At 45.9% G+C, this 56,356-nt stretch carries 59 protein-coding genes and 1 tRNA gene (2 of these 60 cut by a window edge); 38 read left to right on the top strand and 22 right to left on the bottom strand.

Annotation, left to right across the window (positions count from 1 at the left end; all coding sequences use genetic code 11):
• On the top strand, window positions 1–27 hold the final stretch of the coding sequence (locus ECHVI_RS00625; RefSeq protein WP_015263991.1) for an ABC transporter substrate-binding protein. 741 nt of this gene lie to the left of the window's left edge; only the last 27 of its 768 coding nucleotides appear in the window; the start codon falls outside the window, past its left edge; the stop codon is at window positions 25–27.
• 9 nt (window positions 28–36) lie between these two features.
• Here the strand turns inward: ECHVI_RS00625 and ECHVI_RS00620 are convergent, their stop codons facing one another.
• The 6 genes from ECHVI_RS00620 to ECHVI_RS00595 form a co-directional block, all read right to left on the bottom strand.
• A complete protein-coding gene (locus ECHVI_RS00620; RefSeq protein ID WP_015263990.1) occupies window positions 37–885 on the bottom strand; it encodes a prephenate dehydrogenase in 849 nt (282 codons plus the stop codon).
• A 22-nt stretch (window positions 886–907) separates the two neighbouring features.
• Window positions 908–2,068 (bottom strand): pyridoxal phosphate-dependent aminotransferase, encoded by a 1,161-nt coding sequence (locus ECHVI_RS00615; RefSeq protein ID WP_015263989.1) that lies wholly within the window; start codon window positions 2,066–2,068, stop codon window positions 908–910.
• Window positions 2,069–2,073: 5 nt separating this feature from the next.
• Window positions 2,074–2,913 carry a prephenate dehydratase gene (locus tag ECHVI_RS00610; protein ID WP_015263988.1) on the bottom strand — a complete coding sequence of 280 codons (840 nt, stop codon included), beginning with the start codon at window positions 2,911–2,913 and terminating at the stop codon, window positions 2,074–2,076.
• 115 nt (window positions 2,914–3,028) lie between these two features.
• Entirely contained in the window at window positions 3,029–4,246 is a 1,218-nt protein-coding gene (locus ECHVI_RS00605; protein WP_015263987.1) for a 3-phosphoshikimate 1-carboxyvinyltransferase, read from the bottom strand.
• Window positions 4,243–5,280: a 3-dehydroquinate synthase gene (gene aroB / locus ECHVI_RS00600; protein WP_015263986.1), complete on the bottom strand. Its 1,038-nt coding sequence runs from the start codon at window positions 5,278–5,280 to the stop codon at window positions 4,243–4,245. Before aroB ends, ECHVI_RS00605 begins: the two co-directional genes overlap by 4 nt.
• Before the next feature lie 25 nt (window positions 5,281–5,305).
• Window positions 5,306–6,409 (bottom strand): chorismate mutase, encoded by a 1,104-nt coding sequence (locus ECHVI_RS00595; RefSeq protein ID WP_015263985.1) that lies wholly within the window; start codon window positions 6,407–6,409, stop codon window positions 5,306–5,308.
• A gap of 546 nt (window positions 6,410–6,955) precedes the next feature.
• Between ECHVI_RS00595 and ECHVI_RS00590 the strand changes: the two genes are divergently transcribed.
• From ECHVI_RS00590 to ECHVI_RS00575, 4 genes are all read left to right on the top strand, one after another.
• Window positions 6,956–8,152, top strand: coding sequence for a proline dehydrogenase family protein (locus tag ECHVI_RS00590; RefSeq protein WP_015263984.1), 1,197 nt, complete (start codon window positions 6,956–6,958; stop codon window positions 8,150–8,152).
• A 17-nt stretch (window positions 8,153–8,169) separates the two neighbouring features.
• Window positions 8,170–9,888 (top strand): lysine--tRNA ligase, encoded by a 1,719-nt coding sequence (lysS, locus tag ECHVI_RS00585; RefSeq protein WP_015263983.1) that lies wholly within the window; start codon window positions 8,170–8,172, stop codon window positions 9,886–9,888.
• Between the two features lie 98 nt (window positions 9,889–9,986).
• The gene (locus ECHVI_RS00580; RefSeq protein WP_015263982.1) at window positions 9,987–12,047 is read left to right on the top strand and encodes a M13 family metallopeptidase; all 2,061 of its coding nucleotides are present in this window, start codon (window positions 9,987–9,989) and stop codon (window positions 12,045–12,047) included.
• Window positions 12,048–12,247: 200 nt separating this feature from the next.
• Complete coding sequence (locus tag ECHVI_RS00575; protein WP_015263981.1) at window positions 12,248–13,465, top strand: arginine deiminase; 1,218 nt, start codon at window positions 12,248–12,250, stop codon at window positions 13,463–13,465.
• Window positions 13,466–13,559: 94 nt separating this feature from the next.
• Here the strand turns inward: ECHVI_RS00575 and ECHVI_RS00570 are convergent, their stop codons facing one another.
• Window positions 13,560–16,322 (bottom strand): putative LPS assembly protein LptD, encoded by a 2,763-nt coding sequence (locus ECHVI_RS00570; protein WP_015263980.1) that lies wholly within the window; start codon window positions 16,320–16,322, stop codon window positions 13,560–13,562.
• A gap of 64 nt (window positions 16,323–16,386) precedes the next feature.
• Between ECHVI_RS00570 and ECHVI_RS00565 the strand changes: the two genes are divergently transcribed.
• From ECHVI_RS00565 to ECHVI_RS00555, 3 genes are all read left to right on the top strand, one after another.
• A complete protein-coding gene (locus tag ECHVI_RS00565; protein ID WP_015263979.1) occupies window positions 16,387–17,187 on the top strand; it encodes an N-acetylmuramoyl-L-alanine amidase family protein in 801 nt (266 codons plus the stop codon).
• A gap of 149 nt (window positions 17,188–17,336) precedes the next feature.
• Entirely contained in the window at window positions 17,337–18,962 is a 1,626-nt protein-coding gene (locus ECHVI_RS00560; RefSeq protein WP_015263978.1) for an acyl-CoA carboxylase subunit beta, read from the top strand.
• A 77-nt stretch (window positions 18,963–19,039) separates the two neighbouring features.
• Window positions 19,040–19,891, top strand: a complete 852-nt coding sequence (locus ECHVI_RS00555; RefSeq protein WP_015263977.1) for a transglutaminase-like domain-containing protein — start codon at window positions 19,040–19,042, stop codon at window positions 19,889–19,891.
• On the opposite strand, the gene ECHVI_RS00550 is transcribed toward ECHVI_RS00555, so the two are convergent.
• Together ECHVI_RS00550 and ECHVI_RS00545 are read right to left on the bottom strand one after the other, a co-directional pair.
• Window positions 19,884–20,468: a redoxin domain-containing protein gene (locus ECHVI_RS00550; protein ID WP_015263976.1), complete on the bottom strand. Its 585-nt coding sequence runs from the start codon at window positions 20,466–20,468 to the stop codon at window positions 19,884–19,886. The two genes, ECHVI_RS00555 and ECHVI_RS00550, sit on opposite strands and share 8 nt — an antisense overlap.
• Window positions 20,469–20,527: 59 nt before the next feature.
• Window positions 20,528–21,157 (bottom strand): 4'-phosphopantetheinyl transferase family protein, encoded by a 630-nt coding sequence (locus tag ECHVI_RS00545; RefSeq protein WP_015263975.1) that lies wholly within the window; start codon window positions 21,155–21,157, stop codon window positions 20,528–20,530.
• 39 nt (window positions 21,158–21,196) lie between these two features.
• Here ECHVI_RS00545 and ECHVI_RS00540 point away from each other — a divergent pair, with 39 nt between their 5' ends.
• The 4 genes from ECHVI_RS00540 to ECHVI_RS00525 are packed head-to-tail and all read left to right on the top strand — an operon-like array spanning window position 21,197 to window position 23,836.
• On the top strand, window positions 21,197–22,117 hold the full coding sequence (locus tag ECHVI_RS00540) for a WD40 repeat domain-containing protein (protein ID WP_015263974.1): 921 nt from the start codon (window positions 21,197–21,199) through the stop codon (window positions 22,115–22,117).
• Entirely contained in the window at window positions 22,114–22,998 is an 885-nt protein-coding gene (locus tag ECHVI_RS00535; RefSeq protein ID WP_015263973.1) for a DivIVA domain-containing protein, read from the top strand. The genes ECHVI_RS00540 and ECHVI_RS00535 overlap by 4 nt, the downstream gene beginning before the upstream one ends.
• A 2-nt stretch (window positions 22,999–23,000) precedes the next feature.
• Complete coding sequence (gene folB / locus ECHVI_RS00530) at window positions 23,001–23,366, top strand: dihydroneopterin aldolase (RefSeq protein ID WP_015263972.1); 366 nt, start codon at window positions 23,001–23,003, stop codon at window positions 23,364–23,366.
• 8 nt (window positions 23,367–23,374) lie between these two features.
• Window positions 23,375–23,836, top strand: a complete 462-nt coding sequence (locus ECHVI_RS00525) for a DUF4268 domain-containing protein (protein WP_015263971.1) — start codon at window positions 23,375–23,377, stop codon at window positions 23,834–23,836.
• 43 nt (window positions 23,837–23,879) lie between these two features.
• On the opposite strand, the gene ECHVI_RS00520 is transcribed toward ECHVI_RS00525, so the two are convergent.
• Together ECHVI_RS00520 and ECHVI_RS00515 are read right to left on the bottom strand one after the other, a co-directional pair.
• A complete protein-coding gene (locus tag ECHVI_RS00520) occupies window positions 23,880–24,380 on the bottom strand; it encodes a DUF6265 family protein (protein WP_015263970.1) in 501 nt (166 codons plus the stop codon).
• An 18-nt stretch (window positions 24,381–24,398) separates the two neighbouring features.
• On the bottom strand, window positions 24,399–24,719 hold the full coding sequence (locus ECHVI_RS00515) for a HesB/IscA family protein (RefSeq protein WP_015263969.1): 321 nt from the start codon (window positions 24,717–24,719) through the stop codon (window positions 24,399–24,401).
• Window positions 24,720–24,823: 104 nt separating this feature from the next.
• Between ECHVI_RS00515 and ECHVI_RS00510 the strand changes: the two genes are divergently transcribed.
• The 4 genes from ECHVI_RS00510 to ECHVI_RS00495 are packed head-to-tail and all read left to right on the top strand — an operon-like array spanning window position 24,824 to window position 27,161.
• Window positions 24,824–25,345, top strand: a complete 522-nt coding sequence (locus ECHVI_RS00510) for a DUF7935 family protein (RefSeq protein ID WP_015263968.1) — start codon at window positions 24,824–24,826, stop codon at window positions 25,343–25,345.
• Window positions 25,346–25,351: 6 nt separating this feature from the next.
• Window positions 25,352–25,783, top strand: coding sequence for a YkvA family protein (locus tag ECHVI_RS00505; RefSeq protein WP_015263967.1), 432 nt, complete (start codon window positions 25,352–25,354; stop codon window positions 25,781–25,783).
• Window positions 25,784–25,818: 35 nt separating this feature from the next.
• Entirely contained in the window at window positions 25,819–26,430 is a 612-nt protein-coding gene (locus tag ECHVI_RS00500) for a thioredoxin family protein (protein WP_015263966.1), read from the top strand.
• Between the two features lie 11 nt (window positions 26,431–26,441).
• Window positions 26,442–27,161 (top strand): oxidoreductase, encoded by a 720-nt coding sequence (locus tag ECHVI_RS00495; RefSeq protein ID WP_015263965.1) that lies wholly within the window; start codon window positions 26,442–26,444, stop codon window positions 27,159–27,161.
• A 62-nt stretch (window positions 27,162–27,223) separates the two neighbouring features.
• On the opposite strand, the gene ECHVI_RS00490 is transcribed toward ECHVI_RS00495, so the two are convergent.
• Complete coding sequence (locus ECHVI_RS00490) at window positions 27,224–28,408, bottom strand: hypothetical protein (protein WP_015263964.1); 1,185 nt, start codon at window positions 28,406–28,408, stop codon at window positions 27,224–27,226.
• A 33-nt stretch (window positions 28,409–28,441) separates the two neighbouring features.
• Here ECHVI_RS00490 and dtd point away from each other — a divergent pair, with 33 nt between their 5' ends.
• From dtd to ECHVI_RS00475, 3 genes are all read left to right on the top strand, one after another.
• Window positions 28,442–28,894, top strand: a complete 453-nt coding sequence (gene dtd, locus ECHVI_RS00485; protein ID WP_015263963.1) for a D-aminoacyl-tRNA deacylase — start codon at window positions 28,442–28,444, stop codon at window positions 28,892–28,894.
• A gap of 139 nt (window positions 28,895–29,033) precedes the next feature.
• A complete protein-coding gene (locus ECHVI_RS00480) occupies window positions 29,034–30,542 on the top strand; it encodes an ATP-binding cassette domain-containing protein (protein ID WP_015263962.1) in 1,509 nt (502 codons plus the stop codon).
• A 99-nt stretch (window positions 30,543–30,641) separates the two neighbouring features.
• Window positions 30,642–30,968 (top strand): nucleotide pyrophosphohydrolase, encoded by a 327-nt coding sequence (locus tag ECHVI_RS00475; RefSeq protein WP_015263961.1) that lies wholly within the window; start codon window positions 30,642–30,644, stop codon window positions 30,966–30,968.
• Window positions 30,969–31,092: 124 nt separating this feature from the next.
• Here the strand turns inward: ECHVI_RS00475 and ECHVI_RS00470 are convergent, their stop codons facing one another.
• The 6 genes from ECHVI_RS00470 to ECHVI_RS00445 all read right to left on the bottom strand — a co-directional run bounded on the left by ECHVI_RS00470 (window position 31,093) and on the right by ECHVI_RS00445 (window position 36,759).
• A complete protein-coding gene (locus ECHVI_RS00470; protein WP_015263960.1) occupies window positions 31,093–32,226 on the bottom strand; it encodes a beta-ketoacyl synthase N-terminal-like domain-containing protein in 1,134 nt (377 codons plus the stop codon).
• Between the two features lie 23 nt (window positions 32,227–32,249).
• The gene (gene bioD, locus ECHVI_RS00465; RefSeq protein WP_015263959.1) at window positions 32,250–32,852 is read right to left on the bottom strand and encodes a dethiobiotin synthase; all 603 of its coding nucleotides are present in this window, start codon (window positions 32,850–32,852) and stop codon (window positions 32,250–32,252) included.
• A complete protein-coding gene (locus ECHVI_RS00460) occupies window positions 32,845–33,966 on the bottom strand; it encodes an aminotransferase class I/II-fold pyridoxal phosphate-dependent enzyme (protein ID WP_015263958.1) in 1,122 nt (373 codons plus the stop codon). Before ECHVI_RS00460 ends, bioD begins: the two co-directional genes overlap by 8 nt.
• Window positions 33,967–34,158: 192 nt before the next feature.
• Complete coding sequence (locus ECHVI_RS00455) at window positions 34,159–34,872, bottom strand: 2-phosphosulfolactate phosphatase (RefSeq protein ID WP_015263957.1); 714 nt, start codon at window positions 34,870–34,872, stop codon at window positions 34,159–34,161.
• Between the two features lie 141 nt (window positions 34,873–35,013).
• Window positions 35,014–36,108, bottom strand: coding sequence for a glycine cleavage system aminomethyltransferase GcvT (gcvT, locus tag ECHVI_RS00450; RefSeq protein ID WP_015263956.1), 1,095 nt, complete (start codon window positions 36,106–36,108; stop codon window positions 35,014–35,016).
• A 324-nt stretch (window positions 36,109–36,432) separates the two neighbouring features.
• Window positions 36,433–36,759 (bottom strand): HesB/IscA family protein, encoded by a 327-nt coding sequence (locus ECHVI_RS00445; protein WP_015263955.1) that lies wholly within the window; start codon window positions 36,757–36,759, stop codon window positions 36,433–36,435.
• Window positions 36,760–36,950: 191 nt separating this feature from the next.
• On the opposite strand from ECHVI_RS00445, the gene mce reads away from it, so the two are divergent.
• Together mce and thiL are read left to right on the top strand one after the other, a co-directional pair.
• Window positions 36,951–37,355 (top strand): methylmalonyl-CoA epimerase, encoded by a 405-nt coding sequence (gene mce / locus ECHVI_RS00440; RefSeq protein ID WP_015263954.1) that lies wholly within the window; start codon window positions 36,951–36,953, stop codon window positions 37,353–37,355.
• Between the two features lie 67 nt (window positions 37,356–37,422).
• Complete coding sequence (gene thiL / locus ECHVI_RS00435; protein ID WP_015263953.1) at window positions 37,423–38,472, top strand: thiamine-phosphate kinase; 1,050 nt, start codon at window positions 37,423–37,425, stop codon at window positions 38,470–38,472.
• An 84-nt stretch (window positions 38,473–38,556) separates the two neighbouring features.
• Here the strand turns inward: thiL and ruvC are convergent, their stop codons facing one another.
• The gene (gene ruvC, locus ECHVI_RS00430; protein ID WP_015263952.1) at window positions 38,557–39,126 is read right to left on the bottom strand and encodes a crossover junction endodeoxyribonuclease RuvC; all 570 of its coding nucleotides are present in this window, start codon (window positions 39,124–39,126) and stop codon (window positions 38,557–38,559) included.
• A gap of 32 nt (window positions 39,127–39,158) precedes the next feature.
• On the opposite strand from ruvC, the gene ECHVI_RS00425 reads away from it, so the two are divergent.
• The 8 genes from ECHVI_RS00425 (at window position 39,159) to ECHVI_RS00390 (ending at window position 45,679) form a co-directional block, all read left to right on the top strand.
• Entirely contained in the window at window positions 39,159–40,277 is a 1,119-nt protein-coding gene (locus ECHVI_RS00425) for a glycosyltransferase (RefSeq protein WP_015263951.1), read from the top strand.
• 49 nt (window positions 40,278–40,326) lie between these two features.
• Window positions 40,327–40,578, top strand: coding sequence for a hypothetical protein (locus ECHVI_RS00420; protein WP_015263950.1), 252 nt, complete (start codon window positions 40,327–40,329; stop codon window positions 40,576–40,578).
• 11 nt (window positions 40,579–40,589) lie between these two features.
• The gene (locus tag ECHVI_RS00415) at window positions 40,590–41,801 is read left to right on the top strand and encodes a PP2C family protein-serine/threonine phosphatase (protein WP_015263949.1); all 1,212 of its coding nucleotides are present in this window, start codon (window positions 40,590–40,592) and stop codon (window positions 41,799–41,801) included.
• Window positions 41,802–41,808: 7 nt separating this feature from the next.
• A complete protein-coding gene (locus tag ECHVI_RS00410) occupies window positions 41,809–42,435 on the top strand; it encodes a polysaccharide deacetylase family protein (RefSeq protein WP_015263948.1) in 627 nt (208 codons plus the stop codon).
• Window positions 42,432–43,535, top strand: coding sequence for a glycosyltransferase (locus ECHVI_RS00405; protein ID WP_015263947.1), 1,104 nt, complete (start codon window positions 42,432–42,434; stop codon window positions 43,533–43,535). The genes ECHVI_RS00410 and ECHVI_RS00405 overlap by 4 nt, the downstream gene beginning before the upstream one ends.
• Window positions 43,535–44,311: a TatD family hydrolase gene (locus ECHVI_RS00400; RefSeq protein WP_015263946.1), complete on the top strand. Its 777-nt coding sequence runs from the start codon at window positions 43,535–43,537 to the stop codon at window positions 44,309–44,311. The genes ECHVI_RS00405 and ECHVI_RS00400 overlap by 1 nt, the downstream gene beginning before the upstream one ends.
• The gene (locus tag ECHVI_RS00395) at window positions 44,308–45,384 is read left to right on the top strand and encodes an asparaginase (RefSeq protein ID WP_015263945.1); all 1,077 of its coding nucleotides are present in this window, start codon (window positions 44,308–44,310) and stop codon (window positions 45,382–45,384) included. Before ECHVI_RS00400 ends, ECHVI_RS00395 begins: the two co-directional genes overlap by 4 nt.
• A 207-nt stretch (window positions 45,385–45,591) precedes the next feature.
• Window positions 45,592–45,679 (top strand) — tRNA-Ser (locus tag ECHVI_RS00390).
• Here the strand turns inward: ECHVI_RS00390 and ECHVI_RS23195 are convergent.
• Window positions 45,643–46,083 carry a hypothetical protein gene (locus ECHVI_RS23195; protein ID WP_083891947.1) on the bottom strand — a complete coding sequence of 147 codons (441 nt, stop codon included), beginning with the start codon at window positions 46,081–46,083 and terminating at the stop codon, window positions 45,643–45,645. The genes ECHVI_RS00390 and ECHVI_RS23195 overlap by 37 nt on opposite strands.
• Before the next feature lie 199 nt (window positions 46,084–46,282).
• Between ECHVI_RS23195 and ECHVI_RS00385 the strand changes: the two genes are divergently transcribed.
• The 6 genes from ECHVI_RS00385 (at window position 46,283) to ECHVI_RS00360 (ending at window position 51,500) form a co-directional block, all read left to right on the top strand.
• Entirely contained in the window at window positions 46,283–47,098 is an 816-nt protein-coding gene (locus tag ECHVI_RS00385; protein ID WP_015263944.1) for a MotA/TolQ/ExbB proton channel family protein, read from the top strand.
• A 61-nt stretch (window positions 47,099–47,159) separates the two neighbouring features.
• Window positions 47,160–47,489, top strand: a complete 330-nt coding sequence (locus ECHVI_RS00380) for a hypothetical protein (protein ID WP_015263943.1) — start codon at window positions 47,160–47,162, stop codon at window positions 47,487–47,489.
• Between the two features lie 6 nt (window positions 47,490–47,495).
• Window positions 47,496–48,128 (top strand): ExbD/TolR family protein, encoded by a 633-nt coding sequence (locus ECHVI_RS00375; protein ID WP_015263942.1) that lies wholly within the window; start codon window positions 47,496–47,498, stop codon window positions 48,126–48,128.
• Between the two features lie 2 nt (window positions 48,129–48,130).
• Window positions 48,131–48,598 (top strand): ExbD/TolR family protein, encoded by a 468-nt coding sequence (locus ECHVI_RS00370; protein WP_015263941.1) that lies wholly within the window; start codon window positions 48,131–48,133, stop codon window positions 48,596–48,598.
• An 81-nt stretch (window positions 48,599–48,679) separates the two neighbouring features.
• Window positions 48,680–49,978 (top strand): MFS transporter, encoded by a 1,299-nt coding sequence (locus ECHVI_RS00365; RefSeq protein ID WP_015263940.1) that lies wholly within the window; start codon window positions 48,680–48,682, stop codon window positions 49,976–49,978.
• A gap of 10 nt (window positions 49,979–49,988) precedes the next feature.
• Complete coding sequence (locus ECHVI_RS00360; RefSeq protein WP_015263939.1) at window positions 49,989–51,500, top strand: bifunctional ADP-dependent NAD(P)H-hydrate dehydratase/NAD(P)H-hydrate epimerase; 1,512 nt, start codon at window positions 49,989–49,991, stop codon at window positions 51,498–51,500.
• A 59-nt stretch (window positions 51,501–51,559) separates the two neighbouring features.
• Here ECHVI_RS00360 and asnS read toward each other — a convergent pair whose 3' ends face one another.
• Complete coding sequence (gene asnS, locus ECHVI_RS00355) at window positions 51,560–53,011, bottom strand: asparagine--tRNA ligase (protein WP_015263938.1); 1,452 nt, start codon at window positions 53,009–53,011, stop codon at window positions 51,560–51,562.
• Between the two features lie 208 nt (window positions 53,012–53,219).
• Here asnS and rpoN point away from each other — a divergent pair, with 208 nt between their 5' ends.
• Genes rpoN through ECHVI_RS00340 form a run of 3 tightly spaced genes read left to right on the top strand, consistent with a single transcriptional unit; the run spans window position 53,220 to window position 56,080 of the window.
• A complete protein-coding gene (gene rpoN, locus ECHVI_RS00350; RefSeq protein ID WP_015263937.1) occupies window positions 53,220–54,671 on the top strand; it encodes an RNA polymerase factor sigma-54 in 1,452 nt (483 codons plus the stop codon).
• On the top strand, window positions 54,671–55,291 hold the full coding sequence (locus ECHVI_RS00345; protein WP_015263936.1) for a hypothetical protein: 621 nt from the start codon (window positions 54,671–54,673) through the stop codon (window positions 55,289–55,291). Before rpoN ends, ECHVI_RS00345 begins: the two co-directional genes overlap by 1 nt.
• A gap of 6 nt (window positions 55,292–55,297) precedes the next feature.
• Complete coding sequence (locus ECHVI_RS00340; protein ID WP_015263935.1) at window positions 55,298–56,080, top strand: enoyl-CoA hydratase/isomerase family protein; 783 nt, start codon at window positions 55,298–55,300, stop codon at window positions 56,078–56,080.
• A gap of 48 nt (window positions 56,081–56,128) precedes the next feature.
• Here ECHVI_RS00340 and ECHVI_RS00335 read toward each other — a convergent pair whose 3' ends face one another.
• On the bottom strand, window positions 56,129–56,356 hold the 3' end of the coding sequence (locus ECHVI_RS00335; protein ID WP_015263934.1) for a porin family protein. Its footprint extends 510 nt past the window's final position; only the last 228 of its 738 coding nucleotides appear in the window; its start codon lies off the right edge, out of view; its stop codon occupies window positions 56,129–56,131.

The raw sequence follows: 56,356 nt of genomic DNA, 5'->3' as shown, positions 1-56,356 counted from the left end.
GCGATGGATTATTTTAAGTCTTTGTGAGTGTATTTCTCAGCTCTTAAAGTTTAAGATTTGACCGATCTGATTGGCATTTTTCATGTTTTTTGACAATTCCTCGTATTGGTCATTTACCAGGTGGTCTCTGAAGGATGCCAGGTTTTCGATGTAGCCATTCAATGCTTCAAGGATATTTTCTTTGTTTTCTTTCATGATAGGCGTCCACATCGATGGTGAACTTTTGGCCAGCCTGACGGTGGAGGCAAATCCGCTCCCAGCCATGTTCAGGATGTGTTTGTCATCCTCCATTTTATCGAGTACGGTTTTGCCGAGCATAAACGAGCTGATATGCGACAAATGGGATACGAAAGCGAGCTGGTTGTCGTGCTCGTGCGGCCCCATGATGCGGATTTGCATTTCAAGGGCTTCAAAAGCTCGATAGGCTTTCTTACAAAGGTCCGGACCCGTTTTATCCGTTTCGCACAAGATCATGATCTTTCCTTTCAGAAGGTCTGGAAAAGCAGCCGAAGGACCTGCATACTCTGTGCCGGCGATGGGGTGGGCGGCCAGGAAGTTTTGGCGATGGGCGTGACCGGATACGGAAGAGCAGATATGTTCTTTGGTAGAGCCAAAATCTACAACAAGGGTTTCAGGGGGAATATGATCGAGCAAACGACTGACAATTCCACTGATGGTATCCACCGGTGTGGCCACGATGACCAAGTCGGTGTCTGCAGGAACGGTTTCGCTGACCCGATCGATGATGCCGAGTGACAAGGCTTCTTGCAGGTGGCCCTTGTTTAAGTCAAATCCGGAAACAGATAGTCCCGTCAAGGCTTTTTTGAGCCCAAGTGAAAAAGAGCCGCCCAAAAGACCAAGTCCGATAATGTGAATTTGCTTCATATGGATCGTGTTTTCTGTCCTTTTATTTTGTCCAAGTGCTGTTTACCCGGTCAAAAGCTTCCTGGATCAGGTTTTCCGGCACGCACAAGGAGAACCTGATGTAGCCATGTCCATTACTCCCAAAAATGTCTCCCGGCGTGATAAAGATATGGTTTTCGTACAACAGCTTGTCCACAAGTGCTGAAGGGGTGGTTTGGGTGGCCAGTTTTGCCCAAACAAACATTCCAGCACTGTTTCGCTCACAAATGGCACCAACCCTTTCTGCCAATTTCCAAACGGCTTCCCGTCTTTTGTGGTAGATGGCGTCCATCTGGTCAAACCACCTTTGATCGAGGTTCAAGGCTGCAATGGCACCTTCCTGGATGCCCAGGAACATCCCCGAGTCCATGTTGCTTTTGACCTTTAGGACTTCCTGTAAGTAGCTGGCCTGACCGCAGAGCATGCCCACTCTCCATCCGGGCATGTTAAAGGTCTTGCTGAGCGAATTCAATTCTAAGGCAATGTCCTTTGCGCCGTCAATGGATAGGATACTGATTGGACTCTGCGTGAGGATAAAGCTGTATGGATTGTCGTTGACCAATAGGATCTGATGCTTTTTGGCAAAAGTGACCAGTGCTTCCAAGGCCTCTCGGGAGGCATTGGCACCGGTGGGCATGTGGGGATAGTTGATCCACATCAGCTTAATGCCTGATTGCGCCAGTTCTTCCAGCTGGCCGATGTCCGGAAGCCATTGGTTTTCCTCTTTGAGATCGTAATAAACCGCTTTGGCTCCGACCAATTCGGTGACAGAAGAATAGGTAGGGTAGCCGGGGTTGGGAATCAGTACCTTGTCGCCGGGGTTAAGGTAAGCCAATGATATGTGCATGATGGCTTCTTTGGAGCCCATCATGGGCAATATTTCGTCGGTAGGGGAAAGGGAAACCGCGTAGTGTTTTTGATAAAAACTGGCAATGGCTTCCCGCAAGGCCGGAATGCCTTGGTAGCTTTGGTAGCCATGGGACGTCGGTTGTGCGCTGGAGTGGTTCAGGGCTTCGGTAACACTTGGGTGCGGCGGCAGGTCAGGGCTGCCAATGCCCATGTTGATGATGGGATGCCCCTCCGCTTTCAGGCGGGCGACCTCACGTAACTTTTTGGAAAAGTAGTATTCTTTGACGTTGGCAAGGCGATGTGCTGGAGCGATCATGGCGGCTATTTTGTGTTTTTGTATTCTCCCAAAACTTTGATTTGATGGCCATTGGCTTTCAGCTCTTTCAGGGCCTGTTGGTAATCCTCTAGGTTTTCGAAGAGCAAGTCAATGAAAAAGGCATAATGCCACGGTTGGTCGATGACGGGCAATGACTGGATCTTGGTCAAATCCAGCCGATAGGCACTCATGGTCGTGAGGACCTTGGCCAAGCTGCCTTGTTCGTTTTTAATGGTGACCTTGATCGAAGCCTTGTCAAACCCTATTACCGGTTTGGCGTCAGCTGCATTTTTAACGATACAGAAACGCGTGATGTTGTTTTTGATGGTTTGAATATCAGAGGCTAAAATATCCAGTCCGTAAAATTCAGCGGCTGACTTTCCGGCAATGGCTCCCACTCCTTGGAGGTGCTGTTCACTGATTTCCTTGGCCACTGATGCCGTGTCCAAATCTTCGATCAATTTGATTTGCGGATATTGTTCAAAGAAAGCCTTGCACTGCAGCAAGGCCATGGGGTGTGACCGGACTTCGGTGATGTCGTCAATGGATTGCCCCTTTAGCACCATTAATTGATGCGAAATGGGGAGGTAAAATTCACCTATGACCTGAAGGTTGTTTCTGTCCATCAGGTCATAATTGGGAAGGATGGCCCCGGCTATGGAATTTTCCAGTGCCAAAACACCAATGTCAGCATCATTCGAAGTGATGCTTTTGACAAGGTCCGAAAAGGTCAGGCACTCGATGACATGAATGTCTTGGCCAAATTGGTTCAGGGCCACCTGGTAATGGTAGGAGCCTTTGATTCCTTGGATGGCTACTTTTTGCTGATGTGGTGTCGAGGTCACTTGTTTTACCAATTAATGTTTAAAATAATGAGCTTGCGAGGCCTGAAGACGGTGTTTATTGCCGCAGCAAAGGACAGGATGTGTCTTCTGGCGGAGCCGCCCAATGGAAGTCCTTTTATTGGGCCTCTATTCCTGCTAGCACGCAGTGTTTCCAGAAACTTGGGTAAGACTTGTTGACCACTTCCTTGTCGAGGAGGGTCACCGATGTCTTGGTAACCAATGGCATAAACGCCATGCCCATGCGGTGATCATCATAAGTTTCAATGGTCACGTTAGCCGGGATATCAGTGGAAGGGATCACGGTAAATGCACCGTTTTCGCCTTCTTCCAATTTCGCATTGAATTTTGCCAGTTCCTGTTGTAAGGCGTAGATCCTGTCGGTTTCTTTGATGCGAAGGCTTTCCAATCCAGTGAATTGGCTTTTTTGCCCGATCAGGGCGCAAGTAACCGCCACGGTCTGGGCGAGGTCGGGGCAATGTGTGAAATCATAGCTTCCCAACCCTGTGATGGCTTTTTTGGTCAATAGGATGCCGTCATCCTTAAATTCACTTTGTACCCCCAGTTTGTCCATGATCTCTACGATTTTTGAATCGCCTTGGAGGCTATTTTCCTTCAGGCCTTTCAGGAAGAAACTTCCTTCATCGGCACATGCCAGCAAGCTGAACCAATAACTTGCACCAGACCAGTCACTTTCTACCGCGAAGGAGGTGTTTTTGTAGGATTGGGGAGCGATAGAAATGGTGTTGCCTTCAAAGGAGTAGGCTATTCCGAATTGTTTCATCAGCTCCAAGGTCATGGTGATATAGGTCTTGGAACCAATTTTTCCCGTAAGCTCAAGTGTCAGTCCTTCCGGCAAAAGCGGGGCATTCATCAACAGTGCAGAGATATACTGGCTGCTGACATCACCTCTTATCTGTACCTTGTTGGTCAGTTGCTTTTCAAACCCGAGGGTTTCCATCGGCGGATAGCCTTCCTTTCCTTTGTATTCGATTTTTGCCCCGATTGCCCTTAAGGCATCGACCAGGATTCCTATGGGCCTTTCGCACATCCTTGGTGTTCCGGTAAGTGTTTTGCGGCGATTGGTAAGGGCAGCATAAGCGGTCAGGAACCGCATGGTCGTGCCCGCGTCGAGTACGTCCAATGTTTCCGGATCCTCGGCCAGTAGCCGGATCATGGTCTGGGTATCGCGGGCTTCGGCGAGGTTGGAGATTTGGTTTTGGCCTTCTGTGAGGGCATCCACGATCAGGACCCTGTTGCTTTCACTTTTGGAAGAAGGCAGTGGTATGGTTACTTCGCCAAAATGGTTTTTGACGGGTAGTGTGATGTTGTTCATGAATGTTGGTTGTTGTAAAAATGCAGCGAATCGATGATGTCATCCAAGCTGACGGCAATGTTATAGTCGCATTCACCAATCTTTTTTAGCAAAGAGCAATTGATGGTTTTTCCATCGTTTTTTTTGTCCTGAAAGCAAAGCTGCGCAATTGCGTCCAAGTCTTCTTTAGGGATTTCCACTTTGCCAAAGACCTCCAGTAATGCTGTGGTGATGGATTGCAATTCTTCCTTGGGGAGCCTGATGTGCTTTTGGGAAAGGTAAGCTTCTGCGATCATGCCGATAGCAATGGCCTCTCCATGGAGCAAATGCCGCTCGGTGTCCAAATAAAAAGACTCCACGGCGTGCCCCACCGTGTGGCCGAAGTTAAGGATCTTTCGCAGTCCGTCTTCTTTGGGATCTTTGGTGACGACATCCTTTTTGATGTATACCGACTTTTCGATGATCTCTGTCCAGCGTTGGTCTTCCCAGTTTTGGAGCTTAAGGCTGTTAAAATAATTCTCGTTTCTGATCAGTCCGTGCTTCAAAACCTCGGCATAGCCCGAGCGAAGTTCCGGAAGGGGTAATGAAGATAGGAAAGCTGCAGAAATGATGACTGCTTCAGGCTCGTTAAAAACCCCAATGTGGTTTTTGAAGCCATTAAAATCCACTCCCAGCTTACCGCCAACGCTGGCATCTACTTGGGATAGTAGCGTAGTAGGGATATTGATGAATTTTACGCCACGTTTATAGGTGCTGGCACAAAATCCGCCCATATCGCCTGTGACACCACCACCGAGGTTGATGATCAGCGATTTTCTGTCAAAGCCACAATCGGTCATCCATTGCCATATTTTCTGGCAGGTGTCCAGGTTTTTGTTTACCTCGCCTGCTTCAAAGGCAAAGTGCTCATGCAGGGGCAATGCCTCCCGAATGAGCGGATAGCAGGCTTGAGAGGTGTTGCTATCGGTGATCACACCGAGTTTGGAGAAGTTCTTTGATTTCAAGAACCTCTCCAAATCAGGTGCGATTTGCGTGGAGAAAATGATAGATTCCAATGGATCGATTAGGTTTAAATCTCAGTTAAGCGTTCTTGTTTACCGGGTCTCCGGCTCTCAGTTGTTTTTCTTGTCTTTTTACGGACTCTTCATGGATCGAAAATAACAATTCTTTCATGAATTTCTCGCTCAGTCCTTTTTTTACTCCTTTGTCAGTTCTGGAGTCCATCACTTCTTTCCATCTGTCTGACTGAAAAACCGTCAGCTTATGCTCTCTCTTGTGCGCTCCTATCTGGTCGATTACAGCAAATCTTTCCGCAAGCAAGTCGATCAGCTGGTCGTCCATGTGGTCAATGGCCGATCTGAGATCGTGCAGCTTTTCACTTGGTTTTTCGGAGTCAAGGGGAGTTTTGAAGTCGATTTTGGAAAGGATGTCTTTCAGCTGAGCAGGGGTTACTTGTTGTTTGGCGTCACTCCATGCATTGTCCGGGTCATGATGGGTTTCGATCATTAGGCCGTCCAGTCCGAAGTTGATGGCCCTTTGGGAGATTTCCAAGATCCCATCTCTTTTGCCTACAATATGGCTAGGGTCATTGATGACTTCCATTCCTTTCCATTCTCTTTTCAGATGGATGGGCATGGACCAGTTTGGTTTGTTTCTGAAACGTTTGTCGTAAGCATCACTGAAGCCCCTGTGGATGGCGGCCAGTTTGTTGATACCTACTGCATGGAGGCGTTCCAAGGCACCAATCCAAAGCTGCAGATCAGGGTTCATCGGGTTTTTCACCATAACAGGGATGTCAGTGCCTTTCAGTGCTTCGGCAATTTCCTGTACGGCAAATGGGTTTACGGTAGTCCTGGCACCGATCCACAACACGTCTACCTTGTGCTTTAGGGCTAGTTCTACGTGGGCGGTGTTGCCTACTTCCGTGGTAATGGGGATGTTCAGGTGGTGGCGAACGATTTCCATCCACTTCAAGCCATCTTCTCCGATTCCTTCGAAGCTTCCTGGTCGGGTTCTGGGTTTCCAGATGCCCGCACGGAACATGGAAGGGATGATGTTTTGCTCTTTCATTTCCAGGCAAACCTTTTCTACCTGCTCAGGAGTTTCGGCACTACATGGGCCTGCGATGATGACATGACCTTTGAGACCCAGTCCCCATTCCGATGTTTTTAAGTGATCTTTCATTATTGATTTGGTTTTTAAATAAAAAAAGCCCGACTCTTTCGAATCGGGCTTCTTAATTTATGTTTGAATTTTATTTTTCATTCAGGCAATAAGCAGCTCCGATTCGACCTTTGGGACGAAAGTAAAAAAAGAAAAAGGTAAAATATCTTGCTGCTTGTTTTATCATGGCTCCAAAATTAGCGGGTGGATTTATAAAAACCAATAAAAACTAGATTAATTTTTTGTGAAATGGATATTTTTTGAATGAGACTAGTTAAGGGTATTATAAAAATGAGGTAGAAGGGTGGTGTTTCCATATAATATTTTGACATGTGTCCAATGTGTGCGGTGGTGTAAAGTATTCTTTGGAGGGTGTTTTTTTTGCTTTTGGGTATAAATAAATCCGTTTAAGCGTATTAGATTGGAAAAGGATATCATATAGGCTTGATAGGGTTTGTTTGAGGAAATATGATGGTGGAATTGTGGCAAGTTTCTTGCAAGATTATTTGCACTGGCTAAGGTAGTCAGGACGTGTTTTTTTATATATTTGCACCTTGATTCAAAACGATGAATACAAAACCCAATATTTCTTTTGAAAATACTGAAATTGCCTTTGCCTCCAGGACGGATGCAGAGCTCAGAAAAATGTATCTTTTTTTTGCAGTAATGGATAAGAACTGGGCGGTAAAGATAGGAACAAACTTGTCAGCTGTCGCCTTTAAGTTGAAGTTACCTGTAAAGGGGATCATGAAAAAAACGATATTTGGCCACTTCTGTGGTGGTGAAAGTGTCGAAGATTGTTCAAAATCCATTCAGGAGTTACAGGAGTTTGGCATTGGGACCATTCTGGATTACTCCGTGGAAGGGACAGGAACAGAAAAGAGTTATGATTTTACCCGGGACGAGATCCTAAGGACCATTGAGCGTTCGGCAGGAGCCAGTGAGATCCCGTTTTCGGTATTTAAGGTCACCGGACTGGGGAGTTATAAAATCATGACCAAGGTCCAAGCGGGCCAAAAACTGAGCGCCAAGGAGCAAGAGGCGTTTGAACGGTTAAAAGATAGGGTGGATACGCTGTGCAAGGCGGCATATGAAAATGATGTCCGGATCATGATCGACGGAGAGGAGAGTTGGTTTCAGGATGTCATTGACGATATGGCTTACGAAGCGATGGAGAAGTACAACAAGGAAAAGGCCATCGTGTACAATACCTTCCAAATGTATCGAAAGGATATGTTGGGGCTGCTGAAAAAGGCCCATGAGGAAGCAGAGCTGAAGGGGTATCATGTCGGGGCGAAATTGGTTCGTGGCGCCTATATGGAAAAGGAAAGGGATCGGGCAGAGGATAGAGGATATCCCAGTCCTATCCAAGATACCAAGGAAGATACGGACAATGCCTATAATGATGCGCTCAAATTCAGCATGGAGCACAAAGATCGGATTTATTTGGTCAGTGGCTCCCATAATGAGCTGAGCAATATCATTCTGACCGAGCTGATGAACCTTCATGGGGTAGCGGCAAACGATAAGCGGGTATATTTCTCGCAATTGTACGGGATGAGTGATAATATCTCCTACAATTTAGCCTTTGCAGGTTATAATGTGGCCAAATATGTGCCGTATGGCCCCGTGGAATCGGTGATGCCTTATCTTTACAGAAGGGCTTCAGAAAATACCAGTGTGGCCGGACAGAGTAGTAGGGAGTTTGAATTGATCAAAAATGAGATGGCGCGACGGGCGTCACTCAAGAAAACCATAATTTAACAATACATTACATTGCTATGCAATTACTGAGTGAACAAGAGATAGAAAGACGGAAAGACCGTGAAGAGTTGATGAAATTGGGCATTAACCCGTATCCGGCCATCCAATTTCCCATCAACGCATCTGCTGAAGACATTCATAAGAACTATGAAAACAACAAGAACGACTATAAGGATATTTCCATAGCGGGGAGGTTGATGAGCAGAAGGATCATGGGGTCAGCGTCTTTTGCCGAAATCCAAGATTCCTCAGGGAGATTGCAGGTTTATGTGCGTCGGGACGATATCTGCCCCGGAGAAGATAAGACACTTTATAACAAGGTGTTCAAAAAGCTGTTGGGCATTGGAGATTTTATTGGTGTAAAAGGCTACATTTTCACCACCCAGACCGGTGAGATTTCCTTGCACGTCACGGAATTGACCGTCCTTTCCAAATCCGTGAAGCCCCTACCGGTGGTGAAGCGTGATGAAGAAGGGAACGTCTACGATGGTTTTACCGACCCAGAGCTCCGCTATCGTCAGCGGTATGTGGATCTGACGGTCAATCCGGAAAAGAAAAATGTGTTTTTGACGCGCTCCAGGATCATCACCAATATGCGGAAGTATTTTGATGATCATGGCTGGCTGGAAGTGGAGACTCCTATTCTCCAAGCTGTCCATGGCGGCGCAGCCGCGAGGCCATTTGAGACCCACCACAATTCCTTGGACATGCCGCTTTACTTGCGGATTGCCAATGAACTTTACCTGAAGCGTTTGATCGTTGGTGGTTTTGACGGGGTGTATGAGTTTGGTAAAATGTTCCGAAATGAGGGCATGGACCGTACCCATAATCCTGAATTTACCTCCATGGAAATCTATGTGGCCTACAAGGATTATGTCTGGATGATGGAGATGGTGGAGGACCTGCTGGAAAAGGTGACCTTGTCCGTCCACGAAACTTCCAAGGTAAAAGTAGGGGAGCGGGAAATTGATTTTGCCGGACCATACAGAAGGCTGACGATGTTTGATTCTATCAAAGAGTATGCAGGAGTGGATGTCAGCAAGATGGACGAGACAGCGCTGCGGAAAGTCTGTGCCGATTTTGGCATCGAAGTGGATGATTCCATGGGCAAGGGAAAATTGATTGATGAAATTTTTGGTGAGAAGGTGGAAGAGCATTTGATCCAGCCTACGTATATCACGGATTATCCTATTGAGATGACCCCGCTGGCCAAAAAGCACCGTACGGAAGAAGGTTTGGTGGAGCGTTTTGAGCTGTTTGTAAACGGGAAGGAGATCGCCAATGCCTATACCGAATTGAATGATCCGATCGACCAGCGTGAGCGTTTCGAAGATCAATTGAAACTGGCCGAAAGGGGCGATGATGAGGCCATGGCCATGGACGAAGATTTCCTTCGGGCATTGGAGTATGGTATGCCGCCCACCTCAGGACTGGGAATCGGTATCGATCGACTGACCATGATGCTGACCGATAACAGCACCATCCAAGAAGTGTTGTTCTTCCCACAGATGCGACCAGAGAAGAAGGTGAAAATTGCCACGGATGAGGATTTTATTGCTCTTGGCATTGATGCAGGGCTGATTCCTGCGATCCGAGAATTGAATATCCACACCATTGAGCAGCTGAAAGAGCAGGATGTCAACAAGCTGTTTAACGATGTGTGCGGAAAGCGTAAAAAACTGAAGCTGGAGGTCAAAAATCCGAGCAAAGAGGATGTGGCCAATTGGCTGGCCTAAGCCATGCACAGCATAAAAATAAAAAAACCGAATCTTTCCGATTCGGTTTTTTTATTAACTTCACCTCTTGAAAATATAAACCTTTCAATATATAACAGATGAAAAAAAGTCTACAAGCAGCAATGGGTTTGGGACTGGCAGGTACCATGTTATTTGCCTGTTCTCCCAAGGAAGCCCATGAAGAGGAAAAGGTTCAGGCCATTAACCTGGACAATATGGACAGCACCATTCGTCCCCAGGATGATTTTTTTGGTTTTGTCAATGGCGAATGGATTGCGAATACCGAGATTCCCGCAGATCAAGGCCGTTGGGGCAGTTTTAACGAGCTTCGGGAATTTAATAATGAAGCCGTCCTGACCGTTTTGGAAGAAGCAAAGGACGATGAGCAGTTTTCTGCCACTACCGATCAAGGCAAAGCAGTGTCCTTTTACCAAATCGGTATGGATTCGCTTTTGGCCGAAAAGCGAGGAATGGATCCGGTGAAGCCGATTTTTGAGAAGATTGAGAAAATTACCGATAAAGCATCCTTGCAGGACTATTTGGCCTATCAGCAGACACACGGTGGCGGGGCATTTTTTGGTCTTGGCGTCAATACCGACCTGAAAGATTCCGAGGCCATGGCCCTCTATATTTCACAGGGCGGCTTAGGCCTTCCCGACCGGGATTACTATACCGAGGACAACGAAAAGTTTGCTGAAATCAGGACGAAATACCTGGCCCATTTGGAAAAGACCTTTGGTCTGATAGGCTATGAGCAAGCTCAGGCCGCTGCTGCCGCCAAAGCGGTCATGGCTTTGGAGACGCGATTGGCACATGCCAGTAAGACCAGGATCGAGCTGCGTGACCCTGAAGGCAGGTACAATAAGTATGCGGTAGCCGATATGAAAACGTTGCTGCCATCATTGGATTGGGAAGGTTATTTGGCAGCTATCGGAGCCGATGTTGAGGAAGTGATCGTATCCACGCCCAAGTTCATGAAAGAAGTAGAGGCGGTACTGAACGAGGTGCCGGTAGCCACTTGGCAGGACTACTTGAAATGGCATGTGATTGATGCGGCATCTCCGTATTTGAGTCATGCATTTGTGCAGAACAATTTCGATTTTTATGGCAAGGAGCTTCAGGGGACAGACCAGATGCGCCCAAGGTGGAAACGTGTCCTGGGCACTACCGAGCGGGCAGCAGGAGAGGCTATAGGAAAGCTTTATACGGAAAAATACTTTCCGCAAGAGGCCAAGGACAAGGCCAAAGAAATGGTGGACAATATCTTGGTGGCCATGGGAGATCGCATCAAGGAACTTCCTTGGATGTCTGAAGATACCAAAGTAAAGGCCTTGGAAAAACTAGGGACCTTTAATGTGAAAATCGGCTTCCCGGACAAGTGGAAAGATTACAGTGCTTTGGAGGTCAACGGTGATCCTGAGACGGCTTCTTATTTTGAGAACGTCATGGCGTCTTCCCGTTTTAATTTCAAGCGAAACATTGAGAAACTGGGCAAGCCCATTGACAAAGACGAGTGGTTTATGACTCCTCAAACCGTCAATGCCTATTATAATCCTACCTGGAATGAAATCGTGTTTCCTGCAGGGATTCTCCAGCCACCATTTTATAATTATAAGGCTGATGCAGCGGTCAACTATGGTGGTATCGGTGCGGTGATCGGTCATGAGATTTCGCATGGTTTTGATGACCAAGGAAGCCAGTATGATGCGGCGGGGAACCTTAAAAACTGGTGGAAAGATGAGGACAGAGAAAACTTTGAGCAGCGCACAGGTCAGTTGGTCGCCCAGTTTGATGAGTACGAGCCCATTGAAGGAGTGCATGTGAAGGGAGCGCTTACCTTGGGAGAGAATATTGGTGATTTAGGAGGTTTATTGGTCGCTTATGATGGCCTTCAGCGTCACTTTGAAGAACATGGAAGACCTGAAGATATCGACGGCTTCACACCAGAGCAGCGGTATTTCATTTCTTGGGCCACCATTTGGAGGATGAAGAGCAGGGAAGAGGCACTAAGGACGCAGATCCAAACCGACCCGCACTCTCCGGCCCAATATCGTGGCAATGGTCCTTTGGTAAACATTGATGCTTTCTATGATGCCTTTGCGGTGAAAGAAGGAGATCAAATGTACAAAGCACCAGATGATAGGGTGAGGATCTGGTAAAGCTTGGGGCGTAGAGGCCCGGTTTTGGCAAGTGGGATTTATCCTGCTCAGCTAATTTCATGAAACAACCTAAAAGGACAGCGGAATTAAATGCTGTCCTTTTTGTTTTACCTATAATTAATTGTTTTATTTTTTTCAATGTTGGTAAAGTTATCCTTAAATTGTTGATCTTATTAAAATTTTAGAGGATATAGTAATTTATGGATCTGAGAATACATTCTGAGTTTGGAACGCTAAAAGCCGTATTGATGCATAGACCGGGAAAAGAAATTGACCGGTTGACACCCTATAACAAAGAGTTGCTGCTTTTTGAAGACGTTCCTTACCTGGAAGCCATGCAGCAGGAACATGATTACTTTACCAATATCATCAAACAAACCACGGGTGCTACGGTCTACAGTCTCCACGAACTGCTCATGGAAACCATGTCGGACGATGGTATTCTGTTTAGAATGATGGAAGAGGCGCTATCGTTTAGCCGATTATCCCATTTTACCGAAAGTATTCTTGGACGACTTTCTACCTCGGAATGTGCCACTGCGTTGATCGCAGGGATCAAAGTGCACGAGCTGAAAAAGAAAATCAGTAAACTGCCCATGGTGGATTTGATGGACTTTGCTTTTGTGATTCCTCCGTGTCCCAACCTGTATTTTCAGCGTGACCCGATAGCCTTGACACCTGGTGGAGTGGTTTTTTCAAGTATGAAAATGGAAGGTAGGCAGCGAGAAGCAAACGTGATCAGGTCTATTTTCGAAAACCACCCGCTCTTTAAGGACCAGGTGAACCAAATCTATCCCATCGATGGGCACAAAGATCCTGCTTGTATCGAAGGAGGAGACATCATCGTAATTTCGGATAAGGCCGTGGCCATCGGCAATTCTGAACGTACGGATGAAAAGGCCATTTACCATGTGGCCAAGTCACTTTTGGCGGAAGGAACCGTGGAAAGGGTTTACGAAGTGCACTTGCCACAGCAACGTAATTTTATGCACTTGGATACGGTGTTTACCGTCTTAGATGAAAACCTGGTGCTCACCTATCCCGATGCCATGGAGGCCGTCCTGCAGACATCCCTATATACCTTAAAGAGTAACGATGGAGATCAAGTTCACATCAAAAGGACGGTACTGAAAGAATCCTTGCTGACGGTCTTGGAGAAAGAGATCCCTTACCTGGAGATCATTCATCTTGGCGGTAACGGCAATAAGGATTATGCCCTGAGAGAACAATGGTTTGACGGGGCCAATGTATTTGCTATCGGGCCGAGAAAGGTCATTTCCTACCGGCGAAACAAACACACCAACCGTGCCCTGCGGGATATGGGAGTGGAGGTGCTGGACATTCCTTCCTCGGAGCTTTCCAGAGGATTGGGCGGCCCGAGGTGTATGACCATGCCGCTGAGCCGGTCGAAGATTTAGTAAAGAGGGGTAAGTGTTGCGCATTGAAACCTGACATTGTCATGTGTTGTGACCTTGTAACCTTTTCCCAACTGTCCAATCCTACAACACGCTCCTAATAATCAAAGAAGGACCTCCTCCTCGATACCTTCAAGTCCTGAAGGATACTGGCTTTCACCCGGATGTCGATGTTATAACTGGTAAAGGCCCCAAAAGGAATCCAGCTGACATTCATCTGCCAGCAGTGGAGGTCACGGGCGATGCCGATCATGGTTTGGGTGATTTTGGCGGTAGAAAAGTCGTAGCCTGTGTTGAAATTTACTTTCCACTTGTCCGACAGGCTGACATCCCCAGAGACGTTTAAGGCTTGGGTGATATTAGTGTTTCCGGTCCGGTCATTTTTGCTGTAGCTCAGGTTGTAGCCATAGTTGATGTTCCAGGGAATGCTCCAATCGATGTATTGACTGGGATCATTGGATATCCGCTCGATTTCGTTTTCGACAAATTCATTCATTTGGCCACCATCCTGGAGGTATTCGTTGGTGAGCTCCTCTCGGGTATCGGCAGGGGTTTTGTCCGCGGATCCTGTGGGATTGAAGCTGCCGTTCAGGTTCAGGTTTGCCCGGCTGATAGAGCCGATCCCTTGCCCGTTCTGCCAAGCGTATTCGTTGACTCTTCTATAGTAGGTTTGGTCACCGTCGGTATAGCTGGCTGTAGCGTAGGGGTTGAGCGTCGCCGATAAGGCCACCGAGATTTTATTGTCGAAGAAGGTGGTCCGCGTGCTCATGTTGATGGGAGCCAACTTAAAGGAGTCTGCGACGAAATTATAGCTGGTAGAAATGTTGAATGATTGGAGCAACGGGAATTTTTCCGTAGTAGCCTCCGTGCTGTCATTTTCCACCCTTTTCTTGCCTTCCAGCGTGTTTCGGATCGATACGTTCAGCGAACGGGATTCCCCTCTGGGGGCTCCGCCATAAAGGTATCCTTGGAAGCGGCTATAGAGCTGGGTATTCCCTTCATTGTCCACCTGTACCTGCTGGTAGTAGCCATACTTGGGATCCGAGAAATCAGGGCTAAAGGACATTCCGATAGTCGGCTGGATATGGTGACGGATAGCTTCCAGTTTGGAATCCGGTTTGAACCGGTAGAAACCGTAGACGTTGGTCGCCATGTTAAAAGAGGTATTATAGTAGCCGACCCTGCTGAAGCCATTTTCAAGGATCTGGTCTACACGCTCTTCCGGGGCGTTATAATAGTAATTGATCCGATCAAAATACCAAAGCTCTGTGTACTGGAAACTGGCTGTTCCGGTGAAATACTTGAACAGAGTGAAATTGGACGATACCGGTAGGGTGTGGCGGAACCCATTTTCTGCTTGCTTGAGTAGCGTAGGGAGGTTTGCCCAAGTAAAAGGGATCACATCCGGTGCGGTCACATCATCTTCAAAGGCATCGTTCTGCAAAAAGCTTTCCTCTACGCCCAAGATTGGTTTTTCGGCATTGTCGATAGAGTTTTGGGCATTGAAGTTCCAGGCGAAGTTTAAGGTTTTCAACGGCTCAAAGTTTGAGTTTCTGAAAGGTGTCTGCCGGTTCATGTTGACGGAGACATCGGGAAGGATCAACCTTACTTCGTTGGTCTGCACGTTTTGGGAATGCCGTAGGTTGGCAGACATGCTGAAGGGGGTTCCCGTGAAGGTCTTGCTGTAAGAAACGTTAGAGGTGAACTCCGAATTGGTGTTTCTAATATAGTTGTTTGGGTTGACCACCAGGTTGTTGTAGTTGGTCGTACCTGCATTCACCGACGCGGAAAAACGGGAATTGCCGCGTGATTCGGGACTGTGGCTCCAGTTGATCCACATGGTGGTATAATCCAACGGATTTTCGTCCGTTTCTGGACTTCTGAATTGTTGGTAGTCCACATTGAATCCACCGCTAAACCGGTATCGCTTTTTGTAAGCCGTGGCTAATTTGGCTCCGTATCCACCTTTTGAGTAGATTTCACCGGTAAGTTTTGAATGGATGTAGTCGTTAAAGGCAAAATAATATCCGAAATCCCTAAGGTAAAAACCCCGGCGTCGTTCTTCACCATAGGAAGGAATGATGATGCCGGAAACCTGCTCTTCCTTCTGGTCGGGGATAAACCCAAAAGGCAATCCTACAGGGGTGGGAATGCCGTTAAAATATAGGTTAAAGGGGCCTGAGATGGTCTGTTTGCCTTCCACGGACTTGAGCCGTTTGGAAGAAATATGCCAATGGGGCTCGGCTAAGTTACAGGTGGTATAATATCCGTGGTAGAGGTAGACATCTCCATTGTCGTCTTTCTTGACGATTTCACCTCGTAACAATCCTTCCTGCTGCTCGGTGACCACATCAGAGATGATGGCTTTGCGTGTCTTGAAATTATAACGCATCTCTTTTCGGATTTCATAGGTGCTGCTGCCTTCCTTGAAGATAGGGCTGCCCTGTACGGTTCCCGTGGAGTCCGTGACACCAGAAGCAAACAGTTCGTTCTTTTCCCAGTTGATTTCGATATAGTCGGCATCTAGCCGGATGTTGCCATATTCGAACCACGCCTTGTTATATAAGTAAACCTTTTTTTTCCTGAAGTCGGACAATATGCTATCTTGCGCTGCGTACTTGATAGTGGTTTCGATATCTCCTTTGGGCACAACCTTTGTTGTGTCGTTTTGGGGGATGGAGTCATTGAGTACCAAACTGTCGGGAAGCGTGGGGGCGATCGTGTCTTGCAAAGGTGACAGGTCTGGTGCTACGATTTCGTTTTCTGCAGGACGCCTTTGGAGTTTGGTTTGCCCAAAGGAACCCTGGAAAGAAATGAACAGTAGGATAAAGGAAAGATAAGCTACCTTAATATTCTGCACCGATTTACTTCTATTTGCTTCAAAAATTTTTAAATTTTGCGTAAAGTTAAGCTTAATAATGTTTATGAAACGAACCAGTGTCAAAAATGTTATAATAATTCTTTTTCTGACCATGGCTGCATTGTTGTCAGCCTTTGTTCCTGCTGGGGAGCGCTCCCCGAAATTCAAGATGCGTAGGGTCGTCATTGATGCAGGACATGGTGGGAAAGATCCCGGGACGATGGGAAGTCGTTCGAAGGAAAAGGATGTGGCATTGGCCATTGCCCTGAAAGTGGGCAATTATATCCAACAGTACGTTCCGGACGTGGAGGTGATCTATACCCGGAAGACAGATGTTTTTATTGAATTGAAGGAAAGGGCCAATATTGCCAATCGAAACAAGGCGGACCTTTTTGTCAGCATTCACTGCAATGCCGTCCGGGGCTCCAATGCTTACGGGACAGAGACCTATGTGATGGGCTCCAATCATTTTGAGCGGAATTTTGATGTGGTAAAGCGCGAAAACTCCGTAATGTTACAGGAAGATGGTTATAAGGAGAATTATGATGGGTTTGATCCGAATTCACCGGAGTCTTACATGATGGTCAATTTGATGCAGAAGGCTTATTTTGCGAATAGCCTGTCCTTGGCGCAGAAGGTGGAGAACGATTTTAAGACCCGGCTAAACCGCCACAGCAGGGGAGTGAAGCAGCTGCCGTTGTATGTGCTGTGGACGACCAGCATGCCAAGTGTGCTGATCGAAACAGGTTTCCTTTCCAATTCCAATGAAGAGCGGTACTTGAACAGTGAAAATGGGCAAGCTTATATTGCTTCGGCCATTTACCGCTCCATCAAAGCCTACAAGGAAGAAGTGGAGGCATTTTAACAGGGAAATGAGCAAGCGGTTTATGTTTGATGTTTGATTTTTTTGTGCGGTACTTTTGGGGGCTTTGTGCTGATAATCCCCTTATTTTTTTATATTTAACATGAGGAGGATGTAGGAATCTCCGCACCAATCAATTCAGATATAAACCCATGACTACTTTAGAAAATCCCAAAGAAAAGCACCTGGAGCTTATCCAGCAGCTGATAGAGAAAACGACCCGTACCAAGCGTGGAGGGGGAAAACAGCGCATAGAAAAAGAGCACGCCAAAGGAAAGCTGACTGCTCGCGAACGCATTGATTACCTGATGGACGATCCTCATGACTTTTTGGAGATCGGTACCTTTGCAGCAGATGGCATGTACCAAGAGGAGGGCGGTTGTCCCTCAGCGGGCGTCATTATGGGGCTTGGCAAGGTAAGCGGCCGCATGTGTGTCGTCGTAGCCAATGACGCCACTGTCAAAGCCGGAGCATGGTTCCCCATGACGGCAAAAAAGAACCTCCGCGCCCAAGAAATCGCCATGGAAAACAGGCTTCCCATCATCTATTTGGTGGATAGTGCAGGAGTTTTCCTTCCCATGCAAAATGAGATTTTTCCAGATAAAGAACATTTCGGCAGACAGTTCAGAAACAACGCTAAAATGTCGGCTATGGGAATCGTCCAAGTAGCCGCCATCATGGGAAGCTGTGTGGCAGGTGGAGCTTACTTGCCCATCATGTCCGATGAAGCATTGATCGTGGACCAAACAGGTTCCATATTTCTGGCAGGATCGTATTTGGTGAAGGCTGCCATAGGAGAAAGCGTGGACAATGAAACCCTTGGAGGGGCCACGACCCATTGTGAGATCTCAGGGGTCACCGATAATAAATATGATAATGACGAGGAATGTTTGGCAGCCATAAAGCGGATTTTCGAAACGCTGGGGGCACCTGAGACAGCGGGATTTGACAGGAAACCAGCCAAAGCACCTGCAGTGGCGCCGGAGAAAGTCTTTGAGCGGTTTCCCGTGGACCGGGCAAAACCCTATGACATGCACGGGATATTGGAGACCTTGGTGGATGCGGACAGCTTTGATGAATACAAACCTGATTTTGGTCAGACCCTGCTGTGCGGAACCGCAAGGATAGATGGATGGGCCGTAGGGATCTTGGCAAACCAACGGAAAATGGTCAAGACCAAAAAAGGAGAACTCCAGATGGGCGGAGTGATTTATTCCGATTCTGCCGATAAGGCGGCAAGGTTTATCATGAACTGTAACCAGCGGAAGGTGCCGTTGTTATTTATCCAGGATGTCAGTGGGTTTATGGTCGGCAGCAGGGCTGAGCATGGTGGAATTATCAAAGACGGGGCGAAAATGGTAAATGCCATGGCCAATTCGGTGGTGCCAAAATTCACCGTGATGATCGGGAATGCTTATGGGGCCGGAAACTATGCCATGTGCGGTAAGGCCTATGACCCACGGTTGATCGTCAGCTGGCCGACTGCCCAAATGGCGGTCATGTCAGGGACTTCAGCGGCAAAGACCCTGCTCCAGATCAAAGTGGCCTCGCTGAAAAAAGAAGGAAAAGTCATTACCTCAGAGGACGAGGAGCAATTGCTAAAGGAGATTACAGATAAATACGAAGAGGAGTTGAGCCCATATTATGCTGCCGCAAGGCTTTGGGTGGATGAGGTGATCAGTCCCTTGGATACCAGGGAGATAGTGTCCAAAGGCATCGCTGCAGCGGATCATGCACCGATCAAGGATCGCTTTAATGTAGGAGTTATACAAACTTGATCGTAAATTTGAGTGTTATAATGACGTAGGAGGACCTCCAGAAAAGTTGTTACCGGATAGCTATTGGGGAAATGTTTATGGAAAAATTATCAGAAAGTGAGTTGAATGCACTGGTGTCGTTATTGGACGATACCGATCGCGAAGTCAAAGACCATGTCAAGGACAAGATCATTTCATTGGGCAATGATGTCATCCCCTTTTTGGAGAAAAAGTGGGAAAGCAGTTTTAACCCTGACATACAAAAGGAAATCGAGGAGCTTGTGCACCAGCTGCAATTTGACCTTTTGAAGGAAAGGCTTGGGCAATGGAAAGCTTCTGGGGGGAAAGATTTGCTGAAAGGACTTTGGATCATCAATACCTATCAATACCCTGACCTGGAGTTTGAGACGTTGAACGCGGAGATGAACCAGATTTATTTTGAGGTGTGGACTGGCTTTAATGCAGAGGTGTCTCCCTATGATCAAATTCGGCTCATCAACAGCATATTATTTAGCCAGCTGCGGTTTTCTGCCAATACCAAGAATTTTCATTCTCCGGGAAACAGCATGATCAGCAATGTGCTGGATACCCGGCGGGGAAACCCGATCAGTTTGTGCTCGGTGTATTATTTGGTGGCCCAAAAGCTGGGGTTGCCGGTTTATGGGGTGAATTTGCCCAACCTATTTGTCCTGACTTACAAGGCTCCTGAAGCCATGTTCTATATTAATGCCTTTAATAAAGGATTGATCTTTAGCCGACAGGATGTAAACAATTACCTGGAGCATCTGAAGATTTCTCCAAAAGATGAATTTTTTGAACCATGTACCCACTTGGACATAGCAAAGCGCACCTTACGAAACTTGATTGTCTCCTTTGACAAGCTAGGAGAGCCGGAAAAGGTGGAGGAAGTTCGGGAACTGTTGTTGATCTTGGAGCCTCCGGTTATTTGATGGGCAAAATATTGCAGCCGACAGGTCTGAAATAGGTTGGATTTGGATGATTGCCTTCGGTTAGCTGCGTTAACGCATCTTCTAAGTAGGTCTTGGTGACGGCTTGTGGAAGCTGGGCATTATTGTCAATGGCTCCATGGTAAACCACGCCAAACCCAGTAGGGCTGGGAGTAAGGACAAATGCCTCCGGGAGCTTCTGGGCCCCAAGGGCATTGGTGACCGTACGCTTGCTGTCGTCAAGGTAGGGGAAAGAAAACTTTTTCGTAGATATTTTCGCTTGAACAGCATCCTTACTTTCACCTTCCGCCGTGGAAACCAATGGATTGACAAAAGCAAATACCACTCCTTGGCTACTGAATTTACGTTCCAAATGGATCAGCCTGTCTTCATAAAGCCGGACAAAAGGACAGCTATTGGAAACAAAGACCAGCACGACAGCGGAAGCCTCCTGGTGATCCTGAAGGGTAAAAGTCGTATTGGAGACCATGTCCTGCAACTGGAAATTGTCCATTTCCTGCGCAGTGGCGTTGGTTTGGATCATTATGGCCAAGAGGGCTACTATCAAGAATCTCCACATGATATTGAGCGATTGGTTAATGGGAAATATAGCAAAAATCAGGCTAAACTGTGGAGGGATTACCAAATGGTATACGTCATGATCATGTCGTCAATTCTCTCCACCTTGACTGAATAATAATGGTCTGCAAAATCCGTGTTATGGATTTTGCCTTTGATGACCTTGTCATCCGATGAAAAAGGGGAAAGGAGAATATGCTGCCGAAGACTAATGCCCTTTCTTCCTTGGCATTTGAAGATGGATTCTTTGGCCGACCAAGCGATGGTGTAAAGAATAGGATCCCCTTGGAGGAATTCAATTTCTGAAGGATCCAGGAATTTAGGCCCCAGCCTTACCACTTTTTCCTTTACATAGTCAATGTCAATGCCCACCGGCATCTCTTTGTGAAAGATAGCGGCGGCGAGGCCTTTGGTGTGCGTCAGGGAAACATTTCCATAACCGTCCATCGGGTAGGATTTGCCGTGTTCGTCCTTGTAAAAACCCGGATAGGCCAAGTTGATGGCATCCAAGGCGGACTTGATGGCCAAGCGAGCCCCTTTCCACTCTTTTCGCTTTTCGGGATGGCTGATATTGGCAAAGGAAAGTTTCTCGCGGAAGCTCAGGAAGTCAACCGGTTTGTTTTCCTGTTCGTCAATATTCTTGATGGCCAAAGCAGATAAAGGACTTATTTTTTCTATTTTTGCTTGCATATAGCGTAGCGCGGAATTGAAAGAATTTAAATGCAATATATGTCAAAAATCCAAGTAAATAAACTTTATACACTTACAGGACACAATGATAGCATATTTGCCTTGGTGGAGGGGAATGATCCGCGGTTTTTTTACACAGGTGCCGGTGACGGCATGGTGGTCCAATGGGATCTGGCAAATCCAAAGGACGGTAAGCTGATCGCAAAATTGCCCAACTCGGTCTATGCCCTTGAGGTGGACAGCCTTCGAGGCCTGCTTTATATCGGTCATAACTTTGAAGGCATTCATGTGATCGACCTCGATACCAATAAGGAGATTTGGTCGTTAAAAATTACAGATGCGGCCATTTTCGACATCAAAGCGTACGAAGGGCGCCTGTATGTGGGGACGGGAGATGGTGTGATTACCGTGTTGGACATTGAAGAAAGGTCTTTGCTGAAGCATATCAAGCTCGGCGAGGAAAGCATCAGGGTTTTGGATGTTGATTCCGAAAGGGGACATTTGGCGGTAGGGGCCAGCGATAATACCGTTAAAGTACTGGACTTGGAAACCTATGCTCCCATTAGCCGCATGGAAGGCCATACCAATTCCGTTTTTGCCCTGCGGTATTCGCCGGACCGGAAATTATTGGTCAGTGGCGGTAGGGATGCCCACCTCAAGATATGGGACACGGGAGATTATCGACAGGTGGAAGACATCGTTGCCCATATGTATGCGATCAACTACCTGGCCTTTCGAGAAGATGGCAAATATTTTGTAACTTGTAGTATGGACAAATCCATAAAGCTCTGGGAAACGGAAACTTTCCAATTAAGAAAGGTTATCGATAAATCCCGGCATGCTGGGCATGGGACGTCCGTAAATAAGGTGATCTGGAGCCGTTACAGCCAGCAAGTTGTGGCCGTCAGTGATGATCGGACGGTTTCCATTTGGGACATTGCATTAGATGAAAAAATATGAAGATTACACCGTTAGAAATACGTCAAAAGACATTTGAAAAAAATTTCAGGGGCTTCGATAAAGACGAGGTGAGTTCCTTTTTGGTCTCCCTTTCACAAGAGTGGGAGCGGGAAATGGATGAAAAGCGCGAGTTACAGGTAAAGCTGGAGCAAGTCCAAAAAGAATCCGCCAAGCTCAGGGAAGTGGAGGATTCTCTCTTCAAGACCCTCAAAGCCGCTGAAGATACCGGTGCAAATATGATCGAGCAGGCCAATAAAACAGCGGAGCTGATCCTCAAAGAGGCCCAAATGAATGCCGATGCCATGATCGCCGAGTCCAAAAACAAAAGCAGAAGCATTATTGAAGAGGCCGAAAGCCGATCAAAAAGGATCATGGAGGATTTGAAGGCAGATGTCAGTGCACTGGTAGAAAGCTACGAGGAATTGCTGGCCCAGCGGGAAATTGTCATCCGCAACCTCAAAAATATGGCCAGTGATAGCCTTGAAAATGTGAAGCAGTCACAAGAGGATATCAAGCGGATCGACTTGGATGTGCATACCAAAGCGGTAAAGGAATTAAGCCGTAAGTCACCGCATTTTAACGAAGAAGACGCTCCGAAACAGTCACCAAAAGAAAAGTCCCATACTTTTGTAATAGAGCCCCGTAAAGAGAAAGAACAAGCACCGGTGGCGCCGGAAGTGGAAAAAGAGCAGCCCTCACCCAGCCATGAAATAAAAGAAGATCCCCACGCCCCTAAAGCAAACGAAGATACCGAGGCCAAGCAACCTGAAAAGGATGCGCCAAAGGTCGATGAGCGAGCCCCTGAGGAGGCGAAGAAGGAGGAAGAACCCCAAGCAGAAAAGAAGAAAGCTTCAGGTTCATTTTTTGACCAGTTTGATTGATTATGGGTAAAGTATCACTGGAAGGAATAGAATTCCATGCGTTTCATGGGGTGTTTTCTGAAGAGAAAAAATTGGGGAATCGGTTTACCGTGGATATTCATGTGGAAACGGATTTTAAGCAAGCCATGTTGGAGGATGACTTAAACGAGACCGTCGATTACTCCCGGATCTACCAAATCGCCAAGTCCCATATGGAGGAACCTGTAAAGCTTTTGGAGCATTTGGCGCACCTCATGCTTCAAGATATTCTCAAGGTTTACCCAAACCTGGAATCCATAGATATCATCATAAAAAAACATAATCCTGCCTTAGGTGGAGTAGTGAACTATTCCGTGGTGAAAGTTTCCTATCCTGCAGATTACGAATAAGTCGATACGTGTACAAAAGAGCTGAAATTACCAAGACTAAGAAAGATTTTTGGACGGCATTTGGGCAGTATATGAAGCCAGTGCCTTCTGCAGAAGGAGGACGCGTAAATTGGCAAAACTACAAGACCCATGTGCCCCAAGTGTTTTTTAGGATGAAAGCCGAACGAGGATTTGCCTCCATCGGTATTGAAATCAATTTTAAGGACCTTGACATGCAAGAGCTGGTTTTTGAGCAATTTGAAACGTTCAAAAAGTTGCTGCACGGGACCTTGGAGGAAGAATGGGACTGGCAGCTGCATACCTATGATGACTACGGAAAAGCCACGTCCAAAATAGAAAAAAGACTGGAAGGCGTGAATGTCATGAACCATGATGATTGGCCGGCCATTATCTCTTTTTTAAAGCCACGCATTATTGCTCTGGATGAGTTTTGGAGCAATGTGAAACCGGCTTTTGAAGACTTTTTATAAAGAAAATGCTGGTGAGGTTTAAACCTAAGGGGTGAACACTGAATTACAGATCTGACTTTTGGTATACAAACGTTTCGATGGACCTTTTGCCATCTTGTTCCATGGCCAGCTTTAGGGTCATGGAATCACCGTCACGCTGAATGGTCAATCCACTAAAATAGGCGGTTTGGCCAGTGGTTTTGATGAAGCGAAAATTGATCCATTTTTCTTTTTCTTCCCATGGAAAAAAATCATCGCTAAAGTGTTTCACCTTTAGCAGAAGTTGTCCTTCAGATTCGTGAAGAACCATATATTCAGAAAATACCAGCTTGCCATTTTCAACGAACCGAAAAATTCCAGTCATGCTGTTTCCCTGTGGGGGAAGCCATAGCTCTTCACAGTCCCCGCCAAACCCCGTGCCTTTCCAGTAACCGGCCATCCAGGCGAGGTCTTCCACCTTTCCGGCGGCAGCGGGTTCATTTTTTTTTAGATGCAAAACTTCCTGAGCAACAGCTGGAGAGAAAGCCGACATCATGAAAAGCAGGAAGAAAGCACGTGTTTTCATGGTACAGTTGGTGTGGGATTATTCGTTTACGTCATGTCTTTTGGGGATATCGGGATTTTCGAACGTAAACCCTCGGGCTTCATTTCCTTCATAGAAATCCACCTGCATGCCCATCAAAAACATCACATGCCGCTTTTCGATCAGCACTGGGATCCCGCCCGTTTCGAACTGCTGATCGTCTTCTTTAGGCTTGTCAAAGCCAAGGGCATAGGACATTCCACCGCATCCGCCGCCTTTTACCCCTACACGAAGGGAATAGTCAACAGGGATGTTTTTATGCTCCATGATGTTTTTGATCTCTTTTTGAGCTTTTTCGGTAATGGTAATTGGAATCAGCATGTCTTATTAATGTTCCGGACAATTGGATAGTTCAAAATTAATGACAAATTATCAACTTCTCTTTGAAATATTTTAGATATTCGGGAATCAATCAAAAATAGTAAATGGAGTACGTTATTGAACTGTTGAAGATCATTTTGCCCGCAGGGCTTGTTATTTATGGGATGTATTTGGTGGTGGTATCCTTTCTTTCCAAGGAAAGGGAGTCCAAACTGGTGGAGCTGAAAACCAAGAACAGCCAGGTCGTCATGCCGATTCGGCTGCAGGCGGGAGAGCGGCTTTGTCTTTTGTTGGAGCGGCTTACGCCCAATAATTTAGTAAGAAGGGTAAATAACCAGCCTTATTCTGCCAAAGAGCTTCATGGGCTGTTGTTGCAGGAAATTCGGGAAGAATTCAATCATAACCTGTCGCAGCAGGTTTATTTCTCTGATGAAACATGGGCCAGCGTGAAGAGTGCGGTGGAAAATGTGATCACTCTGGTAAATTCTGCCATGCAGGATGTAAATCCTGATGATAAAGGGGTGGATTTAGCCAAAAGGATCTTCCAACGTGCTCTGGATCAGAAAAATGACGGCATATCTTTTGCATTAACGAAAGTGAAATCTGAAATTAGAATATACTTTTAAGCGACGATGAAGACGATGAACATGGAATACAGCAACAAAGAACAGGTCAACTTGCTAGGTAAGGCAAAAAGAATGTATGAAAAGAAAGCAGAGAGAATCGCCCAAAGCAAAGAAAAAGTACACGTGCTATTGGAGCGGGTTACGGAAAAGCTGCATCAGGTTGCTGATAATCCCACGGTTCAGGAGTCGCGCTATTATTTGGAAACGCTTATTCGAATGGTGAAAGCGTACTATAAAAATGAATATCGGGCCTTTTCTACCAAGACCCTGGTACTATTGGTATTGGGCTTGCTTTATTTTGTGATGCCGCTGGATTTCATACCGGATTTTATAGCAGGGTTGGGTTTTGTGGATGACCTTTCCGTGCTATTGGCCGTCACCAAGAGCATGCAGCACGATATCGAGGATTTTTTGGAATGGGAGCGAACTAAGGCATGAGAGCGCTTGTTGGTACCTGAAAAAAAGGAAATTATATGACCGTTATTTCTTCTTCGATTACCAGGGAACTGATAGACGAATCCATGGATTTTGCGCAGTATCGAGCGCTCATTGACCAGCTGCTGTTGCAAAATAAAACTACGGGGAGTAACCATTCTGAAGCGATGATGGACTATACCCGCATGAATGTCCAGCGAATGAAGCGTTGGGATAAAACGGCAAAGGTCGGTAAAGGGGCGGTGGAAGCCGTAAAGAAGATAGCTCGCGGGCAGGTGTGGTTGGTGCTGACAGAGGCGTGGTGTGGGGATGCTGCACAGAATATCTCATATATCGAAAAACTGGCAGCATTCAATGAAAACATAAAAATCCGCTATATCCTAAGGGACGAAAACCTTGCTGTCATGGATGAATTTCTGACCAATGGTGGGCGTTCCATTCCCAAACTAGTAGCCTTGGACGAAGCCACAATGGACGTCCTGTTTACTTGGGGGCCACGGCCACAGCCTTTGCAGGAAATGATGGCGGCCTTTAAGGAGGATCCAAAAGGTGTTTCTGCTGAAGAGTTTAAAAAGACCATTCACCTTTGGTATGCCAAAGATAAGCACCAGACTTTGGAGGCAGAGTTTAAAACGTTATTGACCCAATAAAATGATTTGATATGAGGACCATCGCCATCGTTTCGGGAGCATCAGGACTGATAGGGGTGCAGCTTTTGCATCAGCTTTTCAAAGCACCACAGTATGATCATGTGGTTACGGTCTCCCGGCGAGCGCTGGCCATTAAGCATCAAAAGCTTATTCAGTTGGTGGTGGACTTTGATCATTTGGATCAGGCCAGTTTATTGGAAGCATTTCGAAAAAAGGATATAGGAGGAGAAAACCATGGTCTGGTGCAAGATTATGAAAAAAAAGAAGTGACCATACACGCTTTTTGTGCCTTAGGGACCACGATCAAAAAAGCAAAATCCAAAGAAAACTTTTACAAGATAGATCATGACTATGTGATCGACTTTGCCAAGTGGGCCCACCAATGGGGAGCGTCAAAATTCCTTTATGTTAGCTCGCTCGGAGCCGATCAAACTTCCTCTGTGTTTTATTCCAAGGTCAAAGGTGAAGTGGAGGAAGACCTGAAATTGATCCCATTCAGGTATTTGGGTATTTTCAGGCCATCCATTCTACTTGGGGATCGAAAGGAAACGCGGATCGGGGAGAGTCTTGGAAAAGTGGCTGCCAAAGCGATTACGGCTTTGGGGCTTTTTAAGAAATATAAACCGATCTACGATCATCAAGTGGCAAAGGCCATGTTACACCAAGCCATAAATGATGAATTGGAGGTGGTAAAGATCATAGAATCCAAGGAGATGCAGATATTCGAATAGTTGAATCATCGGTATCAGGTTGGTTTCATGGGAATGCCTGCTTTAATGAGAGGATTTTTGATTTAATCCAGCAAATTTTTGGGCTTTTTGAGCCATTTCCAGGAAACTGCCGCCACCACGACGGTATAAAGTGCATAGATCACCATCCATTTCCAAGGAGCGTATTCGGGATACCATGTTTTCCATTTTTCAAAGGCTGCGCCGCCATCTGGCAGAAATTCACCTAATCGCATCGCGGGAAGGCTTATGCAAAGCAAAATTATCCATTGGCGTCTGGTCAATGCCAGTTCCTTTAACAGGAAAAGCATGATAAACGGGCTGCCCAAGAACGCAATGCGCGTAAAATCCCCACCGGCAAAAAGACTGAAAAAGGCATACGTAAGGGTCAGTGGAGCCAGCCATTTTTGGTTGTAGAAGGAACTTAGCTGCTGCTGTCGGACAAAGGCCCACAAAAATCCGCCATAAGCCACGGTGATCGAGCAAATCCAATGGAGAAAAAGATCAGGGTGCCCCAGCAACCCCAGTGTGTTGTAAAACAGGTTGACAGCGCCATTGTTTCCCGTATTGGCAGGAGGAAACAGGTGTCCTGTCAATTTTAAGCTGAGGAGACTCACTAGAAAGGCTCCAACGAGGAAGAAGAACGCCTTTTTTTGATGGTTACGCCAAAGGGAAATCCCGGGAAAGGCGACCAATGCCAGTAGAAGTGGTAAAATGGATTCCTTCTGGATGGTCATCAGGGGAGTGATCAACAGGAGCAATCCCCACCTTTGGCTCCATAAGGCATACACTAAAAGAAGCTGAAAGCAGTAAAGCGGCACATCTACCGTGATGGGATCAGAAAGGTTTCCCTTCAGCACACCCACCCAGTGAAAAGTGATCCAAAACCAACCTGCCCATGCTTTAAAGCGGTCGATGCCGATCCGTTTAGCGACCATAAACCAAAGGGGTATCCAAGCCAAGCCAAAGCAGAGGTTGAGGGCTTTGAAATTGTCGATGATGTTTTCAAAAGGAAGTTGGGCAGCAAGCCAAGGGACCAGTATGCGGACACTAAAGGGGTAATTTACCGGGTAGTCGGTTGATTCTCCGCGAAAATAGGCATATGCTTTTTCGTATTGATTGGCATCAAAAAGAGGATTAAGTGAGTGCTGCAGGGGAGATTGATAGATGTTGAAGAGCATAAAACCTCCCATGGTAAGGGCCATTGCCAAAATGACATCGGTAAAACTGTATATCTTGCCTGATTTCAACTATCTTCAAATTTTATTTAACACAGCAATACAATGATAGCAGTTATTCAGCGAGTTTCTGAATCTTCGGTGAAAATTGACGGGAAGATAAAAGGGCAAATCGGCATCGGAATGATGGTGCTCTTAGGAATCGAGGAAGCAGATGGAGAGGAGGACATTGCTTGGCTGAGCAGGAAGATGGTCAATCTCCGGATTTTCAGTGATGAGGCGGGCGTCATGAACAAAAGCCTGTTAGCGGTAGGAGGAGATGTTCTGCTGATCAGCCAATTTACCCTGCATGCCAGCACCAAAAAAGGAAACCGTCCTTCCTACATCAAAGCGGCCAAACCTGAAGTGGCCATTCCGCTTTACGAGAAATTTATCGCTTCAGTAGAAAAAGATCTGGGCAAGCCCATTCAGACAGGGGAGTTTGGTGCCGACATGAAAGTGGCCTTGATCAATGATGGGCCAGTCACCATTACGATCGATACCAAAAATAAAATGTAAGGTAAATATCCGCTATAAAGGTAGCGGAAAGGAGCTAACTCCATGAAAAAATTATCGAGGCAAGCACTTGGCAGCAATTTGCTTGCCGGGATGTGGTTGTACATTCCGAAATAAGCATTGACAAGAAACTAGCAAATAAATGACGCAGGATATATTTCTTTCAATAGAAGGTGCCAAGGTCAAGTACTTGGATCGTACCATTTTCCAAGAATTGGATTTTTCAATGAGCACCGGGGAAAACTGGGCGATTTTAAGTGCCTCGGGAGCCGAGAAAACCGCCTTTTTGGATACGATTTTGGGGAAGACCATTTTATCAGCGGGAAGGGTAACGCGGGATTTTGCGGTGGCATACCAGCAGAAGATGACAGCTGAAGGAAAGATCAATAGTTTTCGGGACCTGATTGCAGTGGTTTCCCAGCGGTACACCTTCACGAATAAATCCAACTTACAGAATTTCTATTATCAGCAACGGTTCAATTCCTCCGAGTCAGAGGAGGCCGCCACCGTGAAAGAACAGTTGGAAAGTGTGGAAGCAAAGCAAAGTGGACATTGGAATGTGAAAAATGTCATGGATCTGCTGGAGCTTCAATCCCTTGGCGAGAAATCGCTGATCAAATTGTCGAATGGTGAGTCGCGGAGACTTGCCATTGCTTGCGCCCTATTGCGCAATCCGAGGTTGTTTTTGATGGATCAGCCTATGACGGGATTGGATGTGAGTACTAGGGAGCACTTTGGAGAGGTGCTCAAGGCCATCACCGCTTCAAGGATACAAGTGATCATGACCACTTCACCTGATGAAATTCCCGAGGCCATTAGCCACGTGGCCATTCTGGATGGAGGAAAGGTCGTGCAAGTAGCGAAGCGAGAAGAGGTCCATCAAGTGGATCTGGTAGATCACGCGGCCTTGAGCGGGTTTGACCATAAAAGGTTGGATGAGCTGATCCAGCTCAAGCCGGTGGAGAAGTTTGATACGTTGATCCAGATGAATCATGTCCACATCGAGTACAACAAAAAAGTTATTTTGGATGATGTCAACTGGCAAGTAAACCAAGGGGAATGCTGGGCGCTGCGGGGGCATAACGGTGCGGGGAAATCCACCTTGCTCAGCCTGATCAATGGCGAGAATCCCCAGGCTTATGCAAATGACTTGGTGTTATTTGACCGGAAAAGAGGCACTGGAGAGACCATTTGGGATATCAAGCGGCCGATTGGATTTGTTTCACCGGAGCTGGCCCGGTATTTCCCTGCTAACCAAACCTGTTTAAAGGTGGTCTTGTCAGGACTGTTTGATACGATGGGCCTTTTCAAGAAAGTGACCCCTGAGCAGGAGCAGCAGGCAATGGACTGGTTGAAACTGTTTAGGATCGCCCATGTGGCCCAGCTGCGGCTAACCCAGATCCCTCTGGAAAACCAGCGGTTTTGCTTGCTTGCCCGGGCGATGATCAAGTCACCGGCTTTGCTCATCTTGGATGAGGCGGCTCAAGGGATGGACGATGAGCAGCGAATCCTTTTCAGGGAAACCATCGACCATATCGGAAGCCATCCGGATGTATCGATGATTTATGTCAGCCACTATGAGCAGGATGTTCCACAGGTGGTGGATCATGAGCTGGTTCTGGAAGAAGGGAAAGTGGTGAAGCAGGTTTAGCACCGGAGATAAATCCATATGTTGGGCTGAGTTGGCAATGGAATGTAAAATGTAACCTGCCCAAAGACGAAAAAAAAACGTCATAATCAAAAACAAGCAATGACAATAGAAGAAGCACAAGCGCAAGTAGACGATTGGATCAAGACCGTCGGAGTCCGGTATTTTAATGAGCTGACCAACATGGCTATCCTCACCGAAGAAGTAGGGGAGTTGGCCAGGATCATGGCAAGAAAATACGGAGAGCAATCTTTCAAAGAAAGTGATAAGGACAAGGATCTTGGTGATGAAATGGCCGATGTCCTATGGGTGCTGATGTGTCTGGCCAATCAAACAGGCGTGGACCTCACCAAGGCCTTGGAAAAGAACTTCGAAAAGAAAAATATCCGGGACAAGGACCGCCACAGGAACAACGATAAACTGAAGTAGTGAGCCATCGTCTTGGGCCTGTGGGAGGTGGCAAGGTGCGAGGATTTCGGGTAAAGGTATCGAACTTAACGTTTGCGTCACGCTCACGGCTCATGATCCTGCCTAAATGCATACTCCATACCGCTTACTTTCCCACGACCGCACAGATGGCCTGTCCGCCGAACCCTAGAGCTGTGATCAGAATGTTTTTTATGGTGGTGGGAGGAGGTGTGTTTTGTTGGATGTATGCAGGTAGTTTGGGCAGCTCCTGATGCTGAAGGATATGAATGGCCAAGTCCAGATTGGCCGCCAGGCTGGCCCCCAAGGAGTGTCCGATCTTCCATTTATTTGAAAGCGTATAAGGGACCTCGCCAAATATGCTTTCGTAGGCCGTTTTTTCTGCTAAATCTCCCAGTTTTGTACCTGGAAAATGTCCGATGATCAGGTCGATATTTTCTTTGGGGAAATTTTTAAAAGCATCCTTTGAAGCCGAAACGATGCAATCTCCTGTTTGGGAAAGTTCGGTGCTATGGTGGATTTTTTCCATGGCAGATCCCACGCCTTTGAGGTAGGCCAGGCTTTTGGGGCTATGTTGTTCCAGCTGGAAGGCATAGGCACCTTCGCCGAGGACCATGGTGTTCTGGTCTTTTTGGAAATCCATGGATTGGCAGGGGTAAGCTACAGCTTCGTCTTGGGCGTATATGCGAATAGCCTTCATTTGGTCAATGGTCAGTGGAGCCGTGGGGCATTCTACTGCTGCCGCAATGAAAGTATCCGCCAAGCCACTTTTGAGCCATGCAAAGGCGTTTTGTAACGTGAGCCCAAAGCTGCTGCAGGTGGACGATTGAAAAAACAAAGGTGCTTCCTCTTCATGCAGGAGGGCCGGCCAGCTGCTGGGAAAGCCAAGTGTGGAATGGGGAGAAGTGTAAACCGGTAGCATGTGGTGGTCCACTTGCATGCGGCTGAGGAAATCAATGCTTCCCCTGGAAGTGGCGGCATTGATCATTTGCTTCTCTTGGGGGTGGAGGTGCATGTGCCGGATAAGGTAAGAAAGTAACTTCGCTTCCTCCGGAAAACGCTCTGGTTTGTGCCCCAATGCATGAATATACCCATTGATTTCCCTCCATATTTCATCAGGGATACTGCCTTTCCAGTCGCCCCGTTCGCTTTGATCCAGTGCGTGGTGGGAGGAGCTGTAGCGATCTTTTTCTTCAGCGCTATGAAATCCAAGCGGATTGATTCCCATTGCCTTGGTAATGCTGATGTGAAAATTGCCCATTTAAATAGTGTCGAGTTAAGGTGTTAGTCCAATGGATTTAATAACGGAAGCCCACTTTGTTGGTCGTTCCATTCCGGCATGCGGAATTGCGCGGCAGGCGTAAATCGTTTGAGGATGGCACTTTCAGAAGCGGTGTTTTCCGGTCCGTTCCAGATAATGGTGAAGTCCGTAATGCCTGCTTGCTTCAAGGTCTCCAAGGTAAGAAGGCTGTGGTTTATGCTGCCGAGGTAGTGCCTAATGACGATTACGGGGTGGAGTCCACTTGAAAGGAGAAAGTCCAGAAAGGTTTCTTCATCATTTAAGGGAACCATCAGCCCACCAGCCCCCTCTACACAGCACTTGGGACGGTCAGGGATCAGTTGGCTGGTCAATTGGATGGTGGTATTTTCTATTTCGGCAGCCCAATGTGGGGACTGGGGTGTTTTGAGCCGATAGGCTTCGGGCAGTACGTCTGTTTGTGGACTGTGCTGCTTTACGAACATGGCGTCCGACTGATCCAGATCACCACACTGTACCGGTTTCCAATAGGTATGGCCAAAGGTTTTGCATAGGGATGCCGCACATACGGTCTTGCCGATCCCCGTGCCAATGCCAGTTACAAAAACCTTATCCTTCATTTTATGCATGGAGTATATTGATCAATTTTTTGATTTCTTCGGGTGTATTGAAAGCATGCAATACGATCCTGATCCTTTCCTCTCCTTTTTTGACGGTAGGAGAAAGAATCGGATAGCAGTTGATGCCTGACTGTTGTAGTTGATTGACTTTCTCTTTGAGCAGGGGCACGTCAGCACATCGCCAATACTGGATAGGACTTATGTTTTTTGAAAAGCCTGTTGAAGAGGAAGGAACCGTTTCCAGAAATGTGGCCACAGCCCTGTCCATTGCTTCAAAGTTCACCTTGGCAGCCATAAGTTTCATGGCGGCATCAATACTGCGTACCTGATCCCGGGAAGGGGCGGTGGTATAGATGAAAGCCCTGCTGAAATTGACCAGGAAGCTCCTTAGGTCTTCATTGCCTAACACCATTGCTCCGTGTCCACCGGCGGCCTTGCCAAACGTAATGATCCTGGCCAAAAGGTTGGGGTGTCGGGAGAATTCATGCGAAACGCCCTTTTTCTCCTTGCCCAAGGTACCCAAAGCATGTGCTTCATCAATGATCAATGCGGCACCGTGTTTTTCGCAAATCCCAAGGAGTTTGCCCACATCGGGGATGTCTCCGTGCATGGAGAAGAGCCCTTCTGTAAGGACAAAGAGCCTCTTTCCTTTTTGATCGTGATGGGTGAGTTTCCTTTCCAGGTCTTCAAGGTCATGATGCTTAAAGGCTGCTTTCTGACCAAAGCCCAACCGCATGCCTTCCTTGATGCTGGCATGGACATGTTCATCAAACAGGAAAATGCTGTCTTTGTCACCCAGGGCGGAAAGCAATCCCGTATTTGCCATATAACCGGAATTGTACAGCAATGCTGCCGGACAATCCATGAATTTCGCAACGTCCCGCTCCAGCTGTTCCATTTCGGGGTGGTTTCCGCTGATCAGCCTGGAGCCGGTCGCTCCAGTCCATGCAGCATCATATGCGGGGTTGGTGGCTTGTTTTAGGAACCCTTTGGTAGCGTAACCTAGGTAGTCGTTGGAAAAGAAATCGATGTTTCCCATGGGCGGGTTCTTCAGCGTCCTCAGTCTATTGGAGGCGGCTACTTGCTCCAGTTTGGCCCGGATAAATTGGCGATGCTTTTCCATGGGGCACAAAGGTAAATTGAAAAGTAGCAAGGAGCAAGTATCTGATGTCAAGTCGAAGCATTAGCGGCAAGCAGCGCCCTGGGGAAAGAAAGGGTTGACGCTGCTTTAGAATTGAAGCGAAGGAACCGAAACTGCGCCACGTTTATCCTGGTTAGGGCCGGTTTTTGTAGCCATGGGCCAGTATTGCCGCGCCTACAAGGCTACCTTCACGAGTTCTTCTCCTTGGAGTTTGCCGATAAAGTTAAATTCATCCATGGTCAAACAAAAGTCAATATCTGCCTCGATGTTGTGGTTTTGGAGCCTTTTGGCGTGTGAGGCTTGGCTTAGAAAACCTTTGAGGTCATCTTTGTGCTGTTCAAAAAGCGCTTTCATAGCGATCGCACCATCACAGTCATATTCAAATTGGCCATCGAGCACACTTACCAAAGCACCCGCATAAAGCGAGTCTTCGAGGTTAAACATCCCTTTCCAGCCGGCACAGTGGATGACCACATCTTTGTTTTGTTGGGCCAAGTAAGTGGCGGTGGCTTGGAGATTTAGAAAGGCTCCTATTAAAACCTCATCGGCTGTTGCTTTGGATTTTTCAATGGTGAGGGTGCCATTGGTGGTGGTGACCGCTATTTTCTTGCCTTCAAAGCCGTTGTTAAGGTAGCTTAGCGGGGAGTTTCCCAATTCGAACCCTTCAGCCGTTTGCCCGTTTCGTTCACCGGCGATGATATATCCTTTGGATTTCATGGTTCGACATGCTTCCAATCCCGCGACAGGGGTGATGGAGGTGACCTTGTTGGCCAGTCCTGTGACCATGGTGGAGGTAGCACGGAAAATATCCACGACCACCACGATTTTACCATGAAGGTCATGAAGATGGATCAGCTCAGGGCTTAGGCAAACTTCTATTTTGTTCATTTTATTTAAAAAAGGCTGTCCCAACAAGTCGGCGTCATTGCGATCATTACGAGAAGATACCTCTGGGTCACTTCCATACTGCGGCAGATCAAGAGGACGCGTTCAATGTGTTGCGACAGCCTTCGTTTGATGATGTATACGTTATTTTTTAAGCAACGGCAGCTTTTCTACTACAGCTGCCAAGTTTTTATTTCTTACGGTGATGGCAATTTCCGTTCCCGGTTTGGCATAAGCTTTTTCCACATAACCCAAACCGATGCCGATGTTCATACTGGGCGACATGGTGCCGGACGTTACTTCACCGATTTGCTTGCCAGCTTCATTGACAATGGGATAGTGGGCCCTGGGAATGCCTTTGTCCTTAAATTTAAAGCCTACCAACTTCCTGGTGACACCTTCTTCTTTTTGTTTTTTCAGGTTTTCGCTGTTGATGAAATCCTTGGTAAACTTGGTGATCCATCCGAGCCCCGCTTCCAAAGGAGAAGTGGTGTCGTCGATGTCATTGCCATAAAGGCAATAGCCCATTTCCATGCGCAAAGTGTCGCGGGCTCCCAGGCCGATGGGCTTGATGCCTGCGGCTTCACCTGCTTCGAAGATGGCATTCCATACGTCCAACGCATCTTCGTTTTTGACATATATTTCAAATCCGCCAGCGCCAGTATATCCAGTGCCAGAGATGATCACGTCTTTTTTGCCTGCAAATTCCCCAACGGTAAAATGGTAAAACTTCACCTCGTCGAGGTTTACAGGAGTCACTTTTTGGAGTGTTTCGACGGCCTTGGGACCTTGGACGGCAAAGAGGGACATCTCATCGGAGATGTTTTCCAATGCTGCGCCCATGTCATTGTGTTGGTTGATCCAGTTCCAGTCCTTTTCGATATTGGAAGCATTGACCACAAGCAGGTACTTTTCTTCGTCCATTTTGTACACGAGCAGGTCATCCACGATTCCTCCTGTTTCGTTGGGAAGGCAAGAGTATTGCGCCTGGCCAATGACCAGTTTGGCAGCATCATTGGAAGTGACTTTTTGGATCAGCGCCAGCGCATGGGGACCGGTGACCATAAATTCTCCCATGTGGGACACATCAAAGACCCCCACGCCATTACGGACGGTATTATGTTCTTCTTTGTCGGAAGAATAGCGCACAGGCATATGATATCCTGCAAATGGCACCATCTTTCCGCCCAGTTCAATGTGCTTGTCGTTCAGCGCAATTTTTTTAATCGTATTTTCCATATATCCGGGTTTAATTTCAGTTTTGGCAAAGGTAGTAAAAGCCCGGAAACATAGCGAATGGCCTTGGGAAAAAGAGGGCGGGGCCCATGGCTTCAGCCCGGGACGCCATGGGCGTATTCATGCCGCAGTGACCAACTATGGTCCCTTGAGGCTGTTTGATGCATACACCGGGTAAAACAGGAAACAAATCACCAGTGCTGATCCCTCCTGGGTTGGTTTTTTGGATCAATGGAGCAAAAAAAAGACCGGAAGAAACCGGTCTTTTTGGTGAAATAAAAAGCTTTTTTCTGCTCCAGTATTAATATAGAGCACATACTTTTTTGCCTAGATCGAGAAACTTTCTCCGCAGCCGCAGGTTCTGGAGGCATTGGGGTTTACAAACTGAAAGCCTTTGCCGTTCAGGCCATCAGAAAACTCCAAGGTGGTGCCGGCCAAATAGAGCAGGCTCTTTTTGTCCACGACAATCTTGACGCCTTTGTCCTCAAATACCTGATCACTGTCGGTGATGCTTTCATCAAAACCCAGGTCGTACATGAGTCCAGAGCAGCCACCGCCTTTGACAGATACCCGGATGTTTTCGCTTTCCTTTCGGCCCTCTTCCTGTCTCAACTCTTTAATCCGCTCTTTCGCTTGGTCTGAAACGATGATCATATTGCTTAATGTTTTGTTTATTAAATGTCGATTTTAGTATTTAAGATAACCCGTTTTATTTGCCCCAAGGATAAAACCTTTCCCTTTTTAGGCCCTAAAGGTTAAATTTTTAATTAAGTTGGTAGGTGCTTTGTTACAAACATACTTACCTTATAATTAATTCCACATACAAAAATACAGAAAATTCAGCCATGAGAAAAATCGAACATTTGGGAATAGCGGTAAAGGACCTTAAAAAATCCAATGAGTTGTTTTCCAGGCTGTTTGGAAAAGAAGCTTACAAAGAGGAGCGTGTGGAAGACGAGGGAGTATTGACTTCATTTTTTCAAGTGGGAGATGTCAAGATCGAACTGCTCGAGGCGACTGCCCCTGACAGTCCGATTGCTAAATTTATTGACAAAAGGGCTGAAGGGGTGCATCATGTGGCCTTTGCGGTGGATGATATTTATGCAGAGATGGACAGGCTAAAAAAAGCGGGCTTTGAAATACTCAATGATGTCCCAAAAAAAGGGGCGGATCATAAATTAGTTGTATTTTTGCATCCCCGCAGCACAAATGGTGTGTTGGTGGAGTTGTGCCAAGATGATGTTAAGTAGCGCGAACCTTGGCGCAGGATCAGGGCAAACGACAAAAAGAAAAAGATAATAATTGAGATAACCATTTATGAGCGATAAGAGAACAGAAATCGGAGAAATAGGAGAGTTTGGGCTGATCGATCGGCTCCATGAAAAGATAAAAGTTCGCCATGCAGACACCCTTAAAGGGATCGGAGACGACGCAGCGGTGTTGGATGCAGGTGATAAGGTGAAAGTGGTGACCACGGATTTGTTGTTGGAAGGGGTTCATTTTGACCTTTCCTATGCGCCATTGCACCATTTGGGTTTTAAGGCGGTAGCCGTGAATATTTCGGATATCGCCGCGATGAATGCCATTCCGAAGCAGATTACAGTGAGCATTGCCCTGAGCAATCGGTTTGCCGTGGAAGCAGTGGAGGCACTTTATGCAGGGATCAATGCTGCTGCCGAGCACTATAACATAGACGTCGTGGGAGGAGATACGACTTCAAGCCGATCTGGGCTGGTGATTTCCATTACGGCCATTGGCGAAGTGGAAAAAGGGAAGGAAGTATACCGTTCAGGCGCCAAGGAAAATGACATTGTCTGTGTTACCGGTGATCTGGGTGGAGCATTGATGGGCCTACAGGTTTTGGAACGAGAGAAAGAGGTCTTTATGGCCAATCCAAACATGCAGCCCCAGCTGGAGAAGTATACTTTGGTGACGGGAAGACAGCTGAAGCCGGATGCCCGGATGGACATCATCCATGAACTTCGGGAGCTTGGGGTAGTACCCACGGCCATGTTGGATGTTTCCGATGGGTTGGCATCAGAGCTGTTCCATATCTGTAAGCAATCAAAAGTGGGCGTAACCATTTATGAAGACAAGTTGCCGATAGACAAGCAGACTTACGACACCGCCGTGGAGTTCAATATCGATCCGATTACCTGCGTACTGAATGGAGGAGAAGATTACGAGTTGGTGTTCACGATAGACCAAAATGACTTTTCAAAGCTGGAGAAGCATCCTGATGTCCATTTTATCGGTCATATTACCAAGGCGGAAAGCGGTAAATTCATGGTCACCAAGAGTGAAACGGCAGTGGAGTTGAAGGCACAGGGATGGGTGCATTTTCCTGAAGGAGGAAAATCATCATAAATGATAAGGTTTGCCAGCAGTAGAAGATAATGCTCACTACGGGGCGAACGGCAGCATGGATAAGTTGGATGCGTAGGACAGGGGTTACTTGATTCTGCCGGGGTTTTCATCAAGAAAGGCCTTCCAACCTGCCGTTCGGCCGCGGGTCTGCAGGCGGCCATCGTGAAAGTGGTGGCACAATGCCACGGCCAGCGCATCAGTGGCATCCAAGAGCTTGGGGACGTCGATATGCAGAAGGGTTTTGAGCATTTCTGCCACCTGTTCCTTGGAGGCGTTTCCGTTGCCGGTGACGGACTGTTTGACTTTTTTGGGAGAGTATTCCGCGATAGGAATATCCCGGGCCAAAGCCGCGGCCATGGCCACTCCTTGGGCGCGGCCAAGTTTGAGCATGGATTGAACGTTTTGGCCGTAAAAAGGGGCTTCCAGGGCGACCTTGTCGGGCAAGAATTCATCGATGATCCCCGTGACCCGTTCAAAGATCTTTTTGAGCTTCAGCTCATGAGAGCCGTATTTTTTGAGGTGGATCACGCCAAACTGAAGGGGTTCGTATTTGTTGCCTTTCACCAGTACCAGGCCATATCCCATCACATTTGTCCCTGGATCTATTCCCAAAATGATTTGCTCTTTCACGTCCTTTTTCGCTATTTTGCTCATTAGTGCAATTTACTAGAAATCCTTCCATTGACATGAATCTTTTGCCAATTTTATTATTTGCAGCACTGCTCGTCTACCTGCTTTCGCTGGCAATATTGTCATCAAAATGGAAATGGAGGCGTGCCAAAAACGAGCGGATCCAGGGCGGGGTGGATTATCCTGTGACGCTATTGGTGCCTTTTCGAAATGAGAAGAAAAACCTGCCGGGATTGCTGCGTAACTTGGCAGGCCTCAGTTATCCCAATTTACAAATTATCCTTATCGATGATCATAGTGAAGATGGCGGGGGCGATCAGGTGGAGGCTTGGATCTTGGCAGAGAACAAGCATAACTTTAAATTGATTTCCGGGCAAGGTCAAGGAAAAAAGGCTGCTATCGAACAAGGCGTGGTCATGGCCAATGCCAATATCATCCTGACCACTGACGCGGATTGCACCCTCTCGGCAGATTGGGTACAAAACATGCTGCGGGCTTTTGATGATCCTTCGGTGCAGATGGTGGCAGGGCCAGTGATGACCAAGGGTGGAGATGGGACGTTTGACCATTTTCAGCAGATTGATTGGGCGAGTATCTTGCTGATGACCAATTTCTTTTTCAGTATCAAAAAGCCCGTCATGTGCAGTGCTGCCAACATGGGCTATCGCAAGGAAGCTTTTTACCATATAAAAGGCTATCAGGGGAATCATGGGAACCCTTCTGGGGATGATTCTTACTTATTGGAAAAAATCTACCAGCGGTTTGGCCATCAGGCTATCCGCTACCTGGCCTCTAGCAATGTGTTGGTGAAAACCCATCCCGTGGGAAGCATTAGTGGATTTCTGGAACAGCGATCCCGCTGGGCCAGCAAGTGGAACAAGCATCAGTTTTGGCAAAATGCCGGTGGAGCCGTGTTAAGTGCATTCCTGTCATTGGCCAGCATTTGCAGTATTTTGCTTTTGCTGACAGGCCCCATAGGAGTGGCAATGTTTGCAGTATATTGGTTTTTAAAGCTATTATTTGAGTATTTTGTGCTTAGAAAGGTGCTTAATACCTATGAGATACCATTGTCGGTTGGCAACTTGTTCTTGGCGAGTGTTTTACACCCGATTTATGTGATATTGGTTGCATTCCGTTCTTTCTTGGTAAAGTCCAGATGGAAAGGAAGGAAGTGATGCATATTGATCATTTGACCAAAAAAGACCAAAAAAATAGATCAGCAACATGTCTGAAGAAGAATTTGAAATGATGGACGAGCTGTATTTTGTACAGCCGTTTACCTATTTAAAAGAGGTGCTCAACTGGGATGATGAGGTGCTTTTGACTACCTTGCAAGGGCTTTACCACAGAGGATTGATCAAGTGTCTCTCCGAGCCTGATGAGGAGGTCTTTGGAGATGCCAAGATCATGGATGACGGTAAGTCCTATTACTATTTGGCTACCAAAAAAGGACTAATGGAACACAATACTTTGTAAATCATACAACCTTGACTACAGAAACCCTCAAATACCAACGAAAAGAGTTAGAGCTGAAAGCCTTGCTGGAGATCACACAGGCGATCAATGAAAACAAGGACGAGTCAGTCCTGCTCAATATCTTTAAGTTTACCTGCTTGGTGCATTTGAATATCAAGGCCTTGGTGCTTTATGTGGCCAATCAGGAGGGATTTGCGGAAAGGGTCAAGCATGGGGTCAAGCAGAACCTGCCGGCACTGATTCCTCATGGAGATGTGGATGATAACCGTGAAATCGGCAAGCTTAACTTGGTGATGCCTCCAGAATATTCCTTTACCGAGCTGGATATTTATGTGCCCGTTTATCATAAGGATAAAATGTTGGCCATTTTACTATTGAAAACCAAAGATAGCGACAAGGACCTAGACTTGGATTTTACCCAGGCGCTGACCAATATCCTGGTGGTGGCCTTGGAGAATAAACGCTTTGCCAGAAGGCAGTTAGAGCAGGAACGACTAAAGAAAGAGGTGGAAATTGCCAGCAATGTACAGCGTATGCTGTTTCCGTCAGTTCTGCCAGAGGCCGACCGCCTAAAGGCCAAAGTGACGTACTTTCCCCATAGTACCGTGGGGGGAGATTATTACGATCTGATCAAGAAATCCGAAAACGAGGTGTTTTTTTGCATAGCGGATGTTTCCGGAAAAGGGATGCCTGCAGCCCTGTTGATGTCCAATTTCCAAGCAGCTTTAAGGACCCTGCTAAGGAGTTCTTCAGATCTGAAAATGATCACCGAACAACTGAATTATACCATTTTTGAGAATACCCATGGAGAACGGTTTATTACTTTCTTTTTGGGTTATTATAATTACAAGACCCAAACCCTCAAGTACATCAATGCCGGGCATAACCCTCCAGTACTTTGCAGGGAAAACGAAGGTGAAAGCGAACTGCTGGATGCTGGCACTACTATTCTTGGAGCATTTCCAGAGTTGCCGTTTTTGGAGGTAGGGAAGCGTTATGGGCTGGGCTGTTTTACCATTCACCTGTTTACCGATGGCCTTACAGAGGTGTTCAATGCCCAAAATGAGGAATATGGAGACGAGCGGTTTGTGGGTTTTGTCAATAGGAACATGGCTGTAGACCCGGAACAATTTCACGAGGATTTTTTCAGCGAGTGGAATGCATTCGCAGGGGGAGAGCCTCGAAGGGATGATATCACATTACTAAGCATGCGATTTAAATAAGGTAGCTATGGTCGTCCATCATGTGCCCAAAATAGTGAAATGGATCTTTCCAAAACTCACTTGGAACAGGAGTCGCCAAAGTCCTACTATTTACCTGACCTTTGATGATGGTCCCGTTCCGGGTGTCACGGATTTTGTCTTGGACGAATTGGCAAAGTGGCAAATAAAGGCTACGTTTTTTTGTGTGGGTGATAATGTGCGCAAGCATCCGGATTTGGCCAAAAGGATCATCAAAGAGGGACATCAGATTGGCAATCATACCTATCACCACTTGAATGGCTCCAAGACAGAAAATGTCCACTATTATCAAAATGTCGGAAAGTGTAGCGATACGATTTTTGAAGTGACCGGAAACTATCCGACATTATTTCGCCCACCATATGGAAGGATCAAGGGAAAGCAGGCTGCATTTCTGGGAAATGATTACGAAGTGGTCATGTGGGATGTGCTTTCCGGTGATTATGACCAAGGCCAGTCCCCTGAAACCTGTCTGCAAAAAACCATTCAGTATACCCAAAACGGGTCGATTGTATTGTTCCATGACCAGCAAAAAACGGCTGAAGTAATCAAGAAAGTATTGCCAGAGTATCTAAGATTCGTCAGGGAGAAGAAACTTCAAGCAGAACTGTTATGATGCTATGGGTGGCATTGGCGGTGGTCGTGATATTGATTGCACAGGATATTTTGCTGGTGTATTTTTTCCATGCCCGATTTAAACGGCACGATGAAGGTCTTCAATGGAAGGAGCAATTGCCTACCGTGAGTGTTATAATTCCCGCTAGAAATGAAATACAAGTTTTACCAACATGTTTGGCAGCATTGTCCCGCTTGGACTATCCTTCCGAAAAGCTCCAGCTACTTGTAGCAGATGATCAAAGCATTGACGGTACTGGTCCCATGTTGGAGGCATGGGCAAGTGAGGGGGCGAACCGGGAGAAAGTAAAAATAGAAGCCAAGTACACGCACCTCAATGGTAAAGCAAACGCTTTGGCCCAGATGGCCCAGAAGGCATCAGGAGAGTTGCTTCTCTTTACAGATGCGGATTGTGAGGTGAATCCGATGTGGGTTAAGGCCATGGTAAAGGCTTATACGCCGAAAGTGGGATTAGTGGTAGGGCTTACAAGTGTCCGAAGGAGAGGGCTTTTTGGACGGCTTCAGGGGCAAGATTGGTGGCTTACGTTGGGAATGATAAAGGTGACGTCAGATGTAGGCCATTTGCTGACGGCAGTCGGGAACAATATGCTGATCAGCCAAGAAGCCTATCGCCGTGTGGGCGGTTTCGAGGGGCTTCCATTTTCCGTTACGGAGGACTTTGTGATGGGTGAGGCCATCAAGGCAGCAGGCTTTCGTCCTATTTTTCAGTTCGATCAGGAGAGCCTTGTGTTGACTAAATCAGAAACAGGGCTACATGCCTTGTTAAGGCAGCGGAAGCGTTGGATGAGGGGTGCGCTGAACCTTCCGTGGTTTTGGCAGGCAGTACTTGCCCTTCAGGTACTTTTTTTTCCAATGGTGGTAATAATCTTATTTTCTACTCCCTTGTTGGGGCTGGGCTTATGGGGGTGCAAGTTGATGTTTCAGGTAATGTTTGTTAGGGGATTGGCAAAAAAAGCAAATATTTATATCCCTTTGTGGGAATTGTTTATTTTTGAAGTTTATTATCTAGTAATTTCATGGTCAACAATAGTGTATTATTTTTGGCCTTCGAAAGTTAATTGGAAAGAGAGAACATACTGATGCAGTTTATTGATACCCACGCCCATATATATTCCAAAAAGTACGACAATGACCGTGATGAAGTAATCGAGCGGTGCAAGGCAAATGGAGTGAACCGCATCTACATGCCGAATGTAGATGTGGAGTCGATCGATGCCATGCTGGAAGCCGAGCAGCGCTATCCGGAAATGTGCATACCGATGATGGGCCTGCATCCTTGTGATGTGGATAAGGATTTCGAGAAACAGCTTTATGTCATGGAGGATTGGCTGTCAAAGCGGCCTTTTGTGGCGATAGGTGAAATCGGTACGGATTTATATTGGGACAAGGACAGTTTTGAACTTCAAAAAGAGGCCCTTAAGATCCAGGTGGACTGGGCGAAGCAGAAAAAGCTGCCCATTGTGCTGCATTGCCGTGAATCCATTGATGAGACCATTGCCATCATTGGCGAAATGAATGATGAAAACCTTACCGGTATCTTCCATTGTTTTACAGGATCAGTGGAGCAGGCAAAGGAAATCATTGAAATGGGGTTTCTTTTGGGCATAGGAGGTGTTTCTACCTTCAAGAACGGAGGGATGGACAAAGTGCTGCCTGAAATTGGTCTGGAGCAATTAGTGCTGGAGACCGACGGGCCTTACTTGGCTCCTGTTCCTCATAGGGGGAAGCGAAACTCTCCGGAATATATTCCGATCATAGCTGAACGAGTGGGGGATCTGACGGCTTCTACCTTAGAGAAGGTGTCAGAAGTGACTAATGCAAACGCGAACAAGGTTTTTAACAGGGTGGAAGGATGAATTATAAAATCGTAAGATTAAATACAGCGGCAAAAAGTGAGATAAAGTCCTCGGTACTGATCATCTATACAGGGGGAACCCTGGGGATGGCATATGATGAGTCGGGGGCTTTGGTTCCCTTTAACTTCGGCCAGATAATGGAGAAAATTCCGAATCTCGGGAATTTGAATATTGCCATTACCGTCATTTCATTTCCAGAACCCATTGATAGTTCCAATGTCAACATGCAGCATTGGGTGGATATGGCCTATATCATATATGAGAATTACGATACCTACGATGGATTTGTAGTGCTACACGGAACAGATACCATGGCTTACTCGGCATCCATGCTGAGTTTTATGCTCAAAGGACTGAGCAAGCCTGTTATTTTTACAGGTGCCCAGCTTCCCATCAGTGCCATGCGTTCAGATGCCCGGGAAAATTTAATGACTTCCCTGGAAATAGCCATTAGCCAAGCCAACGGTAAGCCCATCGTTCCTGAAGTGTGTATATTCTTTAACCATATGCTGCTGAGGGGAAACCGAGCCAAGAAAATGCAAAGTGTGCATTTTGATGCGTTCGAATCGGAAAACTATCCTCCCCTGGCGGAATCAGGCATCGTCATCGATTATAATTATGCAGCCATCAAACCCTATAAAGAAGGGGTGCAGCTCAAGTACCTCAACAAACTGGATAAACGGGTCATGATCCTGAAATTATTTCCCGGGATCACTGCAGAAGTGATCGACAGTTGCTTTAGCATTAAGGGGTTGCGAGGAGTGGTCTTGGAAACCTATGGCTCGGGAAACAGTCCGACAGAGCCTTGGTTTATAGAAACCGTCCGCAAAGCCGTAGACAGAGGCATTATTATCCTGAATGTTTCTCAGTGCAATGGCGGTAGGGTGATTCAGGGCCGGTACGAGACCAGCAAGGAATTGAAAAGATTAGGAGTGCTGAGCGGCGGGGACATTACCTCCGAGGCGGCCATTTGTAAGATGATGTTCTTATTGGCCAATGAAACGGACGAAGATGAAATCAGAAGAAAGCTGATCACACCCCTCGCGGGAGAAATGTCATTGACGAGCAAGTGATCTGTTGTTCTTATTTTTCGGGAAAGGCCTGGAAAAACCTGAAAAATATTCAGAAAGTGCAAGGTTTTGATTTTCAATGCGCTAGTTTGCTGAGGCGGTAAAGGATCAAGGAAAAGGAGTGATTTAGCATAAATAAAGCAGTCTTTTCCTTGCAGGAACTAAAATTTATCCATTTATTTGTCGCCTCAATTGAGACCAAAAAAACACAGAGAGGTGTCCGAGCGGTCGAAGGAGCACGCCTGGAAAGCGTGTATACCCCTAAAGGGTATCGAGGGTTCGAATCCCTTCCTCTCTGCAACTAAAAAGTCTGCCAATGGCGTCTTTCCCTGATCGTTTTAGAATCCTGTTTCGATAAAATTGGAAGGGATGAGAACCCAGGGTTTGAAATCGACCATCGGGAGATTCACGAGGGGCAGTGCGGCATGCATTGCGGGGATGAGTAATCCCTTCCTCTCTGCAACTAAAAAGTCTGCCAATGGCGTCTTTCCCTGGTCGTTTTAGAATCCTGTTCCGATTAAATTGGAAGGGATGAGAACCCAGGGTTTGAAATCGACCATCGGCAAAAACATGAATTTCGTCCATAGGGCATAGGTGATGAGAAATCACCTGAAAAGCAACCATTTTAGTTTTATGCTTCACCCAATAAGCAAACTCAAAAGTTCTTTCATTCAGCTGCTCCACTTCATAATTATTTACCATTCATCATTCTTATTAAGTAAAGCTTTTTTAGTTCATAAAAAGATGGTTACATTGTAAGAACATTTATTAAAAAGGCGAGGTGAAAAAAAATTATAACATTATCCCTTGTCATTTGAATTGAAAAAATTATATCTTTAAAAGCTCAATATTAAGTTAGAAACCGTTTAACCTTTATTTAAAGTCTATTAAAAACTAAATTATGAAAAAGTTAATCGCTTTGTTCATGCTTACCGGAATGCTTATTTCTCCGGTTATTACAAAAGCACAAGACACCTCAGAAGAAGCTTCTGCAGGAGACACTACTGAAATGATGGAGGAAGAAGCTGCAGCGCCAGCACCGGCTCCTGTAGTTACAGATGATGAGGTTGTAGTTGAAGAGCAACCATTCCACCAAATTATCAAGGACAAGTTCATTGAAGGTGATCCTACTTTCATGACTCCCGTATTGATCTGTTTGATTTTAGGTCTTGCAGTGGCATTGGAAAGAATCATCACGCTTAACCTGGCTACTACAAACACCAAAAAACTTCTTGCCAAAGTAGAAGATGCACTTGACCAAGGCGGTATTGAAGCTGCTAAAGACGTGACGAAGAGCACTAAAGGTCCAGTTGCTTCTATCTTTACACAAGGCCTGATGAGATATTCAGAAGGTATTGAAATGGTAGAAAAATCCATCATTGCTTATGGTTCCGTAGAAATGGGCCGTTTGGAAAAAGGATTGGTATGGATCTCCCTATTCATCTCTTTGGCTCCAATGCTTGGTTTCATGGGTACGGTAATTGGTATGATCGGTGCATTTGACTCTATCGAGGCAGCCGGTGATATTTCTCCTTCCCTAGTAGCAGGTGGTATTAAAATCGCCCTTTTGACTACAGTTGCTGGTTTGATCGTTGCGATTATCCTTCAGCTTTTCTATAACTATTGTGTAGCGAAGATCGACTCTTTGGTAAACGATATGGAGGATGCTTCCATTACTTTGGTTGATATCCTTGTGAAGCACAAACTGACCAAATAATCGGTCAGCTGTAGCTTGAATCATTGAAAAATTAATACAACCAACCAAAGAACTTAACAATATGGATTCTTACGATATAATGTTATATGTAGGATATCTTTTGATTGGCTTGGGCGCTGTTGCAGCGATCCTGATGCCCTTGGTGAAATCATTAGATAATCCTAAAAGTTTGCTTAAGATAGGTGTTGGTGTGATCGGTGTAGCTGTCCTATTCTTCATTGCATATTCAATTGCAAGTGATGAAGTGGCACCTAAATATGCCGTGGCACCATTTAACATCACCGCTTCAAGCTCTAAGGCAGTCGGTGGTATCTTGTTTACCACTTACATACTATTCTTCCTTGCACTAGCAGGAATTGTAGTGACAGAACTTAATAAACTTATAAAGTAATTTAGTATGCCAAGAAAGAAAAGCCGAATGAGTCAGGAGGTAAATGCAGGATCCATGGCGGATATCGCCTTCTTGCTACTTATCTTCTTTCTTGTGACAACGACAATTGCTTCTGACAAGGGGATTACCAACGTTCTCCCGCCTAAAATTGATCCAAATAATCCACCACCTGAAATTGATAAAAACGAGCGTAATATCTTTAAGATATTGATCAACTCGAATGACCAACTACTGGTAGAGGATGATTTTAGGGACAATACAGACGGGCTCGATAAAGAAATAAAAGAATTCGTCATGAATTTTGGTGATCCGGATCAGGAGAACATGGATCTTTACAATAGTCTACCTCCTGTGCTGAAAGCGCAGGCCAACCGGGATCCTGAATCTTCTGACCACCCCAATGAGGCTGTTGTTTCTATCAAGACAAACCGTGGTACAAGCTATGACCTGTACTTAGAGGTACTTGATAAAGTAAAGAAAGCATATTACGAAATCTATGCCGAAAGGGTAGGACTTACTGCGGATGAATACCGCGCATTGTCCAGTAGAACGGCTGCTGAAAAAGAGCTTATGGACAGGGGTAAGGAAAATATACCTATGGCGATTTCAATTGCAGAACCAGATAAAGGAGGAGAATAATTATGGCAAAGTTTAAGAAAAAGAATAAGACCGAGGAGAATATTCCAACTTCCGCCTTGCCAGATATCATCTTTATGCTCTTGTTTTTCTTTATGGTGACCACTGTACTAAGGGAACAAGAACTATTGGTAGAGCAGAAATTACCTCAGGCGACACAGCTTCAGAAACTGGAAAAGAAATCGCTGATTTCTTACCTGTTCCTTGGAAAACCTAAAAACACTAGTGTTTACGGTACAGAGCCTAGGATACAAGCAAATGATGCCTTGATCACGACAAGTGATATTATCCAGTGGGTTAACCAAGAGAAGGATAAGCTGTCAGAAGCAGAGAGAGATCAAATTTATATTTCCCTTAAAGCAGACAGGGACGTTAAAATGGGACCTGTTGCCGACATTCAGTTAGAACTGAGAGATGCGGATGCAAGGAAAATCCTTTATGCTTCCGTAGGGAAAGTAAATCAAGAAGATTGATTTAAAACATAATGAAGTTTATAGAAAGCTATCCGCACTTGCGGGTAGCTTTTTTTAGTTTAACGATGTTTTGGTAAACATATGGGCGCAAAAATGAAAAAAGTGCAATTTGCCTGGGCCATGTATGATTGGGCGAACTCCGTATATAGTTTGGTGATCACGTCCACCATTTTTCCAGTGTACTTTAACAACGTCACGGCCTCCCAGGGAAAAGGGGATGTAGTATCCTTTTTTGGATTTGAAATGGTCAATACGGTTTTGTATTCTTGGTCTATTTCATTTTCCTTTTTAGTAATTGCTTTACTTTCGCCATTATTGTCCGGTATGGCGGACTATGGCGGTAAAAAGTTGTTGTTTATGAAAATTTTCGCTGCCATTGGTTCCGTGTCATGTATGGGGCTTTTCTTTTTTGATGGAAGTAATTTGGAGTTAGGGATTATTTTCAGTGTCTTGGCCAGTATAGGATATGCTGGTAGCATCGTTTTTTACAATGCCTTTTTGCCTGAAATCAGCACCTTTGAAGAATATGATATCCTTAGCGCCCGAGGGTTTGCATTGGGGTATATTGGGAGTGTTTTGTTGCTGGTGATAAATCTGGTCATGATTCAAAAGCCAGCTTGGTTCTTATTAAACGATGGTGGAGAAGCTGCTCGTTTGTCCTTTTTGATTACCGGGATTTGGTGGTTAGGTTTTGCGGGGATTCCTTTCAGGTATCTACCCAACAATACTCGGGGAAACTTCTCCGATACTTCATTATTGTGGTCAGGTTATAAGGAAATCAAGAAAGTTTACAGGGAGCTCACGCATCGAGGGGATCTCAAACAGTTTTTATCGGCTTTTTTATTTTACAGCATGGGTGTGCAGACCGTTATGTACATGGCGGCATCATTTGGGGATAAGGAATTAGGCTTGGCAGGAGATAAGTTAATCCTCACTATTTTGATTATACAGATAGTTGCTATCATGGGAAGTTTTCTTTTTGGTTGGATTGCTAAAACCAGCGGAAACAAAATTTCCCTATTAAGCATGGTGTTCATATGGATCGGTATCTGTATGGCTGCTTATTTTGTAACCAGTGAATTTGAATTTTATGGTTTAGCTTTTGTTGTAGGTTTGGTCATGGGAGGTATTCAAGCGATTTCCCGATCTTCCTATTCCAAATTGATCCCGGGTGACACCAGCGATCATGCGTCTTATTTTAGCTTTTATGATGTTACAGAAAAGCTAGCGATTGTATTTGGCACATTTTCTTATGGATTTATAGAAAAGTTTACAGGAAGTATGAGGGATAGTTCGCTAGTTCTTGGTATTTTTTTTATTATTGGTATGTTATTCTTACTGAGAGTGACTTTCCCTAAGTATAAATTGGTAAAAGCTTAATGTAACGAGGATGCTAGAAATAATCTCTGGAAGTTCCGTAAAGAAACTCGATACGGATTTTATTACAGAAAAGGGAATTACCTCGCACCGGTTAATGGAAAATGCCGCTTTGGCTTTTTGTGATTGGTTTGAGGAAAACTATCATCGAAATGATAAGGTGGGGATATTTTGTGGCCCTGGAAACAATGGAGGTGATGGTTTGGCGATTGCACGCTTACTGTGGAGGAAGGGGTATGACATTATTGTCTTTCTGGTGGGTGATACGGAGAAGGCCTCAGCAGATTGTAGATTGAACAGGGAGTTGTTGCCTGATAAGTTGCCGGCCATTTCGATGAGCAGCGATGACATTGCCCACATGGAATTTGATCTCAATGTCGTGGTAGATGCCATGCTTGGAATAGGGGTGAACAGACCGTTGGCCGGTGATTTTTTAAACATGGTGGTCAAACTTAATGATCTTTCTAATGTCCGTAAGGTGGCAGTGGATATTCCCACGGGGCTTCCGGCCGATGAATGTCTTCAAGGAGAAGCCCTAAAGGCAGATGTTACGGTGAGTTTCCAGTACCCTAAATTTTCACTCATGTTTCCTGAGCACGCGGGTTATGTGGGGGTACTCCATGTGGTGGGGATTGGGATTGGAAATAAATTTATGCGTCAGTTTACTGAAAGTAAATATTATTTGCAGCCCAGCGATATCAGCAAACGGCATCTTAACTTTAGCAGGTTTGCTCATAAGGGAGATTTTGGCAGGGTATTGCTGGTGGGAGGAAGTTACGGTTCAATAGGTGCCGTCAGAATGTCTGCAGAAGCCGCTTTGCGGACGGGAAGTGGATTGGCCACCTGTTTTGTACCCGCCTGCGGGGTTGATGTAATTCAGGCCAGTTTGCCGGAGGTCCAAGTGATCTCCAGCAGTGGTGAGAAAAGGCTCTGTTGGGATGAGGGTGATATGGGGGTAAATCGGTTTGATGCCGTGGGAATCGGGCCAGGAATGGGGGGGTCAGCAGAAACTGTCACATTTTTAGAAAGCTTTTTGAATGTTTACAAGGGGCCAAAAGTAATTGACGCTGATGCTATCAATATACTTTCCAATCATAAAAAACTTTTGAATTATCTTGATAAAGATGCTATCCTCACCCCGCATATAAAAGAGTTTGAGCGATTGGTAGGACATTGTGAAAACCATAAGCAACGCTTGGGCAAAGCCCTTGAGTTTTCCAGTGAACACAGTTGTGTGTTGGTCTTAAAGGGAGCTCATACAAGTATTTCTTTTCCTGATGGTACGCAGTATTTTAATTCCACAGGAAACAAACATATGGCCACTGGGGGAGCAGGAGATGTACTGACCGGCATGATCACTTCTTTTCTTGGGCAAGGATATGGTACTAAAAATGCTGTGCTTTGTGGCGTATTCCAGCACGGTTTAGCGGGGGAGATTGCTTCCGAAGATAAAAAGAGAGGCACCATCGCCACGGATATCATTCAAGCGATTCCTAAAAGTTACTTGCAGTTAAATGTCGACTAAAATCGAAAAAGCCAAAGCATTTTCATGCCTTGGCTTATCTTTTTGAAGTATAATATGTATTAGAACTCTGCGTTTCCAGGGGTTCTTGGAAAGGCGATTACATCTCGGATGTTTCCCATTCCTGTGACGAACTGAACCATCCGTTCGAAGCCCAATCCAAACCCGGAGTGTGGCGTGGCGCCAAATCTCCTGGTGTCCAAATACCAGTAGAGTTCTTCCTGACTGATTCCCATTTCATCCATTCTGGTAGTGAGCTTTTCCATGTTTTCCTCACGCTGTGAGCCTCCGACAATTTCCCCAATGCCCGGGAATAGAATATCCATGGCTGCTACCGTCTTTCCATCGTCATTCTGTTTCATATAGAATGCTTTGATGTCTTTAGGATAGTCGGTAAGAATGACGGGCTTCTTGAAATGCTTTTCCACCAAAAACCGTTCATGCTCGGATTGTAGGTCTGCGCCCCATTCATCGATGATATAGGAGAATTTCTTCTTTTTATTGGGCTTGGAGTTTTTGAGGATTTCGATGGCTTCTGTATAGCTGATGCGTTCAAAATCATGATCCACGACAAACCTAAGCCTGTCCAATAGGCCCAGTTCAGTCCGTTCATTGGTCGGTTTTTTGGCATTTTCTTCAGCAGCCCTTTTGTCAAGGAATTCCAAGTCGGCTTTGCAGTGCTCCATGGCATAGGAGATGATATATTTAAGGAAGTCTTCTGCTAGATCCTGGTTGTCCTCAGCATCATAAAAAGCCATCTCAGGCTCGATCATCCAAAATTCAGCCAAGTGGCGGGTGGTATTGGAATTTTCTGCTCTGAAAGTTGGTCCGAACGTATAGATTTCTGCCAATGCCATCGCGGCTAGTTCCCCTTCCAATTGGCCGGACACCGTAAGGTTGGTTTCTCTTTCGAAGAAATCTTTGGTATAGTCAACGGCGCCATCCTCAGTCAGCGGTGGATTTTTCATGTCTAGCGTCGATACGCGGAATGTTTCTCCTGCCCCTTCGGCATCTGAAGCCGTAATGATGGGGGTATGGATGTAGAAGAATCCCTTATCATTAAAGTATTGATGCACGGCAAATGCCAAGGCATGCCTTACACGGAACACCGCTCCGAAAGTATTTGTACGCATTCTCAGATGGGCATTTTCCCGTAGAAATTCCATAGAATGCTTTTTGGGCTGCAGCGGGTATTTGTCAGCATCGGCTTCTCCCAACACTTCTATTTTTTGGGCAATCAACTCAGAATCCTGCCCTGCTCCTTGAGAGGCGACTACTTCGCCAGTGGCTTTGATACAGGCACCGGTGGTGATCCGCTTGAGGACCTCTTCGCTGATGACATTCGGATCGGCTACGACCTGGTAGTTTTGGATGGTGGATCCGTCATTGACGGCAATGAAAGAGACGTTTTTATTGCCTCTTTTGGTCCGCACCCAGCCCATGATGGTGGTGTTTTTACCTATTTTGCTGCTTTCGAGCAATAATTTTATCTTTGATCGTTTGTTGAATGCCATAGGAATTGAAGGTTTGAAGCTTTACTACTTTGTTTTCAAGTTTTAAAGCTAATCAATGTTTTAAAATGGAATGCAAAAAAACGATATAATCACCTTTTTGTCAAAATTTTGCTGTAATTTCCTAAATTTGAATACATGAAAGGGGTCTTGCTAGTAAAGTGCTAAGCAAGGAATGTTTTTAAAAAAAGACGATAGTTGTAAGCGATATATGCAAAAGTTAAATTTAAACCAAGTACTTTCCCAAAAGCTGAGTCCCCAACAGATCCAGTTTATAAAATTGTTGCAGGTGCCTACTGCCGAGTTGGAGGCTAGGGTGGAAGAGGAGTTGGAGATCAACCCGGCGCTTGAGGAAGGAAAAGAAGAGGGCGATGATGCACAAGAGGAGGTGCTGGCAGACAATTATGACGAGGGGAATAAAGAGGATAAGGATATCAACTTGGAAGATTACCTGTCCGATGATTATGGTGGGTATAAAATGCAGGGAGATGGAAATTATACTCCGGATGAGGAAGACCGTGAAATGCCATTGTCCAGTGGGACTTCCTTGCATGAGCAACTGTTGAGTCAACTCAGTTTCTTGAGGTTGGACGAGCATCAAAAGCTCATTGGGAAGCAATTGATTGGAAGTATAGAAAGTGATGGATATATCCGCAGGGATTTGGAGGCGATCATCAATGATCTTGCTTTTAGCCAAAATGTCGAAACGGACTTGGACGAGGTGGAAGAGGTGTTGAGGAAAATCCAGAACTTTGATCCGGCGGGAATAGCAGCCAGAAGCTTACAGGAATGTTTGATCATTCAGTTGGAGCGAAAGGAGCACCAAGAAGACGAAGTGGTGCAAAAGGCCATTAAAGTGGTCACCGATTGCTTTGATGAGTTTACCAAGAAGCATTATGATAAGATCCTCAAAAAGTGTAACCTTTCCGAAGAGGATTTGAAGGAAGTGATCCAGATGATTACCCGACTGAATCCCAAGCCGGGAGGAGGATCAGACGGACTCATGAGGACCCAGTATATTATTCCCGATTTTCTACTCAATGTCGTAAACGGTAAGCCAGAAATCACGCTGAATTCCCGGAATGCTCCAGAGCTCCGTGTGAGCAGGTCGTATTCTGAGATGTTCGAGGCCTATGAGAAAAGTGATAAGAAGGACAAAAAGCTTAAAGATACGGTCAGTTTTGTGAAGCAAAAGTTGGATGCAGCCAAGTGGTTTATCGATGCTATCAAGCAACGACAGCAAACCTTGCTCAAGACCATGCATGCCATTTTGGATTATCAGAAGGAGTTTTTTGAGGAAGGTGATGAGACGAAGCTAAAACCGATGATCCTTAAGGATATAGCAGAGCGGATAGATATGGACATTTCCACGGTTTCCAGGGTGGCCAATAGCAAGGCGATACAGACCGAATTTGGGGTGTTTCCGCTGAAGTACTTCTTCTCAGAAGGAATATCCACCGAAGGAGGAGAGGATGTCAGTAACCGGGAAGTGAAGAGCGTATTGCAAAAATTAGTGGACAATGAAGATAAGCGCAAGCCGCTCTCCGATGATAAGCTTGTTAAATTATTAAATGAAAAGGGGTATAATATTGCCAGAAGGACTGTGGCCAAGTATAGAGAGCAGCTACAGATTCCAGTGGCCAGACTAAGAAAAGAATTATAGTGTACAGGAAACTAGCACTTATCCTTTCTGTTTTGTTTCAGCCACTGGTGGTCCCAACGATGGTATTTGCCGTGATTCTTTATGCGGTCCCAAATGCCACCAACGTTCCCGATGAGATCAAAGGATCCTTGTTGCTGATGGTCTTGGTGACGACCTTGTTGATACCGATGCTAAGTGTATTTGGGTTGAGGTATATGGATACCATTCCAAGCATCCATATGGCCAATAGAAAGGACCGTTTTCTTCCTTTTGGAATGGTAAGCGTCTTTTATATAGTGGTAACCTATTTCTTTTATGCAAGGTTAAATTACGACGAGCTGATAGTGTTTAGCATGATCACCATGACGGGGACCATCTTGCTGTTGACCATCGTGACGTTCTTTTGGAAAGTCAGTGCCCACTTGACGGGCTTGTCAGGGCTTTTGGCCATATTGATGGTGATGAGCTGGAAATTCCCCGGAGGGACATTGTTGTACCCTGTAATCGGTACCGTATTATTATGTGGTTTGGTGGGGTCGTGCAGGCTTTACCTAGATGCTCATAAGCCTGTTGAACTTGCAGCGGGTTTTGGGCTTGGATTTATTACTTGTTTTGCCTCATTTTATTTCTTTTTGTTTTGATGGATTATGGACTATAAATACATCAGAAGTTCGGTAAACAATCATTGTCAAGAAATCGCCATTGATCGGCCAGCGGTATTTAACGCCCTGAATTTTGAAGTGCTCGAAGAGTTGAAAGCGGCATTTGATCAGGCTGCCCAAGCAGAAACAGTCAGGTGTGTCGTTTTGACAGGTGGGGGTGGTGCGTTTTGCAGCGGACAAGACCTGAAAGCGGTGGGGACTGATTTGGATGGGATTCCCTTCAAGGAAATTATCAGGAAGTATTACAATCCGTTGATAATACAGATGCGAAACTTGTCGAAACCAATCATTTGTAAACTCAATGGCGCCGCAGTAGGGGCGGGGTGTTCTTTGGCACTGGCGACTGATGTAATTATCGCCTCCAAAGAAGCGTATTTGGCGGAGATGTTTGCCCATATCGGTTTGGTGATGGATGCTGGGTCCAATTACTTTTTGCCCAAAAGGGTAGGGTATCCGCTGGCTTTTGAATTGGCCACTACAGGCCGCAAGGTATATGCGGAGGAAGCCGAAAGATTAGGACTGGTAAATAAAGCTATAGAACACAGTGCGTTGGATGAGACGGTTGCCCAATATGTGGAGGTGTATGTAAATGCCTCCGGTAGTGCCATTGGAATGATCAAAGAAATGCTGCGTAAATCAAATGGAATGTCTCTTGAAGAGGTTTTGGAGATGGAGGCCGTTTATCAGGAAAAAGCAGGTAGTCACCAGGATTTTAAAGAAGGGGTGACTTCGTTTTTAGAAAAAAGAAAACCACGTTTTTACAAATAAAAAAAGCCCGGAAGATTAACCGGGCTTTTAATTTTTGACTGTTTCCGTTTAAAACAACGCTACGGACATGCCGAAATTGAATTGCTTGGCTTCTGTTTCGTATGGTCCTTGCCCAGTTTTAAACACTTCATTTAACCCGTAATAGGCCCAAAGGTTAAATCCTCCCAAGCCCACTCTGGTATAGACGCCGTAGCGGAATTTGTTAAGACCTAAATCACCTGACGTTTTGACCTTTTGGGTTAGTCCATTGGAATCTGTGTATTTTACTTTTGTATG

Source organism: Echinicola vietnamensis DSM 17526 (genome assembly GCF_000325705.1).
Taxonomy (GTDB): Bacteria; Bacteroidota; Bacteroidia; order Cytophagales; family Cyclobacteriaceae; genus Echinicola; species Echinicola vietnamensis.
The sequence above is the reverse complement of the archived record's forward strand: the minus strand, read 5'-3'. Positions and strand labels throughout refer to the sequence as shown.

Bases quoted from the DNA above. Each gene is read 5' to 3' on its own strand.
- ECHVI_RS00510 (WP_015263968.1), top strand. From the start codon at position 24,824: ATGGAGTACGTTATTGAACTGTTGAAGATCATTTTGCCCGCAGGGCTT.
- rpoN (WP_015263937.1), top strand. From the start codon at position 53,220: ATGCAAAAGTTAAATTTAAACCAAGTACTTTCCCAAAAGCTGAGTCCC.
- ECHVI_RS00455 (WP_015263957.1), bottom strand. From the start codon at position 34,872: ATGAACAAAATAGAAGTTTGCCTAAGCCCTGAGCTGATCCATCTTCAT.
- ECHVI_RS00580 (WP_015263982.1), top strand. From the start codon at position 9,987: ATGAAAAAAAGTCTACAAGCAGCAATGGGTTTGGGACTGGCAGGTACC.
- mce (WP_015263954.1), top strand. From the start codon at position 36,951: ATGAGAAAAATCGAACATTTGGGAATAGCGGTAAAGGACCTTAAAAAA.
- thiL (WP_015263953.1), top strand. From the start codon at position 37,423: ATGAGCGATAAGAGAACAGAAATCGGAGAAATAGGAGAGTTTGGGCTG.
- asnS (WP_015263938.1), bottom strand. From the start codon at position 53,011: ATGGCATTCAACAAACGATCAAAGATAAAATTATTGCTCGAAAGCAGC.
- ECHVI_RS00555 (WP_015263977.1), top strand. From the start codon at position 19,040: ATGGAAAAATTATCAGAAAGTGAGTTGAATGCACTGGTGTCGTTATTG.
- ECHVI_RS00385 (WP_015263944.1), top strand. From the start codon at position 46,283: ATGAAAAAGTTAATCGCTTTGTTCATGCTTACCGGAATGCTTATTTCT.
- ECHVI_RS00380 (WP_015263943.1), top strand. From the start codon at position 47,160: ATGGATTCTTACGATATAATGTTATATGTAGGATATCTTTTGATTGGC.
- ECHVI_RS00395 (WP_015263945.1), top strand. From the start codon at position 44,308: ATGAATTATAAAATCGTAAGATTAAATACAGCGGCAAAAAGTGAGATA.
- ECHVI_RS00565 (WP_015263979.1), top strand. From the start codon at position 16,387: ATGAAACGAACCAGTGTCAAAAATGTTATAATAATTCTTTTTCTGACC.
- ECHVI_RS00445 (WP_015263955.1), bottom strand. From the start codon at position 36,759: ATGATCATCGTTTCAGACCAAGCGAAAGAGCGGATTAAAGAGTTGAGA.
- ECHVI_RS00505 (WP_015263967.1), top strand. From the start codon at position 25,352: ATGAAGACGATGAACATGGAATACAGCAACAAAGAACAGGTCAACTTG.
- ECHVI_RS00540 (WP_015263974.1), top strand. From the start codon at position 21,197: ATGTCAAAAATCCAAGTAAATAAACTTTATACACTTACAGGACACAAT.
- ECHVI_RS00535 (WP_015263973.1), top strand. From the start codon at position 22,114: ATGAAGATTACACCGTTAGAAATACGTCAAAAGACATTTGAAAAAAAT.
- ECHVI_RS00460 (WP_015263958.1), bottom strand. From the start codon at position 33,966: ATGGAAAAGCATCGCCAATTTATCCGGGCCAAACTGGAGCAAGTAGCC.
- ECHVI_RS00365 (WP_015263940.1), top strand. From the start codon at position 48,680: ATGGGCGCAAAAATGAAAAAAGTGCAATTTGCCTGGGCCATGTATGAT.
- ruvC (WP_015263952.1), bottom strand. From the start codon at position 39,126: ATGAGCAAAATAGCGAAAAAGGACGTGAAAGAGCAAATCATTTTGGGA.
- ECHVI_RS00340 (WP_015263935.1), top strand. From the start codon at position 55,298: ATGGACTATAAATACATCAGAAGTTCGGTAAACAATCATTGTCAAGAA.
- ECHVI_RS00375 (WP_015263942.1), top strand. From the start codon at position 47,496: ATGCCAAGAAAGAAAAGCCGAATGAGTCAGGAGGTAAATGCAGGATCC.
- lysS (WP_015263983.1), top strand. From the start codon at position 8,170: ATGCAATTACTGAGTGAACAAGAGATAGAAAGACGGAAAGACCGTGAA.
- ECHVI_RS00475 (WP_015263961.1), top strand. From the start codon at position 30,642: ATGACAATAGAAGAAGCACAAGCGCAAGTAGACGATTGGATCAAGACC.
- ECHVI_RS00470 (WP_015263960.1), bottom strand. From the start codon at position 32,226: ATGGGCAATTTTCACATCAGCATTACCAAGGCAATGGGAATCAATCCG.
- ECHVI_RS00420 (WP_015263950.1), top strand. From the start codon at position 40,327: ATGTCTGAAGAAGAATTTGAAATGATGGACGAGCTGTATTTTGTACAG.
- ECHVI_RS00400 (WP_015263946.1), top strand. From the start codon at position 43,535: ATGCAGTTTATTGATACCCACGCCCATATATATTCCAAAAAGTACGAC.
- ECHVI_RS00425 (WP_015263951.1), top strand. From the start codon at position 39,159: ATGAATCTTTTGCCAATTTTATTATTTGCAGCACTGCTCGTCTACCTG.
- ECHVI_RS00545 (WP_015263975.1), bottom strand. From the start codon at position 21,157: ATGCAAGCAAAAATAGAAAAAATAAGTCCTTTATCTGCTTTGGCCATC.
- ECHVI_RS00500 (WP_015263966.1), top strand. From the start codon at position 25,819: ATGACCGTTATTTCTTCTTCGATTACCAGGGAACTGATAGACGAATCC.
- bioD (WP_015263959.1), bottom strand. From the start codon at position 32,852: ATGCATAAAATGAAGGATAAGGTTTTTGTAACTGGCATTGGCACGGGG.
- folB (WP_015263972.1), top strand. From the start codon at position 23,001: ATGGGTAAAGTATCACTGGAAGGAATAGAATTCCATGCGTTTCATGGG.
- ECHVI_RS00620 (WP_015263990.1), bottom strand. From the start codon at position 885: ATGAAGCAAATTCACATTATCGGACTTGGTCTTTTGGGCGGCTCTTTT.
- ECHVI_RS00560 (WP_015263978.1), top strand. From the start codon at position 17,337: ATGACTACTTTAGAAAATCCCAAAGAAAAGCACCTGGAGCTTATCCAG.
- gcvT (WP_015263956.1), bottom strand. From the start codon at position 36,108: ATGGAAAATACGATTAAAAAAATTGCGCTGAACGACAAGCACATTGAA.
- ECHVI_RS00595 (WP_015263985.1), bottom strand. From the start codon at position 6,409: ATGAAAGATCACTTAAAAACATCGGAATGGGGACTGGGTCTCAAAGGT.
- ECHVI_RS00405 (WP_015263947.1), top strand. From the start codon at position 42,432: ATGATGCTATGGGTGGCATTGGCGGTGGTCGTGATATTGATTGCACAG.
- ECHVI_RS00410 (WP_015263948.1), top strand. From the start codon at position 41,809: ATGGTCGTCCATCATGTGCCCAAAATAGTGAAATGGATCTTTCCAAAA.
- ECHVI_RS00360 (WP_015263939.1), top strand. From the start codon at position 49,989: ATGCTAGAAATAATCTCTGGAAGTTCCGTAAAGAAACTCGATACGGAT.
- ECHVI_RS23195 (WP_083891947.1), bottom strand. From the start codon at position 46,083: ATGGTAAATAATTATGAAGTGGAGCAGCTGAATGAAAGAACTTTTGAG.
- ECHVI_RS00520 (WP_015263970.1), bottom strand. From the start codon at position 24,380: ATGAAAACACGTGCTTTCTTCCTGCTTTTCATGATGTCGGCTTTCTCT.
- ECHVI_RS00480 (WP_015263962.1), top strand. From the start codon at position 29,034: ATGACGCAGGATATATTTCTTTCAATAGAAGGTGCCAAGGTCAAGTAC.
- ECHVI_RS00515 (WP_015263969.1), bottom strand. From the start codon at position 24,719: ATGCTGATTCCAATTACCATTACCGAAAAAGCTCAAAAAGAGATCAAA.
- ECHVI_RS00495 (WP_015263965.1), top strand. From the start codon at position 26,442: ATGAGGACCATCGCCATCGTTTCGGGAGCATCAGGACTGATAGGGGTG.
- ECHVI_RS00550 (WP_015263976.1), bottom strand. From the start codon at position 20,468: ATGTGGAGATTCTTGATAGTAGCCCTCTTGGCCATAATGATCCAAACC.
- dtd (WP_015263963.1), top strand. From the start codon at position 28,442: ATGATAGCAGTTATTCAGCGAGTTTCTGAATCTTCGGTGAAAATTGAC.
- ECHVI_RS00370 (WP_015263941.1), top strand. From the start codon at position 48,131: ATGGCAAAGTTTAAGAAAAAGAATAAGACCGAGGAGAATATTCCAACT.
- ECHVI_RS00605 (WP_015263987.1), bottom strand. From the start codon at position 4,246: ATGAACAACATCACACTACCCGTCAAAAACCATTTTGGCGAAGTAACC.
- ECHVI_RS00575 (WP_015263981.1), top strand. From the start codon at position 12,248: ATGGATCTGAGAATACATTCTGAGTTTGGAACGCTAAAAGCCGTATTG.
- ECHVI_RS00590 (WP_015263984.1), top strand. From the start codon at position 6,956: ATGAATACAAAACCCAATATTTCTTTTGAAAATACTGAAATTGCCTTT.
- ECHVI_RS00615 (WP_015263989.1), bottom strand. From the start codon at position 2,068: ATGATCGCTCCAGCACATCGCCTTGCCAACGTCAAAGAATACTACTTT.